This is a genomic window from Latilactobacillus parafuchuensis (genome assembly GCF_055271665.1).
The window spans coordinates 1,384,117-1,441,787 of record NZ_CM143875.1 but is presented as its reverse complement, the minus strand read 5'-3'; the positions used below and the strand labels follow the sequence as shown (position 1 = coordinate 1,441,787).

50 protein-coding genes and 1 tRNA gene (2 of these 51 only partly in view) are annotated in these 57,671 nt (G+C 40.7%); 8 read left to right on the top strand and 43 right to left on the bottom strand.

Translation table 11 applies throughout. The features are described 5' to 3' along the window. The 9 genes from ACVPPQ_RS07065 to gatC form a co-directional block, all read right to left on the bottom strand. A protein-coding gene (locus tag ACVPPQ_RS07065) for a glycoside hydrolase family 1 protein (RefSeq protein ID WP_463493605.1) crosses the window boundary here: on the bottom strand, window positions 1-46 show its 5' end (the start). 1,382 nt of this gene lie to the left of the window's left edge; 46 of the gene's 1,428 nt are visible here — the first part of the coding sequence; its start codon is at window positions 44-46; its stop codon lies off the left edge, out of view. A 35-nt stretch (window positions 47-81) separates the two neighbouring features. Further along, the gene (locus ACVPPQ_RS07060; RefSeq protein ID WP_463493603.1) at window positions 82-1,278 is read right to left on the bottom strand and encodes a PTS sugar transporter subunit IIC; all 1,197 of its coding nucleotides are present in this window, start codon (window positions 1,276-1,278) and stop codon (window positions 82-84) included. A 107-nt stretch (window positions 1,279-1,385) separates the two neighbouring features. Then, window positions 1,386-1,694, bottom strand: coding sequence for a PTS sugar transporter subunit IIB (locus ACVPPQ_RS07055; RefSeq protein ID WP_463493601.1), 309 nt, complete (start codon window positions 1,692-1,694; stop codon window positions 1,386-1,388). Next, window positions 1,691-2,026 carry a PTS lactose/cellobiose transporter subunit IIA gene (locus tag ACVPPQ_RS07050; RefSeq protein WP_463493599.1) on the bottom strand — a complete coding sequence of 112 codons (336 nt, stop codon included), beginning with the start codon at window positions 2,024-2,026 and terminating at the stop codon, window positions 1,691-1,693. The genes ACVPPQ_RS07055 and ACVPPQ_RS07050 overlap by 4 nt, the downstream gene beginning before the upstream one ends. A gap of 355 nt (window positions 2,027-2,381) precedes the next feature. After that, a complete protein-coding gene (gene rlmD, locus ACVPPQ_RS07045) occupies window positions 2,382-3,746 on the bottom strand; it encodes a 23S rRNA (uracil(1939)-C(5))-methyltransferase RlmD (protein ID WP_463493598.1) in 1,365 nt (454 codons plus the stop codon). Window positions 3,747-3,831: 85 nt separating this feature from the next. Next, window positions 3,832-4,857, bottom strand: a complete 1,026-nt coding sequence (locus ACVPPQ_RS07040) for a diacylglycerol kinase (protein WP_463493596.1) — start codon at window positions 4,855-4,857, stop codon at window positions 3,832-3,834. 24 nt (window positions 4,858-4,881) lie between these two features. Then, a complete protein-coding gene (gene gatB, locus ACVPPQ_RS07035; RefSeq protein WP_463493594.1) occupies window positions 4,882-6,312 on the bottom strand; it encodes an Asp-tRNA(Asn)/Glu-tRNA(Gln) amidotransferase subunit GatB in 1,431 nt (476 codons plus the stop codon). Then, window positions 6,312-7,778 (bottom strand): Asp-tRNA(Asn)/Glu-tRNA(Gln) amidotransferase subunit GatA, encoded by a 1,467-nt coding sequence (gatA, locus tag ACVPPQ_RS07030; protein WP_463493592.1) that lies wholly within the window; start codon window positions 7,776-7,778, stop codon window positions 6,312-6,314. Before gatA ends, gatB begins: the two co-directional genes overlap by 1 nt. A 2-nt stretch (window positions 7,779-7,780) precedes the next feature. Continuing rightward, window positions 7,781-8,077, bottom strand: a complete 297-nt coding sequence (gene gatC, locus ACVPPQ_RS07025) for an Asp-tRNA(Asn)/Glu-tRNA(Gln) amidotransferase subunit GatC (protein ID WP_025083240.1) — start codon at window positions 8,075-8,077, stop codon at window positions 7,781-7,783. A gap of 300 nt (window positions 8,078-8,377) precedes the next feature. Between gatC and ACVPPQ_RS07020 the strand changes: the two genes are divergently transcribed. Next, window positions 8,378-8,788 carry a hypothetical protein gene (locus tag ACVPPQ_RS07020; protein ID WP_463493590.1) on the top strand — a complete coding sequence of 137 codons (411 nt, stop codon included), beginning with the start codon at window positions 8,378-8,380 and terminating at the stop codon, window positions 8,786-8,788. 304 nt (window positions 8,789-9,092) lie between these two features. On the opposite strand, the gene ACVPPQ_RS07015 is transcribed toward ACVPPQ_RS07020, so the two are convergent. From ACVPPQ_RS07015 to pcrA, 3 genes are read right to left on the bottom strand one after another with little or no spacing between them, the layout of a single operon-like run. Next, window positions 9,093-10,223, bottom strand: a complete 1,131-nt coding sequence (locus tag ACVPPQ_RS07015; protein ID WP_463493588.1) for a CamS family sex pheromone protein — start codon at window positions 10,221-10,223, stop codon at window positions 9,093-9,095. Window positions 10,224-10,279: 56 nt separating this feature from the next. Continuing rightward, entirely contained in the window at window positions 10,280-12,310 is a 2,031-nt protein-coding gene (gene ligA, locus ACVPPQ_RS07010) for an NAD-dependent DNA ligase LigA (protein ID WP_463493586.1), read from the bottom strand. Between the two features lie 16 nt (window positions 12,311-12,326). After that, window positions 12,327-14,588 (bottom strand): DNA helicase PcrA, encoded by a 2,262-nt coding sequence (gene pcrA, locus ACVPPQ_RS07005; RefSeq protein WP_463493584.1) that lies wholly within the window; start codon window positions 14,586-14,588, stop codon window positions 12,327-12,329. A gap of 163 nt (window positions 14,589-14,751) precedes the next feature. Between pcrA and ACVPPQ_RS07000 the strand changes: the two genes are divergently transcribed. Together ACVPPQ_RS07000 and ACVPPQ_RS06995 are read left to right on the top strand one after the other, a co-directional pair. Continuing rightward, entirely contained in the window at window positions 14,752-15,576 is an 825-nt protein-coding gene (locus ACVPPQ_RS07000) for an HAD family hydrolase (protein ID WP_463493582.1), read from the top strand. 4 nt (window positions 15,577-15,580) lie between these two features. After that, window positions 15,581-16,522, top strand: coding sequence for a LacI family DNA-binding transcriptional regulator (locus ACVPPQ_RS06995; RefSeq protein WP_463493580.1), 942 nt, complete (start codon window positions 15,581-15,583; stop codon window positions 16,520-16,522). 209 nt (window positions 16,523-16,731) lie between these two features. On the opposite strand, the gene purB is transcribed toward ACVPPQ_RS06995, so the two are convergent. The 4 genes from purB to ACVPPQ_RS06975 form a co-directional block, all read right to left on the bottom strand. Then, window positions 16,732-18,024: an adenylosuccinate lyase gene (gene purB, locus ACVPPQ_RS06990; protein WP_463493578.1), complete on the bottom strand. Its 1,293-nt coding sequence runs from the start codon at window positions 18,022-18,024 to the stop codon at window positions 16,732-16,734. 17 nt (window positions 18,025-18,041) lie between these two features. After that, the gene (locus tag ACVPPQ_RS06985; RefSeq protein ID WP_463493576.1) at window positions 18,042-19,166 is read right to left on the bottom strand and encodes an ATP-grasp domain-containing protein; all 1,125 of its coding nucleotides are present in this window, start codon (window positions 19,164-19,166) and stop codon (window positions 18,042-18,044) included. A gap of 514 nt (window positions 19,167-19,680) precedes the next feature. Then, the gene (locus ACVPPQ_RS06980; RefSeq protein ID WP_025083248.1) at window positions 19,681-20,259 is read right to left on the bottom strand and encodes a xanthine phosphoribosyltransferase; all 579 of its coding nucleotides are present in this window, start codon (window positions 20,257-20,259) and stop codon (window positions 19,681-19,683) included. A 162-nt stretch (window positions 20,260-20,421) separates the two neighbouring features. Then, window positions 20,422-21,009 carry a glycoside hydrolase family 73 protein gene (locus tag ACVPPQ_RS06975; RefSeq protein WP_051552816.1) on the bottom strand — a complete coding sequence of 196 codons (588 nt, stop codon included), beginning with the start codon at window positions 21,007-21,009 and terminating at the stop codon, window positions 20,422-20,424. Window positions 21,010-21,250: 241 nt separating this feature from the next. On the opposite strand from ACVPPQ_RS06975, the gene ACVPPQ_RS06970 reads away from it, so the two are divergent. Further along, window positions 21,251-22,240, top strand: coding sequence for a Gfo/Idh/MocA family protein (locus ACVPPQ_RS06970; protein WP_463496349.1), 990 nt, complete (start codon window positions 21,251-21,253; stop codon window positions 22,238-22,240). A gap of 77 nt (window positions 22,241-22,317) precedes the next feature. On the opposite strand, the gene ACVPPQ_RS06965 is transcribed toward ACVPPQ_RS06970, so the two are convergent. Then, a complete protein-coding gene (locus ACVPPQ_RS06965; protein ID WP_463493574.1) occupies window positions 22,318-22,773 on the bottom strand; it encodes a GNAT family N-acetyltransferase in 456 nt (151 codons plus the stop codon). A gap of 67 nt (window positions 22,774-22,840) precedes the next feature. After that, window positions 22,841-23,041, bottom strand: coding sequence for a cold-shock protein (locus ACVPPQ_RS06960; RefSeq protein ID WP_025083252.1), 201 nt, complete (start codon window positions 23,039-23,041; stop codon window positions 22,841-22,843). 312 nt (window positions 23,042-23,353) lie between these two features. On the opposite strand from ACVPPQ_RS06960, the gene ACVPPQ_RS06955 reads away from it, so the two are divergent. Next, window positions 23,354-23,992: a hypothetical protein gene (locus ACVPPQ_RS06955; RefSeq protein WP_025083253.1), complete on the top strand. Its 639-nt coding sequence runs from the start codon at window positions 23,354-23,356 to the stop codon at window positions 23,990-23,992. A gap of 38 nt (window positions 23,993-24,030) precedes the next feature. Here ACVPPQ_RS06955 and ACVPPQ_RS06950 read toward each other — a convergent pair whose 3' ends face one another. Further along, the gene (locus tag ACVPPQ_RS06950; RefSeq protein WP_463493572.1) at window positions 24,031-24,507 is read right to left on the bottom strand and encodes an N-acetyltransferase family protein; all 477 of its coding nucleotides are present in this window, start codon (window positions 24,505-24,507) and stop codon (window positions 24,031-24,033) included. Window positions 24,508-24,599: 92 nt separating this feature from the next. Between ACVPPQ_RS06950 and ACVPPQ_RS06945 the strand changes: the two genes are divergently transcribed. Next, a tRNA-Leu gene (locus ACVPPQ_RS06945) sits at window positions 24,600-24,684 on the top strand. Window positions 24,685-24,804: 120 nt separating this feature from the next. Next, a complete protein-coding gene (locus ACVPPQ_RS06940; protein ID WP_056950627.1) occupies window positions 24,805-25,398 on the top strand; it encodes an ECF transporter S component in 594 nt (197 codons plus the stop codon). 55 nt (window positions 25,399-25,453) lie between these two features. On the opposite strand, the gene ACVPPQ_RS06935 is transcribed toward ACVPPQ_RS06940, so the two are convergent. From ACVPPQ_RS06935 to ACVPPQ_RS06850, 18 genes are all read right to left on the bottom strand, one after another. Next, window positions 25,454-25,918 carry a SprT family protein gene (locus tag ACVPPQ_RS06935; protein WP_463493570.1) on the bottom strand — a complete coding sequence of 155 codons (465 nt, stop codon included), beginning with the start codon at window positions 25,916-25,918 and terminating at the stop codon, window positions 25,454-25,456. A gap of 1 nt (window position 25,919) precedes the next feature. Next, complete coding sequence (locus ACVPPQ_RS06930; RefSeq protein ID WP_463493568.1) at window positions 25,920-28,097, bottom strand: Tex family protein; 2,178 nt, start codon at window positions 28,095-28,097, stop codon at window positions 25,920-25,922. Window positions 28,098-28,169: 72 nt separating this feature from the next. Next, window positions 28,170-28,604 (bottom strand): hypothetical protein, encoded by a 435-nt coding sequence (locus ACVPPQ_RS06925; protein WP_413476437.1) that lies wholly within the window; start codon window positions 28,602-28,604, stop codon window positions 28,170-28,172. Window positions 28,605-28,900: 296 nt separating this feature from the next. Continuing rightward, entirely contained in the window at window positions 28,901-31,567 is a 2,667-nt protein-coding gene (locus tag ACVPPQ_RS06920) for a calcium-translocating P-type ATPase, PMCA-type (protein WP_463493566.1), read from the bottom strand. Between the two features lie 493 nt (window positions 31,568-32,060). Then, a complete protein-coding gene (nadE, locus tag ACVPPQ_RS06915) occupies window positions 32,061-32,888 on the bottom strand; it encodes an ammonia-dependent NAD(+) synthetase (protein ID WP_463493564.1) in 828 nt (275 codons plus the stop codon). Window positions 32,889-32,938: 50 nt separating this feature from the next. Next, entirely contained in the window at window positions 32,939-34,405 is a 1,467-nt protein-coding gene (locus tag ACVPPQ_RS06910; protein ID WP_463493562.1) for a nicotinate phosphoribosyltransferase, read from the bottom strand. 94 nt (window positions 34,406-34,499) lie between these two features. Then, window positions 34,500-35,300, bottom strand: a complete 801-nt coding sequence (locus ACVPPQ_RS06905) for a glycosyltransferase family 2 protein (RefSeq protein ID WP_463493560.1) — start codon at window positions 35,298-35,300, stop codon at window positions 34,500-34,502. A 9-nt stretch (window positions 35,301-35,309) separates the two neighbouring features. Beyond that, window positions 35,310-36,152: a dTDP-4-dehydrorhamnose reductase gene (gene rfbD / locus ACVPPQ_RS06900; RefSeq protein WP_463493558.1), complete on the bottom strand. Its 843-nt coding sequence runs from the start codon at window positions 36,150-36,152 to the stop codon at window positions 35,310-35,312. A gap of 2 nt (window positions 36,153-36,154) precedes the next feature. After that, complete coding sequence (locus ACVPPQ_RS06895) at window positions 36,155-37,564, bottom strand: flippase (RefSeq protein ID WP_463493556.1); 1,410 nt, start codon at window positions 37,562-37,564, stop codon at window positions 36,155-36,157. 2 nt (window positions 37,565-37,566) lie between these two features. Continuing rightward, complete coding sequence (gene glf, locus ACVPPQ_RS06890) at window positions 37,567-38,679, bottom strand: UDP-galactopyranose mutase (RefSeq protein ID WP_463493554.1); 1,113 nt, start codon at window positions 38,677-38,679, stop codon at window positions 37,567-37,569. Then, complete coding sequence (locus ACVPPQ_RS06885) at window positions 38,672-40,069, bottom strand: O-antigen ligase family protein (RefSeq protein WP_463493552.1); 1,398 nt, start codon at window positions 40,067-40,069, stop codon at window positions 38,672-38,674. Before ACVPPQ_RS06885 ends, glf begins: the two co-directional genes overlap by 8 nt. Before the next feature lie 20 nt (window positions 40,070-40,089). Further along, a complete protein-coding gene (locus ACVPPQ_RS06880; protein ID WP_254680154.1) occupies window positions 40,090-40,983 on the bottom strand; it encodes a glycosyltransferase family 2 protein in 894 nt (297 codons plus the stop codon). Between the two features lie 2 nt (window positions 40,984-40,985). Continuing rightward, window positions 40,986-41,930 (bottom strand): SP_1767 family glycosyltransferase, encoded by a 945-nt coding sequence (locus ACVPPQ_RS06875; RefSeq protein ID WP_463493550.1) that lies wholly within the window; start codon window positions 41,928-41,930, stop codon window positions 40,986-40,988. Between the two features lie 34 nt (window positions 41,931-41,964). Beyond that, window positions 41,965-42,993: a dTDP-glucose 4,6-dehydratase gene (gene rfbB / locus ACVPPQ_RS06870; RefSeq protein WP_463493548.1), complete on the bottom strand. Its 1,029-nt coding sequence runs from the start codon at window positions 42,991-42,993 to the stop codon at window positions 41,965-41,967. A gap of 18 nt (window positions 42,994-43,011) precedes the next feature. Beyond that, the gene (gene rfbC, locus ACVPPQ_RS06865; protein ID WP_463493546.1) at window positions 43,012-43,593 is read right to left on the bottom strand and encodes a dTDP-4-dehydrorhamnose 3,5-epimerase; all 582 of its coding nucleotides are present in this window, start codon (window positions 43,591-43,593) and stop codon (window positions 43,012-43,014) included. Window positions 43,594-43,608: 15 nt separating this feature from the next. Then, window positions 43,609-44,478: a glucose-1-phosphate thymidylyltransferase RfbA gene (rfbA, locus tag ACVPPQ_RS06860; protein ID WP_463493544.1), complete on the bottom strand. Its 870-nt coding sequence runs from the start codon at window positions 44,476-44,478 to the stop codon at window positions 43,609-43,611. Window positions 44,479-44,505: 27 nt separating this feature from the next. Next, complete coding sequence (locus tag ACVPPQ_RS06855) at window positions 44,506-45,438, bottom strand: glycosyltransferase family 2 protein (RefSeq protein WP_463493542.1); 933 nt, start codon at window positions 45,436-45,438, stop codon at window positions 44,506-44,508. 21 nt (window positions 45,439-45,459) lie between these two features. Then, window positions 45,460-46,521: a YveK family protein gene (locus ACVPPQ_RS06850; protein ID WP_463493540.1), complete on the bottom strand. Its 1,062-nt coding sequence runs from the start codon at window positions 46,519-46,521 to the stop codon at window positions 45,460-45,462. Window positions 46,522-46,784: 263 nt separating this feature from the next. Here ACVPPQ_RS06850 and ACVPPQ_RS06845 point away from each other — a divergent pair, with 263 nt between their 5' ends. Continuing rightward, window positions 46,785-48,353, top strand: coding sequence for a glycoside hydrolase family 73 protein (locus ACVPPQ_RS06845; protein ID WP_463493538.1), 1,569 nt, complete (start codon window positions 46,785-46,787; stop codon window positions 48,351-48,353). A gap of 64 nt (window positions 48,354-48,417) precedes the next feature. Here the strand turns inward: ACVPPQ_RS06845 and ACVPPQ_RS06840 are convergent, their stop codons facing one another. The 6 genes from ACVPPQ_RS06840 to nagA form a co-directional block, all read right to left on the bottom strand. Then, entirely contained in the window at window positions 48,418-49,950 is a 1,533-nt protein-coding gene (locus tag ACVPPQ_RS06840; protein ID WP_463493536.1) for a glucosyltransferase domain-containing protein, read from the bottom strand. A gap of 20 nt (window positions 49,951-49,970) precedes the next feature. Beyond that, window positions 49,971-50,996, bottom strand: coding sequence for an acyltransferase (locus ACVPPQ_RS06835; RefSeq protein WP_463493534.1), 1,026 nt, complete (start codon window positions 50,994-50,996; stop codon window positions 49,971-49,973). Window positions 50,997-51,055: 59 nt separating this feature from the next. Continuing rightward, window positions 51,056-54,013, bottom strand: a complete 2,958-nt coding sequence (locus tag ACVPPQ_RS06830; RefSeq protein WP_463493532.1) for an LTA synthase family protein — start codon at window positions 54,011-54,013, stop codon at window positions 51,056-51,058. A 178-nt stretch (window positions 54,014-54,191) separates the two neighbouring features. Next, window positions 54,192-56,105 (bottom strand): peptidoglycan recognition protein family protein, encoded by a 1,914-nt coding sequence (locus ACVPPQ_RS06825; RefSeq protein ID WP_463493530.1) that lies wholly within the window; start codon window positions 56,103-56,105, stop codon window positions 54,192-54,194. A 191-nt stretch (window positions 56,106-56,296) separates the two neighbouring features. Continuing rightward, a complete protein-coding gene (locus ACVPPQ_RS06820; RefSeq protein ID WP_463493528.1) occupies window positions 56,297-56,998 on the bottom strand; it encodes a GntR family transcriptional regulator in 702 nt (233 codons plus the stop codon). Window positions 56,999-57,016: 18 nt separating this feature from the next. After that, window positions 57,017-57,671, bottom strand: partial view of an N-acetylglucosamine-6-phosphate deacetylase gene (gene nagA / locus ACVPPQ_RS06815; RefSeq protein WP_463493526.1) — the 3' portion only. 485 nt of this gene lie beyond the right edge of the window; only the last 655 of its 1,140 coding nucleotides appear in the window; the start codon falls outside the window, past its right edge; the stop codon is at window positions 57,017-57,019.

The following is a 57,671-nucleotide window of genomic DNA, read 5'->3' as shown; positions in this document are numbered from 1 at the left end:
GGCTTGAAGAACTTGCGCCCCATAAAAATTTATTTGGAAATCCCATATTATTACGCTCCCTTTAAACACCCTATTGATGTCTTATTTTTTGTCTAATTTTGCTTTTTCTTGCTCGATAAGTTGTCTTTCATAAACTTTAAAGAATGGATAGTAAATCAACCAAGTGATTGGAATCATCAAGAATGGAAACAGTGCATTCCGCCAATCCATCGTTGACAAGAAGCCCCCCATCCCTATTGGCATTACTGAAAGGATTAATACCGATGGATAAGTGAGAAAATGGAATGCATAGCCCGCCCAAAGGAAGAACATCACAACTACGGGTGCTAATAAGAATGGAATTAGCAAAATCGGGTTATACATTAATGGAAATCCAAAGATCACGGGTTCATTAATATTGAATAATGATGGGACTAAAGATGCTCTGGAAATCGATTTAATTTGTTCTGATTTACTCCGCAATCCCATTAACACGAGTGAAAGTGTATTCCCATTGCCCCCGATAATCCCGTTTGCACCATACAAGAATATGGCACTAAATACAAGCGGTGACCCTTTTGCAGCTAATTCTGCATTGTTCATAAAAGCGGTCATATAGGGTACCATAATCACTGAAAAAACAATGCTCGTCCCATGAATCCCAAAGAACCAGAAAAATTGGCCTAAAAGTAGAATCAAAATCATTCCAAATGGTGACACTAAATAGCTAATCGGATAGGCCAGTATGGCCATGATGAGGGTTGCCAGTGTCATCGCACCATGTGTCAGCGTTGAAATCAGGATAGATAGTCCGTACCAGAAAATAATATTGATTCCCGCCGGAATAATTGAATTAAAGCTGGCGATGACCCCTTCCGGAACAACATCCGGCATTTTAATGACAAAATTATGATCAATTGCAAATTTCGAGATTCTGACCGAAAGCAGGCCAATGATCATCGCAATAAACATACCTTCTGTGCCCATGCTTGATAACTTAAGTACATCAAACGTTTCTTTACCCACGGTAACCGATTGAACGGGCGACACAACCAAAATGAAACAAACGATGGCCGTAAAACCGCTCTGAACTGGTGCACCCGATTTGAGTCTCTTAGAATAATTATAAGCCAATGCGTAACTCATAAAAACGCCTAAGATGCCCATCGTCAATTTATAAGGCATATAGAGCATGTCATAAATCGCGTCACCTTGTTGCCAACCAAACACTAGGCTCCCTAGCGCAATAATAATCTGAATGACTGCGCCTAACATAATCAGCCCCATACTGGCTGTCATCCCCGTTGATATTGTGCTAAATGTGGGATTTTGAGACAGTTTTTCACTAAACGATCTCAACTTATTCATAAAACCACTATTTGCGAAACTTTCTAATTTCGATCCCATTAGCGTCCACCCTCATCTCCAATAAGTGATTTAGCTAAATTAACAATGTTTTCCGCGTTTCCAATTGCATAATCCATTGCGGGAATCCCTTTGACTGGAATTCGAACATTTGCTTGAATATCATCGACAGCGTAGGAAATCTGTGGGCCCGTTAAAATCACATCATACTGATCCCATATTTCTTCATAACTATCTTGACCCTTAGCATCAATCGTCAGTATCTCATCATTTTCAGCTGCCCATTTACGCACTTTTTTCATCAAAACACTTGTTGAAAGACCCCCAACACAAACTAATAATATTTTCATAATGTTACTGACTCCTCTCTGTCTTGTTTATTTTTATGTAACTCAATTAATTCTTCAATCAATTCCAAAGCTAGCATACTTGTCATTAAATGATCTTGTGAATGCACAAGAAGCACATTGACAGGTACTTGTTCACCATTCGCTTCAGCAACCAACAAATCTGTTTGTGCTTGATGCGCCTTAACGGCAGTTTGATGTGCTTTTTTCATCAATTCATCAGCTTGATTAAATTCACCTTTTCTAGCTGATTTCAACGCAAGAAACGCTGTCGTGCGAGCATCCCCTGAAAATGCAATGATTGTCATTGCCACTGATTCGATATCATTATCCATTTCATCACCCCACATATTTTTGGTATATCCAGAATATAACCGCTTTCATTAATAGCGTCAACTACCCTAAATTCCAGAATAAAATCTAAATTATACACTATACTACCGGATTATACACAAGTGCTCGATTCCCACATTTTAAGGCCTCTGAAACCATATTATTAATCATTTTCTACCATACACTTCTTAAAATGGCTAGCTTTCAACATTAAATCTCATACAGATTAATTATTCAAAAAAATTATAAATAATCAATATTTTATAAATAGCCAGCCGTATACTTCGTCAATTTTGGCCACAAAAAGGCAGTGACTAAAAATAGTCGCTGCCTTTTTCTGGTCTATTATACTAATGATTATTGACGGACTAATTTAGTCACTGATTCGACGTGTAAGGTTTGTGGGAACATGTCGACTGGTTGCGTCCATTCAGCATGGTAGCCTTGCGCTGTTAATAGCTCTAAATCGCGTGCTAAGGTTGCTGGGTTACAGCTGACGTAAACCATCTTAGCGGGTTTTAATTCGCCGACAGCGTCGATAAAGCTACTTTCCAAGCCTTTACGTGGTGGATCAACAATTAAAGCATCGACTTTTAGGTCGTCTGCTTGCCATTGGGCCATGACTTCTTCAGCTTTACCTAATGTAAATTCAACGTTGTCAATCTCGTTGATTTTAGCATTGTGACGGGCATCTAAGACGGCTGATTCAACGACTTCGACACCGTAAACTTTTTTAGCATGCTTGGCAACGGCTAATGAAATCGTCCCGATTCCTGAATAAGCATCAATCACGGTTTCGTTACCCGTTAATTCAGCGGCTTCAATGGCCTTTTGATAAAGGACTTCTGTTTGAAGTGGATTAACTTGGTAGAATGATTGCGTTGAAATTTCAAATTTCAATCCCATTAATTCATCACGAATAAAGTCGCGACCAGCGATTAATTTCGTTTCATCCCCAAAAATAACGTTCGTTTGAGCGGCATTGACGTTTTGCATGATACTAACGACTTCGGGTAATGCTTTTTTGATTTCAATCGCAATTTCACGAGCGGCTGGCAATCGTTTGCTCCGGGTAATGAAGACAATCATCATTTCGTGGCTGTAATAACCGCGACGAACCATGATGGTTTTCAAAACACCCTTATGTGTATCCTCATTGTAAGGATCGATGTAGAAACGACGTAAGATATCACAAACGACTTTAATCGCTTCATCAATCTTAGGGTCTTGAATGTAGAAATCTTCCATTGGCATCACTTGGTGACTGTGTTTCCGATAAAAACCGGTCATCAATTGACCATCGATAAAACGAACAGGGACTTGCGCTTTATTCCGGTAGCCAGTTGGATTTTCCATCCCTAAAACAGGTTCAACTGGGATTTCTAAATGGGCTTTTTGGAAGACGTTCAAAACTTGATTCCGTTTGAAGTCTAATTGGGCTGGGTAAGCCAAATGTTGTAATGGCGCAATCCCAGTTTGTGAGTAAACATTAGCTTTAGATTCAACGCGGTCGGGACTCTTCTTCAATAACTTGACTAAGCGGGCAAAACCGTATTGTTTATTGACCTTTATGACTTCGATTTCAGCTTGTTCATCGGGTAAAACGCCTTCGATAAACAAAGGGTAGTTGTCAATTTTGGCAACGCCCATTCCTTCGTACGTTAAATCCATAATATCAACGGTTAATGTTTCATTTTTACGAACAGGTGCATTAATTTTCATAGTAACCTCTTTTTGTATTGTGTAAAAAATCTGGTATAAGCCTTTTGCATATACCAGATTTTTCTGCGATTGTTAATTATCTAGTTTAACCTATTTTGCCATCGCCGTCGATATCTTCTTTCGAAATTTCTTCGACTTCCTTGACGAATTGGTTCTCAGCTAGTAATTCTTCAGGCGTTTCCGTGGTAATTGCGTGATCCGGAATCGCTTCTTTATTGACGTACATTTCAATGTGTTGTTGTAAGTTGGTGAACGTCATTGGCGCATCGCCACCATATTCGCCATCCAAATTAATCATCATCTGATCACTTTCAATCGGACGTGCGACTAATTTCGAAGTCTTGGTATAAATGACCCGTGGATCGTTGACGTGTTTCCCACCTTTGACAACTAACGCCATCAAGTGCAGTAGTTCAGCCATATTCGCCGTCTTAACGACGATTAATGAGAAGTTGCCATCATCTAATTGCGCGTCAGGGGCAATCTGTTCAAAACCACCAACCGAATTCGTTAAACCGAGTAGGAATAATGAGGCTTCCCCATCGTAAACCCCTTCGTCGTATTCTAAATGCATTTTAATCGGTTTAATTTGGGGTAACATTTCAGCACCCTTAACGATATACGCTAAATAACCAAAAATAGATTTAAAATCAGATGGGACTTCATAGGTCAGTTCAGTTAAGAACCCACCACCGGCAATGTTCATAAAATATTTGTCATTGGCTTGCCCGATGTCCATCTTTAACGTTTCGTTTTTAAGAATGACTTTAGCCGCATCGACCGGGTTATCCCGCGGAATCTTAAGCGCCCGCGCGTAATCGTTAGTCGTCCCCGCTGGAATCACCGCCATCATGGGACGTTGGTCCAAGCCGGCAATCCCGTTGACGACTTCATTAATCGTACCATCACCACCAGCCGCGACGACCAACGCGAAACCGTCTTTAGCGGCCCGTGTTGCTTCGTGTTTAGCTGATTCTGGTTCTGCAGTTGTTTGATACGCACTCGCTTCATAACCCGCTTGTTCTAGAATAGCTAGAATGTCAGCCACACTTCGTTTCATGACTTCATGGCCAGAAGTTGGGTTATAGATCAATCGTGCCCGTTTTTGCATATGAATCTCCTATCAATCGTTAAATTATCGTTTATTTAATGCTGCCATCAATAATTCATTGACCACTTTCGGATTTGCTTGACCACGGGTTTCTTTCATAATCTTACCGACTAAGAAACCAACGGCCCGGTCTTTCCCGTTTTTGAAATCATCAATTGATTGTTGATTGTCATCTAAAATATCCGTGATGATTGGGTTTAATTGCGCAGGATCTGATAATTGCACCATGCCCTTTTCTTCCACCCAAGCTTTTGGATCAGTATCATTTTGGATGATTTCTTGGAAAACTTTTTTAGCAATCTTCGAAGAAATCACACCATCTTTAATTAAGTTAATCATTTCAGCCAAATGCGCTGGTGTTAAGGCTGTTTCTTGTAAATCAATTTGTTTATCGTTTAAATAGGCATTCACTTCACCCATCAACCAGTTAGAAACTTGTTTAGGCGCAGCGCCATCATTAACCGCCGCTTCGAAGAAATCTGACATTTCTTTGGTGTTGGTTAAGATACCAGCATCGTATTCTGGTAAATCTAATTCGTCAACGTAGCGGGCACGCCGTTTAGCAGGCATTTCAGGTAAATGATCAGTCACTTCTTGTAACCAGTCATCGCTAATGTGCATTGGTGGTAAATCAGGTTCTGGGAAGTACCGATAATCATCGGCCCCTTCTTTAACCCGCATCAAGAATGTTTCGCCTGATTTTTCATCAAAACGACGCGTTTCAGGCCGGATTGTTTCGCCGGCAATCAAAAGCGCTGCTTGCCGTTTGATTTCATAAGCTAACCCCAAACGAACGTGGTTAAAGGAGTTCAAGTTTTTCAATTCAGACTTAACACCGTACTTCGTCGCACCGATTGGGCGAATCGAAATGTTGGTATCAACCCGCATCGAACCTTCTTCCATCTTAACATCAGAAGCGCCCGTAAATTGGACGATTTGACGTAAGGTTTCAAGATAAGCATAAGCTTCTTCGGGCGTTGTCATATCAGGTTTTGAGACGATTTCAATTAAAGCCGTCCCCTGACGGTTTAAATCGACGTATGAATAGCCATCGGTGCCATGGGTGTTTTTACCGGCATCTTCTTCAATATGCAGTTCAGCAATCCCAATTTGCTTTTGTTGGCCATCAACGTCAATTTCGATATAGCCATCTTGACCCAATGGTTGTTCATATTGCGTCACTTGGTAAGCTTTCGGATTATCAGGGTAGAAATAATTCTTACGATCAAAATGCGTATCACGGGCAATGTTGGCGTGCAGTGCAGTTGCGACCATCATCCCTAATGTATAAGCGCCTTTGTTAATCGTTGGTAACGTCCCGGGATAACCCCAGTCGATCACGTTGGTATTCGTATTGGCTTCAGCACCGTAATTGACGGGTGAAGGACTGTACATCTTAGAGTTAGTCTTTAATTCGATATGGACTTCTAAACCAATGGTTGTTTCAAAATTCATTAGGCTTGGCCTCCTTTAAAACTAGGAACTTGTTGATGAAAATCAGTGGCTTGTTCAAAGGCATAACCAGCACGATAAACAGTTTCTTCATCAAAGGCTTTCCCAATAATTTGTAAACCAACTGGCATCCCATCGGCAAAACCAGCGGGCACTGACATCGCTGGTAACCCAGCCATATTCGCTGGAATCGTTAAAATATCATTCATATACATTGTGACTGGATCAGTGACTTTATCGCCTAATTCAAAGGCCGTTGTTGGTGCTGTAGGACCGACGACTAAATCGTAATCCGCAAAAACTTGTTCAAAATCGCGAATAATTAAAGTCCGCATTTGACCCGCTTTCTTGAAATAAGCATCATAGAAACCTGATGACAAAGCGAACGTCCCGAGCATAATCCGTCGTTTAACTTCATCGCCAAAGCCTTCAGAACGTGATTTCACGTAAACTTCTTCTAAGGTCTTGGCTTCTGGTGAACGATAACCATAACGAATACCATCGTAACGTGACAAGTTTGAAGAAGCTTCACTCGAAGCGATAATGTAATAAGTTTGGACCGCATATTGTGAATGTGGCAAACTGACTTCATCGACGGTTGCGCCCAACGACTTGAAGGTTTCAATCGCCGCTTCAATCTGCGCTTTAACGCCGGGTTGGACCCCTTCAGCCATGTATTCTTTGGCAACGGCAATCTTCATGCCTTTAATATCACCATTTAAAGCAGCCCGGTAATTCGGAACTGGCAGGTTGGCACTGGTACTATCTTTTTCATCATGCCCACTAATCGCTTCCAAAACAGTAGCGTTATCCGCCACGTTGCGACTGAAAACGCCGACTTGGTCTAAACTTGAAGCAAAGGCAATCGCGCCCCAACGTGAAACACGACCATATGTTGGTTTGATTCCCACAATCCCGTTAAAAGCAGCGGGTTGGCGAATTGAACCACCGGTATCCGTACCTAATGCTGCAACGACTTCACCAGAAGCAACGGCTGCCGCTGAACCACCTGAAGAACCACCAGGGACTTTCGTTAAGTCCCAAGGATTCTTCGTCTTTTTAAAGGCAGATGTTTCAGTTGATGAACCCATTGCGAATTCATCTAAATTGGTTTTACCAATCATGATGGCTTCTTTGGCTTTTAATTTTTCAACCACGGTTGCGTCAAAAACCGGTTTGAAGTTCGCTAACATTTTACTAGCAGCCGTTGTAATAACACCGTCCGTCAATAAGTTATCTTTAATCCCAATTGGCATGCCGGCTAATAAATTAGCGGCATCAATTGGTTGTTCATCAATTTTGGCAGCAGCGGCTTGTGCGCCTTCTTCATCAACCCGTAAAAAGGCATCGACTTGTTGGTCAGTCGTTTCAATTTGAGCGACTGTTTCAGTGACTAATTGACTGGCGGTTAATTCACCAGCTATTAGTTTAGCGTGTAAGCTCTCTAAATCTTCGTATAAATAATTCAAGATTAAGCTTCCTCCTTGTCCATGATTGCGGGTACTTTTAATAAACCGTTTGCTGAATCTGGTGCATTTTGCATCAAGACGTCACGACTTGGACCTGTTTGTGCAATATCGTCACGCATGACATTTTGTAAACCATTGACGTGAGTCGTCACGGGGACACCCGTTGTATCAACTGCGTTTAATTCATCAGTCATCTTCATAATATCGGCTAATTGATCCGTGAATTGAGCCAATTCAGCATCGCTAAAGGCTAATTTAGAAAGTTCAGCGACATGCTGGACTTGTTTTTTATCAATCATGTGTAAACCCCTTTTCTAATTCAGTCACTACTTATCCATTTTGTTTAATTCTACCATATATTGCCGGCGATTAAAGCGACTCATCTCGTAATTTTAGTGTTTTTATGATTTCTTATTTTTTCTAGTTCGTTATGAAAACGCTTATTTTCAATTGTTATTTACATTTCAAAATACTTAACCTTCAAAAATTAATTGGCCTTCAACATTTTTATAATGTCTATCAATTGATTATTATTAGTTTAAAATTATATAATTAATTATGAAATCGTTATCATTAATATCAGAAGGGAGTTATTACCCATGTTTAAGCTAGCGCTATTACTATTCATGTTCGGTTTATTAAGCACTCGATCCATCGTCCGCGCACAAACCGCCACTTCAACGGTTGGTCTCACAATCACAGCAGTCCCGTTAGACCCCGCCGTTCAAGAACAACGACGTCAACAACAGGCTAAGCATCACGCGGCCTGGTTGGCGCTCGATTTGCATTCGGACACGCCGGTTGAAGTGGTTGAAACGATTAATGATCGAACAACTCACTATTGGGAATATCCGGATGGCATGATTAGCGATACGCCACCGACTAGTTCCCAACCGATGCCCGCCAACCACAAAATTGGCGCAACTCACGAAAGTTATCAACAAATTGTTAGTCGTTTAGCACCGGTCGTCGAAGACGCACTGACTCTTAATCAATTTTTAAATTCATAATATTCAAATCTAAAAAGCAGATTATCCTCAATTTTAATATTAAGCGAACATTCCTCTCAGACGCGCGTCAGAACTCATCAATTTCCGTTCAAATTCAAAAAAGTGGTTATCCTTAGTTCGGGATAACCACTTTTTCAACTTGATACTCAATTGATAACGTGCTTCTCAGCCAACTTCTTCCGTCTAGCTACGAATCGCAATTTATGACTAAACCCAGTCATAACTCACAATTCTAGGCTATACTCAGAAGCTAATCGGCTGAGTTTAGCACTCAATTGAAACCCTAGTTCTGTCACAGCTAGTTCTAATAACTTCCAAAGACGTGGGTTGTGAAGCTATTGCTCCCCGAGGCCCGACCGACGTATGATTGAATCCCTTCGACCGAGCTAACCGAAATATCCAACGGAATATTGCGCGGTAAATACTTATCCGCAGCGGTTGCAATGTACTGTGTAAAACTCATAATTTCGGTTTCACTGTAGAATTGCGTATTGACCGTAATATTTAACCCAGACAAGACGCCTTCTTCATAATGCGCTTGCGCCGTCACCCCGCTTAAATTCGGGAAGAACGTTTGAATTTGTTCTTTAAAACTGGTGAATGCATCGGCATCACTTTGATTGACCGCCTTTTCATCACCGGTAATTGGGAAAACTTGATTTTCTTGGTTCATTGAATGCCAAGAATCAATGGTCGTGCTGCCATTTTTGCTGATTCCGTACGCGAAGTAAGTCCCACCAACGAGACTATCTTTAGTTGCTTGTTTGTAGAGCCCAATCACAATCGTGGCCTGACTCATCCCTTTTTTCTGACGCATTCGGGTCAACACTTTATTGGCCATCTGTTTGCCCTGTTGTTCCAGCATCGCCGTTGAAATCTTGGTTTGATAGGTTGCGCCATACTGTTCCTTGGTATAATAATCAACTTGGTTCATCCCAAGACCGATACTCATCCCAGAAAGCGTACCATCTTGGCTCAAATAATCTTGTTCTAAGATTTGTTGGAGATACAACGGATTTCGTTTAGTCGGTTCAGTTTGACCGTTATCTTCAGGATTCAAACCGACCGTATTAGTTTTTGATTTACGCGCTAACCATTTTTGGGCTTCCGTCGTTTTTAAACTTTGGCCCTCTTGGAAAATATATTTAGACGTTGGAAATTGTTTTTTGGATAAGGTTAATAAACCATTTTCAAGACTCTTAACATCAAATGACGTGTTGCTTTGTTCTGACGTTAAGCCTCGGGTTTGGCTGGTTTTATATTGGCCATTCGTGATGACACCTTCGTACATGCTGTCAGTCACCTTACCGGTTGTTTGTAACTTTTTAGTGGATTTACTAGATGTGTCTGATGATGAGCTACTTTGAGTGCTCGTACAACCCGCTAATAATAGCAATGCTGCCGTTGCAACGACCCATAATTTATATTTTGCCACTGAAAATGGTGCCTCCTTAGTCCTAATTGCTTCTTATTATACCCAATTTAGATCGATTAAGCCAAATAACCTGCTAATTCAGCTTCTGTGATGATCGGAATCGATAACGCTTCAGCTTTCGCCAATTTGCTACCCGCGTCAGCCCCAACAATCAGAAAATCAGTTTTCTTGGAAACCGAACCGGTCACTTTGGCCCCGTTAGCTTCCAATTGTTGTTTCAAATCATCGCGCGTATACTGCGTCAATTTACCCGTTAAGACAACGGTTTGACCATTAAAGAAGCTATCACTATCGCTAGCCTGCTCTTGGGTTACGCCGGTGTAAGTTAAATTAACGCCAACCGTTACGAGTTCCTGCATCAATGTCTGCACTTGGCTATCGGCCAAATAGGTCACTAAACTGTCAGCAATAATCAAGCCAATCGTATCAACTTCGATCATCTCTTCAGCCGTCGCAGTCATTAGCGCGTCCATCGTTTTGAAATGTTCGGCTAATAAGCGTGCGGCCTTGGCGCCGACGTGGCGAACCCCTAATCCAAATAATAACCTTTCTAACGAGTTCTGACGACTAGCATCAATCGCTTTTAATAAATTATTAATAGATTTTTCTTTAAAATTATCAAGTTGCGCTAAATCAGTCGCCGTTAATCGGTATAAATCCGCGACATCTTTCACTAATTGCTGTTCCCACAACTGTTCGATAATCCGGGGGCCTAACCCGTCAATGTTCATCGCATTGCGCGAAGCAAAATGGGTTAACTGTTCCTGAACTTGTGCTGGACACATCGGATTAATACACCGTAAGGCCACTTCTTCATCCAGATGGACTAATTCATGCTGACAAGACGGACAATGCGTTGGCGCTTGATAAGGTTCACTATTTGCGGGCCGTTTTGCCAAGACGACTTGTGAAATTTCCGGAATAATATCGCCGGCTTTATGCAACAAGACCGTATCGAACAAACGGACATCTTTGGCGGCAATTAAATCCGCATTATGCAAGGAAGCTCGCGCAACCGTAGTCCCCGCTAATTGAACGGGATCCATAACAGCGGTCGGGGTCACAACCCCAGTCCGTCCAATCGTCCATTCGATTTCGCGGACCACCGTTGCCGCTTCTTCTGGCGGAAATTTATAAGCAATTTCCCAGCGTGGAATTTTAACCGTATTGCCTAATTGCCGTTGCAGTACCAAATCGTTAACCTTTAAGACAATCCCGTCAATTCCGTAGGCTAAGTCATCCCGCGTGGTTTGGTACCGGTCAATGAACGCTTGAACCTCGGTCATATCCTGACAAACGGTCGCGGTCGGATTAACATTAAAGCCGAGTTCAGCTAAGACCGTCAAAGCTTGCGCTTGAGTCGTCGCCTGAACGTCATCAAACGTCACAATTGTGTACATAAACGCACTTAGATTTCGGGACTCTGCCACTTTGGCATCCAGTTGACGTAAACTGCCGGCTGCCGCGTTCCGCGGATTGGCAAACGGTGCTAAACCGTCTGCCTCTCGTTGTTGGTTCAAAGCCGCAAAAGAAGCCTTAGGCATAAAACATTCGCCGCGCACTTCAATTGAAACCGGTTTGGTTAACGTCATCGGAATCGCTTTAATCGTTTTTAAATTCTGCGTAATATCTTCGCCAATCGTCCCATTGCCCCGAGTTGCCCCACGTACAAATTGACCTTGGTCATAAATCAAATCAATCGCCAGACCATCAATCTTGAGTTCCACATTGTATTCAATCGCTTGTGCCGTATTTTTTCGTAACCGATCATCAAACGCTGCGAGTTCTTCGGGTGAAAAAACATCGCCCATCGACAACATCGGCACCGTGTGGGTGACTTTCTTAAACCCTGGTAACACATCCCCACCGACTTTTTGGGTCGGTGAATCATTGGTGACGATTGTGGGAAAGGCCGCCTCCAACTGTTCTAAATCATGATAAGCTTCATCGTAGACGTGATCTTCAACCACTGGTGCGTCTTTTGTATAGTAAGCCTCATTATAAGTGGCGAGCGCTTGCCGTAATGTTTGGGCAGCGATTGCCGCTTCTTCTTGTGTATATTGATCAATTGATTTGGCTAATCCCATCTCGGTCCTCCTACTATTAATCAGTGACTTTTTCAATTGGCGCAAAGCTAGCAAGTAGTCGTTTAACGCCTTGTTCTTTAAACGCAATATCGAGTTCTTGGTCATTGCCTGCGCCGTTAACTTTCACAACGGTGCCAATGCCCCATTTTTTATGTTGCACTTTTTGACCCGCTTGCCAGCTACCGCTATTATCGCCACCAGTTGTATCGGCAATCTTATGACTCGTCGTGGCTTGGCCTTGACCATAAGTGGTCGCCGTTGCCCGGGCATAACTATTCTGACGACCAAACGGTACTTTACGTTCGGGAATACTACCAGCGTTTCCGTTGGCGTAATCCAATAATTTATCATCAATTTCGCCGATAAAACGCGACGCTTGGTTACTTTGTTGGCGCCCATATAACATTCGTGAATAAGCATTGGTTAGATACAACTTACTTTCGGCCCGCGTAATGCCGACATAGGCTAATCGTCGCTCTTCTTCGAGTTCGTCTTCTTCCATTAACGCTCGTGATAATGGGAAAATGCCTTCTTCAAGACCCATCAAAAAGACGACGGGGAATTCTAACCCTTTAGCCGCATGTAAGGTCATCATCGTGACTTCACTGGCTTCTTCTTCAACGGAATCTAAATCCGACACCAATGATAATTCGGCCAAGAAATCCACAAATAAATCACTATCATCTTCTTCGGGTTCGTAATGTGCGTCAAACTGGGTCGTCACTGATAATAATTCTTCAATATTTTCAAGACGACTTTGTGATTCGAGCGTATTTTCGATTTCTAACGCTTTTTTATAACCTGTTTTAGCCAATAATTCTTCAGTTAACTGGGTGACGTTTAAGAATTCGCGCATCTTGGTTAAATCGCCAATCACGTTACCAAAATCAATTAAGGTCTTGCGACTCTTAGCTGGAATCGTTGATAATTCAGCATTTTGGGCCGCTTCTAAAAGTGACCATTGATGATCTTCCGCAAATTGATTGAGTTTTTCTAATGTTCCGGGGCCAATCCCACGTTTAGGACTGTTGACTACCCGTTCAAAACTCATCGAATCGGACGCATTAACCACTAACCGTAAATAAGCTAAAATATCTTTAATTTCTTTACGATCGTAAAATTTATGCCCGCCGACCATTTTATACGGCATGTTAGCTTTGACGAAGGATTCTTCAATCACCCGTGATTGAGCGTTGGTCCGGTATAACACGGCAAAATCACCAAAGTGGCGATGATTTTTCGTTATTTCTTCTTGAATTTTTGTGATGACAAATAGGGATTCATCCCGTTCACTTTGACCACGGTAATACGTGATCAACTCGCCATCTTGATTATCCGTCCACAACTCTTTGGGCTTACGGTATTGATTATGATTAATCACCCCGTTAGCGGCTTCCAAAATGGTTTTCGTTGAACGGTAATTTTGTTCCAACATCACTGATTTAGCAGCTGGATAATCATGTTCGAAATTCATGATGTTATCCATATTAGCGCCCCGCCAACCGTAGATACTTTGATCAGCATCCCCAACCACACAGAGATTTTGATACTTTTCAGCCAACATATTAACTAACGTATATTGGGCTTCATTGGTATCTTGGTATTCATCAACGTGAATGTATTGAAATTTATCTTGATAATAAACTAAGGTTTCTTTATTTTCTTTAAATAACCGGATTGTTTGCATGATTAAATCATCAAAATCTAACGCTTGATTTTGATGGAGTCGTTTTTGATATTCGGCATAACATTTAGCCACAATTTTTTCAAAAGGACTGTTGGCTAACCCGACGTAATCGGCCGGCGTTTGCAATTCATTTTTAGCGTTACTAATCGTCCCTAAAATCGCTTTAGGTTCAAACTTCTTCGTGTCGATGTTTAAATCCCGACAAACGTGTTTCATCAACGTTAATTGTTCGGACGGATCGGCAATCGTGAACGCGCGATTATAACCAATCTGTTCAATTTCACGTCGTAGAATCCGGACGCATAAGGCATGGAAGGTCGAGACCCAAACATCTTGACCGTTATCGCCCAATAAAGCACAAACCCGTTCACGCATTTCACGCGCCGCTTTATTGGTAAACGTAATCGCTAGAATGCGCCAAGGTAAGACGTGTTTTTCTTCAATTAAATAAGCCACGCGGTGGGTTAAAACCCGCGTCTTGCCACTACCGGCACCGGCCATAATTAATAAGGGGCCTTCCGTTGCTAAGACCGCTTCAGCTTGCTTATCGTTCATTCCTTTTAACAATTCTTGTTCAGACAAAATCTTCATCCTTCCGTAAATGCAATCAGCCTATAGTATACCAAATTAGCTAACTAGAAAAAAGCGAACAGCAATCACTAAAATAGAAATTGAATTCGCTAATTTTATCGCTTGACCTGGGACGCGTTTCATAAATTATACTCAGTTTATCAACAGAAAGGTGGATATCATGATGATTAAATATATTGTTTCCGATTTAGATGGCACACTCTTGGATCAAGCTGGGCAACTTTCCGAAAAAAATAGTTCGGCGTTAACAAAAACCGAATTGCCAGTAACTCTGGTCTCTGCCCGTGCACCGCAAACGATGATGCCGAGCATTCAACAATTAGCGTTAACCGGTCCACAGATTGCCTTTAATGGCGGCGTTATTTTTAAAGCGAGTGGTGATTTCCCACTGATTCTGGCGGAACATCCGCTAAAGCGTCGCACTGCGCAACAATTAGTCGCCGCACTTCAACCTGAATTCCCAGAAATCAGTCTGAGCGGTTATGATTTACAGAATTGGTACGTTCAAGGCATCGATGACCAAGTGACCGCAGAAGCAACCTTAACCCATCAATCGCCACGTTTAATGAATCTGTCACAATTATTAACCAATCCAGTGGCGAAACTCTTCAAATTAGTCGTTGCGAGCGATGATCCTGAACGACTCGCGCAAATTAATACCTTTATTAACGATTTGGCGTTAACTGATATTGCAGTCCAACAATCACAAACGCAATCACTCGAAATAACCGCCGACTGTGCCACTAAAGAACAGGCATTAGCGACCATTTTAGATGCGGAACAATTAACGGCGGAACAAGTCGCTGCTTTTGGCGATGGCCCCAACGATCAAGCGATGTTACAGTCGGTTGCCCACCCAATTGCGATGCAAAATGCCGTCGAATCGGTCCAAGCAATCAGTCAATTCGTTACCAAATCGAATGTGCACGATGGCGTTAGTTATGGTATAAAGAAATATATCACCAAATTTAATCGAAAAGTAGGTTAGGACCATGCCAACCATTCGCGATATTGCGCGTCAAAGTGGCTATTCAGTTTCCACCGTTTCACGCGTTTTAAATCATCAGAAATACGTTTCAAAACCAGCACAACAAGCCGTTGAAAGAGTGATTAAAGCGCTCGATTACGTGCCCAACAGCTTAGCGCGGGATTTAAGTTTCGGGCAAAATAAAAATATCGGGGTCGTTTTACCACACAACGACCATCCGTATTTCAATCAACTGTTAAACGGGATTATGGACGCCGCCTTTACGAGTGGTTACCACATCGTTTTACTCCCGTCCGAATATAATCAAACTGTTGAATTAGATTACCTTGAGCAGCTAAAACGTAAAAACTTCTCCGCACTCATTTTCACCTCCCACGGTCTGCCCCTGTCAGTCTTGGCGCAATACGCCCAGTACGGTCAAATTGTCTGCTGTGAAGACACCGGCGACTATCATCTGTCAGCCGTTTATTCTAATCGCGAACCGGCCTACTTAGCCGCCTTTAAACACTTGGCGACATTAAATGTCCGACAAATTGCAATTTTATTGAGTCGTAATTTAGAACAAAGTCCGACCAGTTCAGCGATTATGGCGGCTTATCAACAGGTTTTCCACCATAAACCGGCAGAAAAATTAGTGATTGGTGGGATGACTAGTTTTAACGATGGTTATCAAGCCGCTAAAACGTTGCATGCACGGCAATCCAACATCGACTGTTTCTTTACCAACGGCGATGACATTGCGACCGGCGTGCGTCAATATTATCTCGATCAAGGTTTAACCTCGCCGCTACTATTCGGTCAAGAAAACCAGCTCTCCAGTTTCTTATTGCAATTTCCAACGATTGACCACCATTTCTTCACCGTCGGTCAAAAAGCATTCGAAGTGGCTTTGAGTACTGAACACCAAAAATTTAGTTTCGAATCAGAACTGATTGTGCCTAAATGACAAACAAAAAAGTGCCAATCGCTAAAAAATAGCGGTTGGCACCTTTTTGTTGCTCAGTTGCTGACCAGTTCAGTCAGCACTCTTTTCTAAAACGCGTTTTTACTTACAGCTTCCTGTGCTTAGTTACGTTAGGTAAACAAAGTCTATAACCCAGACTTTATTCACCTAACTAGACTAATGCTCAGAAGCACCCGTAAGTAAAATCGCTCTTAATCAAATACTCTTTCAAATATTTCTGCGATTCTTTGTAGGTGCCAGTGGTAGTCGAAGGCGTCGTCTAGGTCAGCTTGGGTTAGTTGGCTTGTGACTTTTGGATCGGCTTCTAATAATTGACGGAAGTCTTTTTGTTCGTCCCACGCTAATGCGGTTTTGGGTTGCACCAAATCGTAGGCCGCTTCACGGCTTAAACCAGAATCAACCAACTTCAATAAAACACGTTGGCTGTAAATTAAACCGTGCGTTAAGTTCATATCGGCTTGCATTTTTTCGGGGAAAACCGTTAACGTATCAATGATTTTCGTAAAACGTTGTAGGATATAATCCAATAAAATCGTCGTGTCGGGTAGAATAATTCGTTCGGCTGAACTATGTGAAATATCTCGTTCGTGCCACAGCGAGACATCTTCCATCCCGGTAATCATGTGTCCGCGAATAACACGGGCTAAGCCGCTGACGTTTTCAGAACCAATTGGATTCCGTTTATGGGGCATTGCTGAGGAGCCTTTTTGACCCTTCGCAAAAAATTCTTCGACTTCACGGACTTCGGTACGCTGCAGATGGCGAATTTCGGTTGCAAAATGTTCAATCGAAGTCGCTACGACCGCCATCGCATTGATGTAGTCCGCATGTAAATCACGCGGTAAAACTTGGGTTGACACATCTTGCGCCCGAATGCCTAATTGATTAGTCACGTATGCTTCAATCTCGGTTGGAATATTCGCAAAGGTACCAACCGCGCCACTCATCTTACCAGCTTCAACACCTTGGGCCGCCCGCTCAAAGCGGTCTTGATTGCGTTTCATTTCAGCATACCAAGTGGCCATTTTTAAACCAAACGTCGTGGGTTCAGCGTGGACCCCATGTGTTCGCCCAATCATGACCGTATTCTGGTATTCATAGGCTTTTTGTTTTAAGACGGCCATCAATTTTTCAATGTCCCCCCGAATTAAATCATTTGCTTGTTTCAAGATATACCCTTGGGCCGTATCGACCACGTCGGTTGAGGTTAGACCATAGTGAACCCATTTTTTCTCAGCGCCGAGTGATTCTGAAACAGCGCGGGTGAAAGCCACCACGTCATGGTGGGTAATCTTTTCTAGTCGATTAATTTCGTCAACGTCAAATTGTGCATTCGCGCGAATCTTCGCCGCATCTTCGACTGGAATATCACCGAGTTGCGCCCAAGCTTCTACCGCTAAAATTTCAACTTCTAGCCAAGCTTGATACCGATTTTCAGTGGTCCAAATCGCACCCATCTCTGGGCGCGTATAGCGTTCTAACATATCAATTCCTCCAAGAATTACGCTTTTGCATGATATAAATCAGCGGCTTCTAATTTTTCCAACAAGGGATTGACGGCCGACCCAACAGCGGTCAGATTCCCTAATTGTTGGTGATCTTTCAGTTGATACACATTAAAATACCAGTCTGGTTTAATTTTCATTTGCGTCTTCACTAATGGCAAGCTCGCTTCTTGAATGTTCAATGTCACACCAGCGTTATTCAACCGTGCTTCACCGATTGCTAATTGGCAAATCGCTTTTAAATGGTATTCATACTGTGAAAAATTCAATGTGCGTTCCAAAACATTGCCCGAAATATGTGGGGTCGGTACCAGCCGTTTCACGTAAATATTCATATCTGGTGTTAAGAAGAATTCAATCCCAAAGACCCCAACGTAATCCAATTTTTGACCAATTAGATTCGCCAATCGATTAATCTCAGCCGCAACGGTTTGATCAATCCGTGCCGGCACGATTGATAATTGTAATTGATGATCTTGGTAATCATTTTCAACAATCGGCAAGACCGTCAAATCACCCTGCACGTCTTTAGCAACCATCACGGATAATTCTTGCGCATCAGGAATCCAAGATTCTAATAGATAGGAACCTAGTTGTAAGAAATCTGTCAATTGGTCTAAATCTGCCGGTTCTTTAATAAAGCGTTGATATTGTTTACCAAAACCCTTTTGGATCGGTTTTAAAATACAAGGATAACCAATTGAATCGATGCCTTGTTGAATATCTTCGACATCCACCACCGTGGTTGATGGTGGAATGTTAATGTTTAAATCATCTAAGAAAACCCGTTCTAAATAACGGTCCTGAGTGACGGACAGCACACTGCTGCCTTGCGGTAAATAATAGTTCTGTGCAAGCTGCTCCAGTAATGTTTCATCTAATAATTCGTCTGTATAAGTTAAGACTTGGCAAATATCACCTAATCGCGCTAAGTCTGCATACTGGTTTGGATCACCTTCAACTTGCGCATCTAAAATGCTAGCAAGCGGTGTGTCTTGAATCTGCGCGTTGACGATCATCGCCACTTTATAACCCATTTTTTTAGCCGCGAGTGCTAGTAAAAAAGCCCGTTGGTCATTTCCGATAATTCCGATCATCTGTCCTGGATAAATAACTGGCATCTGTTTCCCTGCTTTCTTATCCGACTAATCATGGATAACTAATTACTCTTTATTATAACCAACTTAACCCCTATCTGCACAATACTTTGCCATTGTTAAGCTTTTTTTAGCAAAAAAAAGAAGCCGTTCAGCTTCTAAACGTGCTTCTCAAGCAAGCTTCTCCGCCTAACTACATAACGGGTATCATGGTTAAAATTCAAACCACAATGCCCGTTATTAGGTTATGCTCAAGGTCAAATCGCTTGTGTGAGCACTTCTTCCTAAACGTGCTTTTGAGTTGCAACAACTTCCGCTTAACCAAAAATTCCCCAATTATCTTAAAATCAAGATAACTGGGGAATTTCTCTGTTAATGCTCGGTTGCTGCCCGCAACTCAACGCACTTATTTATTTTAACGTGCTTCTACACACAGGCTCTTGTGCTTAGCTACGCTTCATAAACAAAGTCTAAAACCCAGACTTCATTTACGAAGCTAGGCTAATGCTCAGAACCTACCGTGTGCATCAGCACTCACTTATTTATCTTCAACAAAAACGACTTCGCCATTTTCAAAAGCAGCAATCCGTGCTAATGATTCCACGTGGATTCCGCGAGCGTCTAATAATTCGCGTCCTTTTTGGAACGTCTTTTCAATCACAATCCCAACGCCTTCAAGTTGTGCATTAGCTTGTTCAATGATTTCTAGTAAGCCTTCGACTGCTTGTCCGTTGGCTAAGAAATCGTCAATCACTAGTACGCGGTCATTTTCATCAATGAATTTCTTAGAAATCGAAATATGATTATTGACTTTCTTAGTATATGAATATACGGTTGCGCTATACATATTATCTTGTAGCGTTAAACTCTTGTGCTTTCTAGCAAAAACAACGGGAACGTGAAATGAAAGCCCAGCAAGGACTGCAGGAGCAATCCCAGATGATTCAACGGTTAGAATCTTCGTGATGTTCGCATCTTTGAATAACCGATAGAATTCTTCACCCATCGCTGCCATCAAATCAGGGTCAACTTGATGATTCAAAAAATTATCAACCTTTAAAACATCTTCGCCTAATACTTGACCATCTTTTTTAATTCGTTCCTCTAATAATTGCACACAAAGCACTCCCTTATTCTTATTTTCATTCATGACAAACCACTTTAATAGTTGCCCTGAATGCTATTTTCTGAAATAGAATTAAAAATAGGTTACCATAAAAAAAAGCACGCAACAAGCTAAATTATGCGATTTAGCCGATTGTCATGCACTTTTTGATGATTATTGATCATATTGATTTAGTTGATAGGTTTTAACAATTTCAATCAGCTTTGCCGGATAGTCCGGATCAGTCGCGTAACCGTCTTGTTTTAACGCCGCAGCGGCTTGCTGATAATCCGTCGCCGCAATCACGTGTTGGTACTGATTCGGATTCCACGTCGTCCCTTTGGCAAACAGCAACACGTGATCCAACATCGACGCCTGATAATCATCATAGACTCTAAACCGCGCGGTCGTCGTAATCCATTGCCCATTTAAATACTCTTTAGTCGTCATCGCTTTAGTGTTGGCTGGGTCATCCCCCTTAATCCCAAAATAATTATGATAATCCGCTGCTAACGTGCTTTTCCCCCAATCACTTTCCAAAATAGCCTGGGCTAGTGTGATACTCGGTAACACGTGATAGTCGGTTTGTAATTTCTGAGCGTAAGGGACCATTTTCTTAATGAACTGCTGTTTTTGAGCGGCTTTAGAGAGTTGTTCTTGTTTCGCTTCTTTTGCTAACCGGGCTTGCATTTGTTCGCCGTGATACTGGACCAATAAAACGAGCCCGACACCAATCGTAAAAAGAGCCACTAAAACAACCACTAACCAATCAGTTGGTTGTCGTTTTTTAGAAACATACTTTTTAACGGTGCGCCGCTTTTTATTCGGTGTTTTTCTTTTTTTAGTTGCCAATAATCTGCCTCATTTGAATTCAATCTATCCCTACATTGTACACAAAAAATAACAGATAACCAACGATTTGCATAAACAACATTAATTCCTATTCAATCGCTTTCTTGTTATAATATGGCATGTATTCGATTTCAATATAAAGGACTGATTAATTTTGACAACACTCAACTGGGGTATTATGGGCCTAGGCAACATCGCCGGCAGTTTCGCCACTTATTTCGATCAACCTGATGGTCAAATTTATGGGGCCGCTTCACGGTCACTCGAGAAAGCGACTGCCTTTACCACTCAATACGGGATTCCACACGCTTATGGTAGTTATGCCGAAATGTTAGCCGATCCCGCCATTGATATCATCTATATTGCAACGCCGCATAATTTTCATTTTGAAGGGATTATGGCCAGTTTAAACGCCGGTAAACACGTCTTCAGTGAAAAAGCGATTACGATGAACCGCCATGAATTAGCAACTGCTAAGGCGCTTGCCACTGAAAAAAATTTGGTATTGGCCGAAGCAATGACCATTTATCACATGCCACTGTTTGATGAGATTGAAGCTCAACAAAAAGCCCGCCAGTTAGGCGCTTTAAAATCAATCCAAGTCGCCTTTGGTAGCTATAAAGAACTTGATCCAACCAACCGTTTCTTCAATCCAGCCTTGGCTGGTGGCGCGATGTTAGACATTGGCGTTTACGCCTTAGCCTTTGCCCGCCGGATGTTGACGGCCAAACCTGAATTAATCGCGACCCAATGGGTACCCGCTGAATCGGGCGTTGATCAACAATCGACCTTATTATTAAATAACGCACACGATGAAATGGTGACGGTCACTTTGAATTTACACGCTAAAATGCCCAAACAAGGCGTACTGGTTTACGAAAACGGCTATGTTACAGTCAATGACTATCCCCGTCCTGATCAAGCCACACTGACCCTGCCAGATGGTCAAACGGAAACGATTCAAGCTGGTGATGCCTCTAACGCCATGAATTATGAAGTCCACGACTTCCAAGAAACCGTTCGTGGTCATCAACCCAATCACACCCTTGAACTCACGAGTGATGTGATGGACATCATGACTGATGCCCGCGCACAATGGGGATTTGTTTATCCGTTCGAAAAACCCGAAGATTTAAAATAATACAGCCCATATTAATAGGCGTTTGATTTCAAAATCGAAATCAAACGCCTATTTTTGACCCTGACTCAATCAGTCCCTCACAATTCTTTATGCAGGACAACCATATCTTGTAATTGAATTCCATTTTCAATAATTGGCCTTTGATATTGGTCAAAGAACCGAGGCCGAACGTCACTAAAGCGGAAGCCTTGATGCATGTAAAAAGCGATGGCTTCAAAGCTAGCATCCCCAGTACCAACCACTAATTGATGATAATCCTGATTACTGAGTTGTTCGATTAGTAGTTCAATTGCTTGCCGACCATAACCGTGTCGTCGGTACTCTGGGAGAATGCCCAAATTCTTAATCTCAATGCGTTTAGCACCAGCTGGTACATAATGCAATGCACCAATGATTTGACCGTTATCTTGCAACAACCACAATTGCCCGTAGCTTAAATAACGTTGAACCATCGCTTCTTCCGCATCGCCAATCAATAAATAAGCCATCAATGCATGGCGCTTTTGGACCGCAATTTTTTGATAAGTTAACATGTTCATGCCTACTTTCTAATCCACAAAAAAAGCGACTGTTCCCAGCCGCTTTGGTTAATTTAGTATATTAAAGTTTGTTAACGTTAACAGCTTGTGGGCCGCGATCGCTTTCTTCGATATCGAAAGAAACGCTTTGACCTTCTTCAAGCGTCTTGTAACCGTCGCCTTGGATAGCTGAGAAATGTACGAATACATCACTACCATCTTCGCGAGTTACAAAGCCATAACCTTTTTCTGCGTTAAACCATTTTACAGTTCCGTTTTCCATGAGAAAAATCCTCCTTGTGTCGTAATGACACGTATATATTTGTGTATTTCTGTCGGTACAATGGAAGAAAGTTCTTTTGAAAACTATCGAACCATAACCTTTCAAAAAGTACAAACATAGTGTAACACAGAAAAAAAGCATTAACAACCTTTTAGATTGAAAAATAAAACGTTTTCTATTCAGTTTTATCAAACCTTTTCAATTTAATGTCTCACTATGTTTCGCCTTTTAATTAATAGGAAATCATTTGGCATTTTCGCTTTTTTACGCTAAGATAGAAACATATTCTCAAACCATTGGAGTGCATTAATCATGTTAAAAAATTTAAAACGATTCCTGCCCATTCTCGCCCTCGTCTTCTTCTTAGCGAGCTGCGATCAACCGCTCAATACTAAACAACAAGTTAAAGAAGATCTTAAATCACTCCAACAGATTTCGGCTACCCAGCAGACAGCGTTAACGGCACTTGAGTCAGCTGGTCAGAGTGAGTCGGTTGCTTATCTTAAAATCCAAAAACAATATCCTGATCAAAATCTATTAGAAGTCCCGACGACTAAGATGGCCCAAGCAACGGCCAAACGAGCTGACGCTTATCAGACCTTGAAAGACCAACAAAAAGCGCTCAAACCAGTTGCACAACGTTTATTGAAAGTCGCCAAACAGGATAATGCCGACTTACCAACTGAAGCCATTAAAGATTTAAATCAAAGTATTAAGATTTCGACACTCGATTACACGACGCTTTCTAATTTCTATCAAGCCGCGGTTACTGCAGAAGCTGATTTCTATGCTGATCATCAAGATGCCAAAGCAACCTCTACTGATTTGGAATCGCCGATTAATCGCTTAAATCAGTTTTATAGTTCAGTTTATCAACAAGCCGAAATCGCTAAAGTCAATATCAACACCGTGACGGCGCAAATCAAGAAAGTGCAAACGGGCTTGAAGTAAAGCAACGCATGAAAACCACCAAAACTAATTGCCGGTTTTCATGCGTTTTTATCGCTCGCTAATCGTAGCGTGCTATTTTGGGTGACAAAACCCAATTTTTGATAGAGTTGGGTGGCAATTTGATTATTCCCCAACGTTGTCAATTCTAGATAAGCCAGTTGTTGCGTTTGTTGCCACGCTTGAGCTGCTTGAATCAGTTGACTAGCCACACCAGTCCGTCGTACTTCAGGTTGGACGAATAGTGCAGTCAAGTAGGCAAAATAATGTGGGATAAATAGCGCTGAATCAGTGGTCCGCGCCGTTGTCACATGGCAGAACCCCGCTATTTGTTGGTCACTTATTCGTTGCACATACACCGCTTGATTGGGGTCGGTCAGCATTTTCTCCCATTCAAAAAAATCGGGACTATAGTTGGCTTGATAAGTGGTTGGTTGTAATTGATGCATTTCAGTCGTTAACTGTTGATACTGACGTGTTAATGCCGCAATATCGGCTAAAGTCGCTAATTCAATCATCTTGAATCCTCCTGGTTATTAAATAACAATTGACTTCAAAACAAAATTCTCTTATACTAATGTACGTGGCATCAAGTCATAATGCAAGTGTCGCGGGTGTGGCGGAATGGCAGACGCGCAAGATTAAGGATCTTGTCGGGAATTTTCCCGGTGGAAGTTCGAGTCTTCTCACCCGCATTCATTTTTAACCAGAACGAGGTCTTTAGGGCCTCGTTTTTTTGTGCTTAAAGCGATTGATTGAATCTAAACCGGTAAATGGCTATAATATCAGTAAATCAACATGAGAGGAATATCCCTATGACTCATAAAAATTCATCCGCCTATCGTATTAGTATTCTAGCGATTTTAACGGCGTTACTATTAGTTCAAAGTTTCGTGCCAATGGTTGGCTATATCAACATCATCCCCGGATTACCGGCAGTCACGACCGTCCACTTAACCGTCATTCTTGGTGCTGTCATTCTTGGCACACGTGGCGGTTCAACGCTGGGGTTAATCTGGGGGATTCTATCCCTCATCCAAGCTTACACCGCCCCAGGCGATCCGTTGTCCTTACTGATTTTTCAAAATCCGATTATCGCGATTTTACCCCGGGTCTTAGTCGGCACCGTTGCGGGAATTACTTTTGAACACCTACAACATTCTCGAATTACCAAACCCGGCGCAATGGCTTTGGCCGGTGTCTTAGGTGCCTTGGTGAATACGACGTTAGTTATTTTGCTAACTTGGGTTTTCTACAGCCATCAAGCATCTGGCATGTACCATACCGATCCTAGCCGTTTAATCATCGTGATGTTGGCGGCGGTTGCCGTTAATGCCATCATGGAAGCAATCCTTGCAGGCATTGTCACCCCATTAATTGGCACACCACTCATGCGGTTTAAACGTTAATAAGTAATCAAATAGGCATGCTTATCCTGAATACTCCGGATAAGCATGCCTATTTTTATTCACTAATTTCAGTCTTGAGATGCACTAATCGGCCGCGACAAAGACGACAGACATAGCGGTCAACATTAATTTGACGTTGGCGTTGATAGACCTGACCACAACTTTGACAACGATACGTTTCAATCTTACGGGTTTTAACTTTTTTTAAACTAGGCGGTGCATATCGTGCACCACCAACTTGTTGCAACAATTGTTTAAAAGCAACATCTCGATGACGATAACCTTGATGGCCTAGGTGCAAATGATAATGACACAATTCGTGTTTAATCACACCCACTAATGTCGCCTGATCATGTTCCGTTAACATCTTGGGATTGATATCAATATGATGGTCGCCCAGATGATACCGGCCCCCCGTCGTCTTTAGTCGTCGGTTAAAATTAGCCTGGTGCTCAAATGGCTGCTGAAATGCGGTCAATGAGATGTTTTGAATCAGTTGTGTCAGTTCTTGATCCGTCATCTTAGTCGTTGGTTTTAGGGGCCTTCATGGTTAATTGCACCCGTTCCCGTTCTTGATCGACACTCAACACCCAGACTTGGACAATATCACCGACCGCGACTTCATCAGAAGGATGTTTCACAAAATGATTGGCCAATTGTGAAATATGGACTAACCCATCATGCTTAACGCCAATATCCACAAACGCGCCGAAATCGATCACGTTGCGGACGGTCCCTTCCAAGGCCATATTTGGTTTCAAATCAGCCATCGTCAAAACATCTTGACGTAACAACGGGGCCGTCATTTGATCCCGTAAATCTCGACCCGGTTTCTGTAAACCGGCTAAGACATCTTGCAAGGTTTCAGCACCGAGTTCTAAATCGGCCATCAATACTTCAAACGACTGTTGTTGAATCGCTTGTTGTAGTTCTGGTGTACCTAAGGCCGCCAATGTTAATTTCACGGTTTTTAGAATGGCCTTAGCGGCAACGTAACTTTCAGGATGAATATCAGTATTATCGAGTGGATTCGTCCCGTTGATAATCCGTAAAAAACCAATCGCTTGTTCATAAGCTTTGGGTCCTAATCGTGGTACCTTCTTCAAGTCACTGCGTTTTTGATATAACCCATTATCATCACGATACTGCACAATATTTTGCGCCGTCGTGCCGGTTAAACCTGAAATTTTCTGTAATAATTGTGGACTGGCCGTATTAACGTTAACGCCGACACTATTAACCACATCTTCAATCACGGTATCCAATTGCGCCGTCAATTCTTTTTGCGCCACATCGTGTTGGTATTGGCCCACGCCAACTGCTTGTGGATCAATCTTAATCAATTCTGCCAATGGATCCTGTAGACGGCGGGCAATACTAATCGCACTCCGTTCTTCAACGTGTAACTCTGGAAATTCAGCACGCGCCGTATCGCTCGCCGAATAAACTGAGGCCCCCGCTTCATTGACAATTACGTAAAAAATTTCCCAGGAAATTGTTTTTAAAATGTCCGCGACAAATTCTTCAGATTCCCGACTAGCGGTTCCGTTACCAATTGCAATCATTTCAACGTGGTATTTGAGTAGAAAATTTTTAAATTCATCAGTGGCAGCTGCTCGTTGTTTAGCCGAAGCCGGTTTATGCGGATAGATAACCAACTTATCTAAGAACTTGCCCGTGCCATCAACCACGGCCAGTTTACAACCCGTCCGATACGCCGGATCAAAGCCTAACACGACTTTGCCCTTTAATGGCGGTTGTAATAATAAATGCTTTAGATTATCGCCGAAAACGGCAATCGCTTGTTGGTCAGCCTTGATTTTTAATTGTTTTCGTAATTCACGGTCAATCGCCGGGCCAATAAAGCGTTTATAGGCATCTTCAATCGCCATTTGAATCAAAGCCGTACTAGCGGTTTGTTGCCCCCTGAATAATGCTTGCGCGATATGGCCCGTGATCATCGCATCGTTAATTTGAATCTTACCCTTCAGAATGCCCTCGCGTTCGCCACGCGCAATCGCTAAGTATTGATGATCAGCGACTTTAGCCAAGGGCGCCGTAAAATCATAATAGATTTGATAAACCTGTTTGTCATCTTTTTCGTCATCTTTAGATTGGCTAACTAATTCGCCATTGCGCCAAGTGTATTGACGCGTCCATTCTCTAAAAGTAGCGACTTCACTGATTTTTTCGGCTAGAATTTCATGAACACCCGCTAAAACGGCCGTCTGGTTCGTTAAATCCTGTTCAGGATTAATAAATTCAGCCGCCTTGGCTTGTAACGTCGCTTCCGACCAATTAGGTGTTTTTTCAATCGCGTCGGCTAACGGTTCTAAACCAGCTTCCTTGGCAATTGTGGCTTTCGTTCGACGTTTTTGTTTATACGGTAAGTATAAATCTTCCAAAACTTGCAGTTGTTTAGCTGTTTCGATTTGTTTTTGTAATTGTGGCGTTAATTTCTGTTGTTCCGTGATATTTTTAATAATATCAGCTCGACGTTTTTCTAACGTCGTTAAATAGTCAAACGTACTTTCGATTTCACGAATTTGAACTTCGTCTAAACTCCCCGTTCGTTCCTTCCGATAACGCGCCACAAAGGGGACGGTGTTGCCTTCGGCGAGCAATCCTAAAGTGGCTTTAATTTGTTTCGGTTGGTATTGCGTTAATTGGGCAGTTACTAATTGTTGAATGTCAGTCATACTCGTTATCTCCTCATCATTTTGATGCAATCAAAAAAACAGCTTCCACGCTGGAAACTGTTCTCATCTACTTTAAGCGAGCGTTGAAATTTTTTCAATATATTTAGAAAATTGATCAGTCGCTGCATCTTGACGCATTTCTGACGCCACAAAAGCCTGCATGTCGATTGTTTGATCATCGTGCATACTTGTAATCAAATCTTCGCAAGCTTGAATGAAGTCGCTGTAAGCGCCCATTAAGCGTTGATTATTCCCCATCAAGCGAGCAGGAACGGCAACGGTCTTAAACTTAGCCAATGCTTCGTGATATTGATCAACGCCATCGCGGAAAATTTGAGCAGTTGTTTGATAATCTTGTTCGCTCATTTCAGCTAATTTACCAGTTGATAAAGCTTCCTTCAAAGGTGCGAAATACTTACTCATGCCTTCTTGGGCTTTTTCAGTTGTATCGATTAAATCATTAACGGCTTGACCGTAGTGCGCCATCTTTTGTTGTGTTTTATTCATGTTAATCCTCCTAATATCCTATGCTTTAGTATACTAATTCTAATAACGGCTTGCAATTAAAAGTTTGAAATCGACCGATGCGTTCTGCATCCAAAAAAGCCAACCATAGTTAAATTCACTATGATTGACCCATTTTTAAATCCTCAAAAACTGATTGATTCAAAATTTACCCGCGAGCTGCGGCACTCTTTCTTAAACGTGCTTCTCGAACTAGCCTTTTCCGGTTAACTACAAAGCAACAATCATGGGTAAAATCGCCCATAATTGTTGCTTTTAGGTTAATCCTCAAAGACTGATCAGTTCGAACCAGCACTCTTTCTTCTTTGGAAGAATTTTACTATTTCTACGATGACGATTAATAAGAATGAAGCGGCGATGACAATGCCCCATTGATATAAATCTAAATGTGAAACGTGGAATAAGCCGTTTAGGCCCGGTACCATAATCGTTGCTGCCAATAGGACAAATGATGCTAGGACCGCCCAGTTAAATGATTTATTTCTGAATAACCCGACCGTAAAGATTGATTGGTGGACTGATTTAACGTTAAACGCGTGGAAGAGTTGAATCAACCCTAACGTTGCATACGCCATCGTCAAGGCATCCGCATGTGCTAAACCACTTGCTTGATGCACGGGATAGGTGATTGCTAACGCATAAACCGCTAACGTAATCCCACCTTCTAATAACCCTTGATAGATAATCGCTTGGAAAACGCCACCTGAGAAGAAGTTTGATTTACGACCACGTGGTTTTTGATCCATAATACCGGGTTCAGTCGGTTCAACCCCCAAGGCAATCGCTGGGAACGTATCTGTGACTAGATTAATCCACAAGATATGCACTGGTTGTAAAATCTGCCAACCTAATATGGTCATCATAAACAAGGTTAAAACTTCACCCAAGTTTGCTGATAAGAGATATTGAATTGATTTTTGGATATTGGCAAAGACTTTTCGGCCTTCTTTAACCGCAACGACAATCGTTGAGAAATTATCATCTGCTAAGACCATATCACTGGCCCCTTTAGACACTTCAGTCCCCGTAATCCCCATACCAATCCCGATATCCGCTGATTTCAAGGCCGGCGCATCATTGACACCATCACCGGTCATGGCAACCACTTTACCGTGTTTCTGCCAAGCTTTCACGATCCGGACCTTATGTTCTGGTGCCACCCGTGCATAAACCGCGTATTGTTCAACTTGATCAGCAAATTGTTGATCATCTAATTGATCCAATTCAGCACCCGTAATCACGGCAGCATCAGCGTGTTCATCGTCTTTAATGATTCCTAAACGAAGCGCAATCGCTTCAGCTGTATCGCGGTGATCACCAGTAATCATTAAAGTCCGAATCCCGGCTGAATGCGCATCAGTAACGGCTTGTTTGGCTTCTGGCCGTTCAGGATCAATCATCCCTACTAACCCGGCAAAGACTAACGATTGCTCTAAACTTTCGTCTACGGTCGTTGGTTTTTCAGGCAAGATTCGGTAAGCTAACGCCAAGACCCGTAAGGCTTGTTTGGCCAGGTTGTGGTTGGTTTGTAATAAGAAGTCTTTTTCAGTGTCATCAAAGACTTGGATTTCGCCATTTTGATCGATATAATGACTAACTCGTTTGAATAATTCATCGGGTGCGCCCTTGGTCGTCATTAAGAATTGACCATCGGCTTGTTGATGAATAGTCGACATTAATTTCCGTTCTGAATCGAACGGTACTTCAGCCACTCGTGGCAAGTCCGTTAAAGTTTGTTGTAGATTAAAGTCTTTCAATTGACCGTAAGCCACTAACGCCGTTTCAGTCGGATCGCCAATCATTTGGCCTTCTTCAGTAATCTTGGTGTCGTTGGCTAAATTCATAATCTTCAACGTTAAATTATCAGCTGGCAATGCAGCCGATGCATCTTGTAATTGATTATTGGTAAAGATTTTTTCGACAGTCATTTGGTTCATGGTTAAAGTTCCGGTTTTATCAGACGCGATAATGTCGGTACTACCTAACGTTTCAACAGCGGGCAATTTACGGACAAGTGCCTTCCGTTTCACCATTTTTTGCGTTCCTAAAGCCAAAATAATCGTGACAATTGCTGGCAAGCCTTCTGGGATTGCCGCAACCGCTAACGAAATCGCCGTTAATAACATATTAATTGGTGATTGCGCGTGGCGTAGATAACCGACCACGAAGACAATCGCTGCAATAATTAAAATCATAATCGTTAAGGTTTTACCTAATTGACTCAAGTTCATTTGTAACGGTGTCGTTGTTTCATCCGCTTGGTTTAACATGCCCGCAATCCGACCAACTTCGGTTTGCATCCCAATTGCAGTGACAACGCCTAGCCCACGACCGTAAGTGACGTTACTATTCATAAACGCCATATTCGTTCGGTCGCCAATACCACTTTCAGCATCGGTCAATACACCAATTTGTTTGTCGACTGGCACTGATTCACCGGTTAAGGCCGATTCTTCAATCTTTAAGGCCGCTGATTCAATCAAGCGCAAATCGGCCGGGACAATATCGCCAGCTTCTAATAAAACGATATCGCCGACAACTAAATCTTCACTCTTAATTTTAACAATCTGACCGTTCCGACGTACGTGTGCATCGGGCGTCGCCATTTCTTTTAACGCATCAATCGCCTGTTCCGCTTTAGCTTCTTGAAAAACGCCAAAAACCGCATTTAAAATGACCACGGCTAAAATAATAAACGCATCCGGCCATTCATGTGCTAAAAAGCCAGCAATCATCGCTGCCACTAATAAAACAATAATCATGAAATCTTTAAACTGTTCTAAAAAACGAATCACTAAGCCTTTCCGTTTCTTTTCAGTTAACTGATTCTTCCCATTTTGTTCTAACCGAGTCGCAACTTGTGTCGTGCTTAACCCTTCAGAACTGGTCTCCAAAGCCGTTAAAGTCTGCTCCGGTGATTGTGTAAAGTATTGTGTTTCCGTCATGTATTACGCCTCCTATTATAAACTCAGGGGTAAAAAAAGAGACTTACAGGAATTCAAAGAATTCCCATAAGTCTCACTAATTAAGATAACACCAGAATATTGTCTTGTTGGTGGCGTTATCGCAGCTAGGCTGCCAGTTACTCCCTTATCGTTAATCCTATTATAAGGCATAACCAATTCAAAACGCAAGTAATTTGTTATAAAAAGATTGCAAACTTGAGTGGGATTAACGGGGAACGTGTGCTCACCTGAAACGTGCCTTGGTTCGCAGACTTCTGCGCCTAGCTACGTTTCGCAAATAAAGTTTTTCCAAGACTTTATTTGCGAAACTAGGCTAATGCTCAAAGCCTGATCAGTTCGAACCAGCACTCTTCCATAACGCGCTTTTTAGTTGCAACAACCTCCGCTTAACCTAAAATCGCCAATTATCTTAAGTTCAAGATAACCGGCGATTTTCTGTTAATGCTCAGTTGCTAAACGCAACTAAACACGCTTACTTCCAGAATGTGTCAAATACCGTTATTGGTAAATGACGTTTGTGTTCTGTTTTTTGGTACCAATTTTCAATTTTTTCGGCCGCCGTCTCTGAAACTTCTCGGCCTTCTAAATAGTCATCAATTTCTTGATAAGTCACGCCCAACGCTAATTCGTCCGGTAACGCTGGTCGGTCTTCTTCTAAATCGGCAGTCGGTATTTTCTCGTATAAATGCGTCGGTGCGCCTAGTTCTGCTAATAATGCTTGGCCTTGGCGTTTATCTAATCGGAAAATAGGCGCCAAATCAGCGCCACCATCGCCAAATTTCGTGTAAAAACCGGTGATTGATTCAGCAGAATGATCGGTGCCTAAAACAACTCCCTGATTTTCACCGGCAATCCCGTATTGCGCAATCATCCGCACCCGGGCTTTGATATTTCCTTTATTGAAATCACTCACGGTCACACCGGTTTCAGCTAGAGCAGCGACCATCGTATCAACCGATGCTTTAATATTGACCCGCTTTGTTTGGTCCGCTTGCATAAAGTCAATCGCCGCCATCGCGTCTGATTCATCAGCTTGTTCACCATAGGGTAAGCGAACGGCGATAAACTGATAGGCTTGATCACTCGTTTCGGTCCGCATTTCTTGCATTGCTTTTTCAGCCAACGCGCCAACCAAAGTTGAATCTTGGCCCCCTGAAATTCCCAACACATACGTTTTTAAAAACGTATTTTGGTATAAATAATCCTTTAAAAAATCGACTGAACGCCGAATTTCAACTGCCGGATCAATCGTTGGTTGTGTTTTTAAGGCTGCAATAATCGCTGTTTGTAATGGTCGCATCTTCATTCTCCTTTAGACTAATTACCATCAGTCTATTACGCTTCAATCTTTTAAAAATGTAAGTTCTGAACATCTTCACGAACTTGATGGATTAAATTCATCTTATGATCCCAAGCCCGTTGCGATAAATCAACTGGGTAATCTTGTGGGTTCAAATTCCGCTTGTATTCATCCCATAGCGAATTCAAATTCTCGGTACAGAATTTTTTGATGGCATTGATTTCAGGCAATGTATAAACACGTTGTCCCCGATCAAAAATCGTCCGTAGAATAGGCCGCGCATCAAAATCTGTCACTGTTTTGTTAATGTACGTATAGTTGGGGTGGAACATGTAAATCGACTCTTGTTCCAACGGATCTTCATCCCACAACGTAATATAATCGCCTTCTGATTTGTGATCGACTTGTTTGGTAATCCGCCAAACTTGCTTACGCCCAGGCGTCGACACTTTTTCAGCGTTGCTCGATAATTTAATCGTATCTTCCATTTGACCATCGGCATTTTCGATTGACACCATCTTATAAACAGCGCCTAAAGCGGGTTGGTCATAAGCCGTAATCAATTTGGTTCCAATCCCCCAAACGTCAATCTTGGCTTCTTGCATCTTCAAATTTTGAATTGTTTTTTCATCTAAATCATTGGAGGCATAGACTTTCGCTTCGGTGAAACCCGCTTCGTCCAATTGTTGACGGACCCGTTTTGAAATGTACGCCATATCGCCGCTATCAATCCGGACGCCTTGGAAATTAATTTTGTCGCCCATTTCCTTAGCAACCCGAATCGCACTCGGCACGCCACTTTTTAACGTATCGTAAGTGTCCACTAAAAAGACACAGTCACGATGGGTTTCAGCATAAGCGCGAAAAGCGCCATAATCGTTCCGGTAAGTTTGAACCAATGAATGCGCATGCGTGCCACTCGCAGGAATCCCAAAAATCTTCGAAGCACGAACGTTACTCGTTGCATCGAAACCACCAATATAAGCCGCCCGGGTGCCCCATAATGCCGCATCCATTTCTTGCGCGCGTCGGGTCCCAAATTCCATAATGGGGTCTTTACCAACGACCATTTTAATCCGGGCGGCTTTGGTCGCAATCAACGTCTGATAATTGACGATATTCAACAACGCCGTTTCAACTAGCTGACATTGGGCCAGTGACCCTTCAACTTGTAGAATCGGTTCGTTGCCAAAGACCAGTTCGCCTTCAACCGCGGAGCGAATCGTTAAATCAAACTTTAAATTTTCTAGATAATCTAGAAAATCAGCGGGATAACCGACTTCATCGCGCAGATAATCAATATCGCTTTCCGTAAAATGTAAATTCTCTAAATAATTGACAATTCGTTCTAAGCCAGCAAAAATAGCATAACCATTTTCAAACGGTAATTTGCGGAAGTAACATTCGAAAACTGCTGTTCGATTGTGCAAGCCCTTCTTGAAATAAGTTAACATCATATTGAGCTGATACAAGTCTGTGTGTAATAACAAACTATCATCAGGATATAATTTTTGCATTTCGCGCTCCTAATTGTAGACATATTTGGTATTAACTATATCATAAAATAAAACGTGCAAACAAAAAAAGACGGTTTTTACCGTCTTTTTTTGTTTAAAAGAAGCGCCAGCCCCATTTATTAAAATATTGCACCATTGATTTGATGAAAATCTTAAAGCCACCAAAACTGCGATGGGACGCCATCCCATAGAAATGGGTGACGACCGCATCGGGCACGTATAGAATTTGATGATTACTTTGATTAATCCGATCACATAAATCATTGTCTTCAAAATACATGAAAAAGCGTTCATCAAAACCATCGATCTCACGAATGACGTTTGTTTTCGTAAACATGAAAGCGCCAGAACCGTATTTAATCACTTGCCGTTCGTCGGTTAAATCCCGACATTCGTAGGCCGCTAATCGTTTAGCAAATAACTGCTTAACAAATTTAAACGGGACGAACCGTAGCATATAGTCAAAAACGTCTAACCGCTGACGAACCAAATGTTGCACGGTCCCATCCGGCCCGACAATCTTCGGCGTCAACATCGCAATTGATTCATCTTCCTGGTCCAATAAGGTTTCATACATCGCTTTGAAAGCTGATTCATTGAGAATAATATCTGGATTACAAATCAAAAAATAATCGGATGTCGTCAACGCCAAGTTCGCATTGTGCCCATGACCAAAGCCAGCATTATCGTGGCCTTCAATGATCTCAATATCGGCTGATTGATATTGTTTCAATTGCGCAATATAATCAGCCTCTGAGCCATTATCATGAACCAATACTTTAACCGGATAGTGTCCCAGTACCGCTGCTTGAATACTATCTAACGTTTTAAAAACATACTGACTATTATAAGTCACAATACTAATTGTCACCGTTTGATTTAGCGTCTTATTCATCGTCTCATCCTAATCAATTTTTGCCATAAATTTGTGGAGCGCATCTTGCCAAGTTGGTACTTCAAAGCCGGTTGCTTTAATCTTACTCAAATCCATGATTGAATGCCGTGGACGGTAAGCCTTTTGCGGATATTCTTCTGATGTGACCGGACTGACTTCGACCGCTTTGTCTTTGAGAATTTCACTGGCAAATTCATACCACGTACATGAATTATCATTTGATAATTGATACAAGCCATAAGGCACGTTGTTTTCAAGCGCATAGGTCATGAATTCAGCTAACGTCCGCGTCCAAGTTGGGCGACCAACTTGATCACTAACAACCGTTAAATGATCATGCGTTTTCGCCAAGTTGAGCATCGTGTAAACAAAGTTCTTACCGTATTCACCAAAGACCCATGAGGTCCGAATGATGTAATACTTACTCATCGTGTTCGCAACGGCTTCTTCGCCAGCCAACTTCGTGCGACCATATTCATTCTTTGGTGCGGCTGGTGTATCTTCTTTATACATTTGATCATTGGTACCATCAAACACGTAATCAGTACTAATATAGATTAACGTTGCGCCAATCGCTTCAGCGGCATTGGCAATATTTTGGGTACCGATCACGTTAACTTTGTAATTGATTGATTTGCCAGGTTCTTCTTCGGCCGCATCAACGGCGGTATAAGCCGCACAATGGTATACAATTTTAGGTTGGTTCGCTTCGAAATAAGTTGTGACCGCCGCTGCATCCGTAATATCTAATTCAGCTGCGTCCGTCCCAACGTATTCGATTTGTTTTTCATCTAGTAAATGACGTAGTTCGGTCCCTAGTTGACCATTAGCGCCGGTAATTAAAATTTCCATCGTTATTTTCCTCGCTTAATGTAATTTAAAATTTTTGGTTTCGTTAATAATAATACGCCGCCATATATCACAATGCCTATCAGCACTTGAATCACTAATTTAACCATACTAAACGGCATCGTTAAATTCATGTACAGTACCACCGCAAACATCATGAACCCGGCCAATAAATATTTCCATAATTCCTGAGCCATTTGGCCGAGGTCTAAATCATGGCGTACCACGTAAAATTGATAAGCCGTCACACTGACTTCTGAAAGGACCGTCGCAATCATCGCACCTTGGGTGCCTATCCATAAAATTAACGGAATATTTAAAATAATGTTAACGATGGCTCCAATCGTGACTGAAATCGTAAATTCACGATTATGACCGGTTGGTAATAAATATTGAACGCCTAAGACGTTACTCCATGCGATTAATAGAATCACAACGGATTCCAACATCATTAAGGGCCCGACCGGCGCGAAAGCTTTACCGAAGAACATCGTCGCAAATTTAGGCGCAATCGCCGCAATCCCAAACATCAATGGTACCGAAATCACACTGACAAAATCAAACGATTGATAGAGATACTTTTTGACCTGTTCATGATCGCCTTTGGCGAATGTATTGGCGACCCGCGGTAACATCACGGTTCCCGTGGCGGTGACAATCGCCAAAACCATCTTGACAATCTTATCGGAATTATCGTAAAAACCAGCCGCTTCGACCGACACCATTTTTCCGACCATCGTTTTATTTAAGATTAAATAAACTTGAGTCGCGATTTGGGGCACAAACAAAACCATTGAAGGTTTAAAATGTTGCCAAATCTTTAACTCCCGCCAGTTAGGTAAGTTGATGTAATGTTTCAAATACGGGAATAAGGTTAAATTTCCAATGAGTTGTGAAATTGATAAAATCGCAATATATAAGGTTAAATCACCTTTGCCCTTCACAAAAATAAAGATACAGGCCAATGAGATTAACTTAATAATAATATTTCGTAAGACGGTCACTTTGAAGTTTTCAAAGCCCATAAAGAACCACGAAATATCAAAAGCCGCTGCGACAATCAAGATGGCTTGCATGACGTACGCTTGATGGTAATCTTGGACAAACCCTAAGAAGACAAAGAACGCACCTAATGCAATCACAATTGTGATCATTCGCATGAGAAAAACTTCCCAAAAAATCTGGGAAGCTTTAGCGCGATTATCTCGATAATAGGCGATTTGCCGGTTACCATACAACGAAACCCCAATACTACCTAACAAGATAAAATATTGTGTATTTGAATTGGTAAACGAATTAATCCCAACCCCGGTTGGCCCCAATACTCGGGCAATATAGGGCATCGTGACTAACGGCACTAATAACACAAAGACTTGGTAAAAAACATTATAGAGATAATTTTTAATAATTTTCATGGTTAATCCTTTAGTTCATCTTTGACCACTTGTAACGCAGCGTGGATGACTTGATGCATATCGTAATAACGGTATTGGCCTAAACGGCCACCAAAGACCACTTTGGGTTCAGTTTGGGCTAAATCACGATACGCTTTGTATAAACGGTTAGTTTGGTCGTTGTTAATTGGGTAATAAGGTTCGTCACCACGTGACCAATCAGCTGGGTATTCCTTGGTAATGATGGTTTTATTCTTATCGCCCTTACCAAATTCAAAATGCTTGTGTTCGATAATCCGGGTGTAAGGTGTTTCAGCATCCGTATAATTGACTACCGCGTTACCTTGGTAATTATCAACGTCTTTTTCTTCGGTTTCAAATCGTAAACTCCGGTATTCGAGTTCGCCTAATTGATAATCAAAGAATTGATCAATCATGCCGGTGAAAATGACTTTATCGTATTGGTCAATGTACGCTTGTTTTTGGTCGAAGAAATCAGCACCTGTTTCGACGTCGATTAAATCACTGGCCAACATCTTTTCAATAATTTGCGTATACCCACCAATTGGAATCCCTTGGTATGTATCGTTAAAATAGTTGTTGTCATACGTCAAACGAACTGGTAACCGGCGAATAATAAACGATGGTAAGTCCGTCGCTTTTTGGCCCCATTGTTTTTCCGTATAACCCTTAATCAGTTTTTGATAGACATCCGTTCCGATTAACGAAATGGCTTGTTCTTCCAAATTCTCAGGTTCTTTGCCACCTAATACTTTACGTTGTTCCGCAATCTTAGCTTCAGCTTCAGCTGGTGTTACCACGCCCCACAACTTATTGAACGTGTTCATGTTGAACGGTAAATTGTAGATTTCGCCTTTATAGTTAGCGACTGGACTGTTGGTATAACGGTTGAATTCGGCAAATTGATTGATATAATCCCAAATTTCTTTGTTGCTAGTATGGAAAATATGCGCACCATATTGGTGGACTTGAATGCCATCCACTTCTTTGGTGTAGATGTTACCAGCGATGTGATCGCGTTTTTCGATTACTTTAACGTGGTTCCCGCGTTTAGCCGCTTCATAGGCAAATGTTGCGCCAAACAAACCAGAACCCACTACTAGATAATTAGTCATGTAAATAGACCTCGCCTTCTTTTAAATGCTTTGTTATTTTCCGATTAAGATAATGTCTGAAATTAACAAAGAAGAAAAACATTAAAATGAATAAATCAAAAGACCATTGGATTGATAACATGCCCAAAATAAGATAGATAATGATAAAATATACGGCACTATCGTAAATCGCACGGTCATACTGATAGTCACTAATTTGTCGCGTTTGTAACCAGTTCGTTGATCGTTTTAAATCAAGTAACAAATGAATAACATAGATGATAATAATAATACCTATGACTAACCCGAATTGGGCTAGCACAGAACCCCAAGCACTTTGATCGGGAAAATCTTTATTTTTTAAAAACAATTGATATTCTGCTAATTTTTTAACCGCAGCTGGGGCATTAATAAAATTAAAATGACTCGTTTGACCAAAACCAACCCCAACAAGTGGATTTTTGAATAACGTAATAAACACGGCTTGGGTGGCTAATAAACGCATAGTTGTTGAATCTGAATCAGTTTTACCGACCGTAAAGCTCAGTAACATATTCTTCAAGGCGGGAACCTTCATCACAATTATCGCTAATAAAGCACCCGCGATTAAGTATAAAATAATCAGATTCAATCGTTCTCGACCTTTAACCGCCCACAACAACAATAACGCAATGACGCCAACTGCCAAGATACCCGTACTAGTCTTCGCTAATACCAAAACACCAACTAAAACAGCAAACAAACCATAATAGAACCAACTATGATATTGTTTATTCGGGAAAAATAAATTAACTTTATTTTTCATTGCACTCAGGATGAACGGCGCAAAACCAATTGCCAAAACACCCGCTAAGAAACCGGATTCTGCATACAGGCCATTAACGCGTTGTGTACTTTGGGCATAACTGACTTTTTCAAATGAGCCGGGATTTAAAACATTATGAAATTCTAAATGGCGACCAATCAATTCGACAATACTTTCCAAACGTCCACCTAAAAAGACATAGATAATTTGAATTAAACAGATACCAATTAACAACACAAAAGCCCAAAAATTGCCGGTGACAATTTTTTTAACTTGGTAATCATGCCGCATCAACATATTCATCACAAAATAGATGATTATGAAGTTCGCAACAGTAATCATCGCAATCACAAATTTTTTTAGAATACTGCCCAAACCGTAACCCTCATTGGTCAAACCAATAAAAGCCAAAAATTGACTAATCATGACTAACCCAATAAACGCATAATGTCTGATTTTCAAATTATCCAGCGGTTCTAACGAAACGTGATCAACCACTCGTCGATAAATAATGATCAATATTCCTAAAAATGCGGTTTGCGAAAAGAAAGGAATATTTAAGACGTTCTTCTGGATAATACTCATTAAAATTAATAACTGTTCCATACGCTACCCACTATCTGATATTAATCAACACGTTTAATTTTCGGATTAAATCCTAATCCCGTAAACGTCCCCTTCAAAATGGCACCCGCTCGTTTAAACCGACTATCTTTAGCTTTCCCCAATGTCGACAAAGCATAAATAATGTGTCGAATAGTTAACTTGACTGTCGCACCTTTACCTTTATACAACTTACTGATATAAATCAAATTTCTGTATAAATAGAAATAACGATTGATTCGATCTTTTGAATCATTAAAAATGGTAATATCGGTTAAATTATTGGGGGTCTTATGGACGACTACGCTATCAATAACGAAATACGATGGTTTCGCCTGGCTGACGCGAATTGTATATTCCGTATCATCACCCCAAATAAATAATTCTTGGGTTGGAATCCCGTATTGCGCTACTATTTCCCGGGTTAAGAATACTGATACAAAGGTGCCTTGACTAACCGCAACTAAGCCATCATTAATTTTATCTGGCCATTCAAAAGCCGGCATCGGCATATTACATGACGTCCCGTCTAACCAACGTACATTACTACATAGGAAGCCAAAGTTATTATCCAATAACGCTGCTTTATTCAATAAATGGTGAGCTGCGTCTAAATTAGGAATCGTATCATCATCCATAATCCAGAAATATTGGTCATTAGTTTGTTCATAAGCCATCGCAAGTCCATGAGCAAAGCCACCTGCACCACCTAAGTTTTCATCCGAATTCTTAATAATAAATTTAGCATCCGCAAGCGTTGCTAAATATTCAGCAGTCCCATCCGTACTTTTATTATTAACAATGACGATGTGTGCAACATTTTCATTTTGTTCTAGTGCAGCCAAACATTCTTTTAACAAAGTTAGCCGATTATAGGTCACTAAGACCGCACAAATATTACGATTATTTGATTCCATAATTATTCCTCTCCGATTGTTGCCATGATTTCAGCGTGATATTCAGGTGAAACGTTATCCGCAACTTGATTGCCACCCGCAACTTCATTCACGTACCGATCATTTAAACTAACTCTTTGGGTCGCTTTCATTTGATACCATTCATATTCTAAATCGGCATGTCCAATATCAATTGCTTGATACCCCAATTTGGCTAAGTCATACGCCATCACAGTGGCGGTTGGCCCCAATGCAATTAGAATTAACGCATCCGGTGTTACGTGCGTTTGAATCGTCGCCATAATGTCCGAATAACGGTCAAATGCATTTTGGGCGGGGCATAAAATCCGCCGTACAGATTGCGCATTGGCCAATAAATCATTGCCCACCCCAAAACGAGTCGCTTCGCCTTCCACAATTACCACTTCACGATTCTGCCAAATCTGTTTAAGTAATGTAAAATAATGGGCCGTTTGTGATTTATCCCGACGATCAATATAGAATCGACTTAAATTAGCATCATAAAAAGTTGCTTGCTTATTCAGATACGGTTGCCAAGCTGGATAATACCGTGCAATGAGTTCAATCCAAGCATTCTTGTTTTGAGGCATATATTGGTTCAAACCATCAAAAACATCCGGGATACAAACTGCCAAATTCGGTGCATCCGTGGCCAACAGCACTTCTTTAAGTCGGTCACTCAACGCTTGCGAATTCTGTTGAAAAGCATAACTGTTCTCGTTGAGCAGCCATTTTAATTCTCCATCTCCAAAACGAGTCACTGACATTTTTTGCGTTGCAATTTGGTTTAACGTCTTTTCTAAATCAACCACATTTGGTTTATCGGCTGACTGCTGATACTTCAAATATCGACCAAGCAAAATAGGATGTTTTAATCCCATCACAAAGTTATACATTGGCGATGTTAGAAAACGATTATACAAATTTGTATTTTTAATCTTCTCCACTGTTAAGTCATCCTATTCTTAGTCTATTCATTTTTTATTGACCATTTTTAGCATAGTTTGCTTCAACGGCTGCTTTTTCAGCTTGCCACCAGTCTTCATGTTCCCGATACCAATCAATCGTATGTTGTAAGCCTGATTTGAAATCGGTAAATTCTGGTTGCCAGCCCAATTCTTCACGTAATTTGGTTGAATCAATCGCATAACGTAAATCATGACCCGGACGATCCTTAACTTGATCGTAAGCGTCTTGGGGTTGCCCCATTAATTCAAGCATCAATTCAAGAACGGTTTTATTATCTTGTTCGCCATCGGCGCCGATCAAATAAGTTTCACCAATCTTACCTTTGGTTAAAATCGCCCAAACGGCACTTGAATGATCATTGGTATGAATCCAATCACGGACGTTTTGACCTGAACCATACAATTTAGGCCGAATGCCACTCAAAATATTAGTAATTTGGCGGGGAATAAATTTTTCAATGTGTTGGTAAGGACCGTAGTTGTTTGAACAGTTAGAAATCGTTGCTTGCAAACCGAATGAACGGACCCAAGCACGGACCAACAAGTCTGAACTAGCCTTTGATGATGAATAAGGACTACTTGGATTATAACGGGTTTCAGGGGTGAATTTTTCTCCCACGCCCTCGCCGTGACCAGGTAGGTCTTCACGCAATGGTAAATCACCATAAACTTCATCCGTTGAAACGTGATGATAACGAACATTATATTTACGACAAGCTTCAATCAACGTATATGAACCAATAATATTGGTTTGAATAAACGGTGACGGATCTTTCAAAGAGTTATCATTGTGACTTTCAGCGGCATAATGGACAACCGCGTCAGCCTTTTGAACTAATGAATCGACCAATGGTGCGTCACAAATATCACCAACGACTAATTCAACGCGATCAGCTGGTAAACCAGCTAAGTTCGCACGGTTGCCGGCGTACGTTAATTTATCTAAAACCGTGACGTGCACTTCAGGGTGATTATTAACCACATAGTGGACAAAGTTAGAACCGATAAAACCGGCCCCACCAGTAACAATAATGTTTTTCATCTTGATTGACCTCTTTCTTTAAATCTCACCGTAAACAAACGGATTATCTTTTTCAAATTCAGTAAAGGTTGGTTGTGCAGCATCTTTTTCTGAAGTGATTGCTTGGTCAAAATCAATTGGCCAGTCAATATTTAACTCTGGCGTCTTAAATGAAATGCCGCCGTCGGCTTCAGCGTTATACGGATTGTCACATTTATAAAGGAAGTTCACATCATCCGTTAACGTTACGAAACCATGCGCATAACCCTTTGGAACAAGTAATTGACGATGGTTACTAGCTGACAAGATGTATCCTTCCCATTGACCATACGTCGGTGAACCAGCACGAACATCCACGATGACATCTAAAACAGCCCCAGTAACGACCCGAATTAATTTCGTTTGGGCAGCTTGACCCCGTTGGAAATGTAGGCCGCGAAGAACACCGGCTTGAGTCGATAATGAATGGTTATCTTGAATGAAATCAAAATCAATCCCAGCGTCTTTAAAATCTTGATCCGAATAAGATTCCATAAAGAATCCCCGATTGTCACCAAACACCGCTGGTGTAATCAACTTAACATCTTGTAACTTTGTAGTTGTGACTTTTAACTTGCCCATTTTTAATACGCTCCTCTAATCTTCTGCGACTAATCTTAATAAATATTGACCGTAATCGTTCTTCTTGAGCGGTTGCGCTAATTCAATGACTTTGGCTTTATCGATGTAATGCATCCGATAAGCAATCTCTTCCAAACAAGCGACCTTTAAGTTTTGCCGTTTTTGAACGGTCGCAATAAAACTGCTGGCTTCTTGTAAAGAATCGTGGGTGCCGGTATCGAGCCAGGCAAAACCACGACCCATTAATTCAACATCTAATTCGCCTTTTTCAAGATAAGCTTTATTGATATCAGTAATTTCTAATTCACCGCGTGGTGATGGCTTGATATTCTTAGCGATTTCGACAACCTGGTTGTCATAGAAATATAAACCCGTTACGGCATAGTTACTAGCCGGATGTTCTGGTTTTTCAACGATTGATTTAGCGTGCATATTTTCATCAAAATCAACGACCCCAAAACGTTCGGGATCATTAACATGATAACCAAAGACGGTCGCGCCAGTCTCTTTTTGAGCAGCGCGTTGGAGCATTTCTGAAAGGCCACCACCGTAATAGATGTTGTCGCCTAAGATCAAACAAACTGAATCTTCGCCGATAAAGTCAGCTCCTAGGATAAACGCTTCGGCCAAACCATTGGGTTTGTCTTGAACCGCATATTCAATATTTAAACCTAAATCATGACCATCACCAAATAATTCTTCAAAACGTGGTGTGTCAGTCGGTGTTGAAATCACCATAATATCTTGAATCCCAGCCAACATTAAAACGGACATGGGATAATAAATCATCGGTTTGTCATAAATTGGAATCAATTGTTTAGATAGTGCTCGGGTGATTGGATACAAACGCGTGCCTGAACCACCAGCTAGAATAATACCTTTCATCGTCAAAAATCCCCTTTCAAATAGCAACTATGACCATGTTAATATCTGCAGAATATAAAATGCATTGCGTCCAAAACCACTCTTTAAGATACCGTACTGCTTAAGTCTTTGATATCTTTTAGGTTTGCTAACCTGGGTCACGTCTTGGAAGAAATCAATCATTTCAACTTTATCTACCGGCAAGCTTGGATATTGTTTAGCAAATTCTCCCGCCTGTTCCATTGCAGCTTCTAACATTGATTTCGTTTTTTTAAATAGATGCTTACGTGTTAGTAATTCATTAAAACTACTCTTAGCACCCACTTGGTTATTGCCGTGTTGTCGATATAGAATAGTCGCTTGATTAACAAAACCAATCTTTCCAAAAGCACTGGCTACTAATGCAAACCACCAATCGTGCATTTGAATATGGTTTAAATCAATCTTTTGGCAACGATTCTTCAAATTTTGATTAATCATGACGGTGCAGCCTGTTACGGAATTCTGAACTAAGAACCGGCCAAACGTGGCTTGCGGATCTAAGTCCTGGGTTTTAACCATTGATTCACTCTTAATTTCTAAATCCTGATCGACCACTTTCAAATCAGTATGGACTAAAATCGGTTGCTGTTGATTCTGACTTTCGATAACTTGCATCTTAGCCAACGTCAATGCCACCTTTTGGGGTAACCAAACATCATCTTGATCGCAAAACATATAATAATCAGCTTCAACTGCTTGTAACAATTCAAAAAATGAGCCAATAACCCCACGATTAGCGGGCGTATTTTCGTTAATCCAATGAATTCTAGGATTACTTTGATATTGCTTAAGAATCGTCAATGTCTGGTCCGTTGACCCATCGTCCCTAATAAATAGCTCCCAAGACTGATTCGATTGATTAATAATGGATTCAATTTGTTCTGGTAAATATTGTTCGCCATTATAAGTGGATAATAATATTGCTATTTTGTCTGCCACTATCAATGCCTCCTGAACGCTTTATTTAAGATACAAACTACCAATAAACGGAATTGTTGCCTCTTTTGTAAATTTAATGATTGCCAACAATTGATCCTTAGTCGTTACCTTAGCCTGTACCACTGTAAACATGGCGTCTACCTTAGTTAACGCTAAACGTTCTTGCGGTATCTCTAAATGACCAACCACTAAAATCAATTGATCTTCGGTTTCTGGGATTATTGTGGTTTCTTCAGTAAACGCTATTTGAGCGGTCACCTGTTTAATGTTAAACTGCCACTCTTTTAACTGATTAACCACCCGATTTAATAATTCAACCTGTGATTCATCAGTGACTGTCGCACCAATTACTTGATAATCATTTTGAATACGAGCAATCAGATCCGTTGCAATTTCTTGAACGTTATTTTCACTAACATCAGTAATTACCGGTGTCACTGTGCGATTTTCAATAAAATGGCGATTGACAATTTTTTGATTAAAATATTTGCGTAAGAAAATTAGACCAGCTGACAAGAATAGCCCTAAAACACCTGCAAAGAAAACGACTTTTTTAGTACTCATGCGGGTGATGGTTGTCTTTTTAGAATATTCAGAATCAACGACTTTGACTGACCCAGTTTTCATATCTTTTTTATATTGTTGCAAGGCGACTTGATTATAAGCCCGGCTGACTAATTTAACCGTTTTTTTAGTATCCCCTGATATCTTCAACTTTAAAATCGTCGTTTGGGGAACGGATTCAATCGACATCATTGAATCAATCTCAGCGACGGATAATTTTAAATCCTTTTTAGCGAGTTCTTTTTTAACTGTTTTTTGTGTTTGTTTATTTTTTAAATTCTCTAAATAAGTATTTAGAAAAACGGGATCACTACTATTTAACGTCATTACTTTTTCATTTTCAGCATACTGCGTTACCTGCAATTTAGAGATTGTTTCATATGATGTTGCAGCACTACCATGTCCCCTTAAAAGTAGCCCCAGAATAACAAAAACAATTGCTGTTACAATGACCATTACAGCATTCTTAACTGTCATCATTTGGGTTAATGCCTCGTCCACACTATATTTCTTATTCATTTTAATTAGACCTCATCACTTTTTTATGTGCATAAACACATTTAAGGATACCATAAATTCAAGGTGTTTCACTATTTAAATAGGTCTTTCCCCAAATTTAAAGATAATTTAAAAACCACTATCTAATAAATCTATTTATTATTGATGAGAATTAATGGATTTAATCTACCATTTTAACTAAATTTATACTATGATATTAAGGGTGATTATTTTGTTAATCACCTTACGCATTTTTAATTTATTAATACTAAAGGAGCATTAAAATGAACCTTAAAACCACCTATCTTGGTAGTGTTCTACTAATTACAAGTTCTATCCTACTTTTCAATCAGGCTAATCCGACTCAAGCCGCGACCGCAACTAGTTCAACTGAAATCAGTTCAACCAGTAGTCGGCCCTCTGACGTTACGACTTCATCGAGTACAAGCAGTGTTGAAACTAGTAGCAGTTCAAGTTCAAGCCAATCATCATCAACTAGTTCTGAATCTAAAGTAACTTCAAGTAGCGCCAGCACACATAGCACTTCACAAACACCCACCACAGAAAAGAATAGTAAAACACCAGTAGCCGTTAATAAGACACTGGGCCCTGGGTTTTATGAAAAAACCGTCCAATCGGCCAGTACCTTCTCACTTTCGAGAAGTAATCTATTAAGAAGTTCGAATACAACCAACTTCCTTAATCAAATTAAAGCGGGTACTTTAGCCGCTTGGCATACGTACCACGTCCTACCTTCAGTTTCTGCCGCCCAAGCAATTCTTGAAAGTGGTTGGGGCCAATCAACACTATCCACTTCTGCCCATAATCTGTTTGGCATCAAAGGGACTTATAACGGCCAATCAGTGACGATGCCAACCCAAGAATACGTTAACGGTCAGTACATTACGATTAATGCTGCTTTCAGAAAATATCCGAGCGTTGCTGAAAGTATCGCTGATCACGGTGCTTTTCTAAATAATAATTCTCGTTATAGTAATTTATTAGGGGTCACTGACTATCAGAAAGTTGCCCAATTATTACAAGCTGATGGCTACGCAACTTCACCAACCTATACGACTTCTCTAATTCGGATTATTGAAGAATACAATTTAGATGACTGGGATAAAGAAGCCATCGGCGCGGTTACCGCTAGCTCGCTCGATCGCTACGATATCTTAAACGGCCGTTTCAATGCCTTTGGTTGGACTATTAGCCCCGCGTCAGTTGGTAAACCCTACAGCTACGTTTTTGCGATGGATGCTACGACGGGTAAAGAAATTATGCGTTGGAATATCGGACGCATTACACGACCAGATGTTGGTGCTAAATATCCAAATACCCCTAATTCTAGTAAGAGTGGCTTCGCCGTCTTCACTAAGATGTCAGCCAAACTATTCGGTAAAAAGATTCATCTATTAGTCCGTTATTCTAGCGATCCCCACGGTAACTATAATGCTTCTGACGAAACGTTTGCTAAGACAATTGTCATTCCAACACAGGGCACTGTCGGCAGTCTTGATCAACTCGTTCAAAAAGGCAACTCAGTCTCTGCTTTTGGTTGGCAACTTGGGCAGTATACGCAAAGTACCCCTTATCGTTTCATTCTCGTCAATGATGCTAAAACTGGTAAAGTGTTAGCTAAGAAAGCAATCGGTTCGTTTACACGAGCTGATGTCGCTTCTAAATACCCAACTTGGTCTAATCCTAGTCTAGGTGGCTTTAACGCAAGTGTGCCAATCAATGCTCAAATGAAACATAAAACAATTACTGTCACCACCCGTTATACGGATGCGGCCGATGGTAATGGTCACAATATTGATTACACTTCTAAGAAACAAATCACACTTAAATAACTGGCCAATCAAAAAGGGCTAAATTCCAATTGATTTTGGAATTTAACCCTTTTTTAGTTGATTCTCATTGTGATAATTTAACAATAATGGCCTTGCCAACTACTTTAACACTATTATTGGCTGGAAAAACAGCCATTTGGGCCACATTCGCGCTTAAGCGTTGATAGTCAGTTGGACTAACGGGTGGGATATCCAACCCTTGGTTAAACAAGAAGCTACTAACTCGACCAGTCACCCCACGTTCAGTGCCCGCATCCCATTCAAAGAATGATTTCCCCAAAACATTGCCCCGCATTATTTGATCAGACGCAAAATCTTTCGTCCCATAGATAGCTAATTTATAGTGATTTTTCGATTCAATCTGGGTGTTGTCTAACTGGTTCTCTAATTGCGTCTTGAATTGTAATTCAGCTTGAAATTGATTATATTCACTGACCCCAAAATCATTGGTAATTTTGACCTGTCCCGCTAAACCAATCATTAAACCTGCGGCTAGTATGCCTTTGATCCACCGACTAGATATATTAGTAACTAATAGTAGTGTCAAAAATAATACGGCAATTGAAAAAGTGGGTGCGTAACTTCTAATTGGTCCCAAACGTCCCATTAAGAGCACGGGTGCACCAATCGCCAGATCAGTGATCAAAACGGACCCCATCACAATCACAGTGTAACTAAGTGATTGTGTCTTTTTGATTAACAGCAAAAACAAACCAGCTATCAAGCAAAAAATACTTAACCAAGTTGCTAGACCAAAATTAAAATAAGTTAATCCAAAAAATGTGTGTTTGACAGTTCGTAACACTTGAACCAACCAGACTTTAAACGGTACTTTGCCAATAATGTACATTCCTTTTAAATAATTAGTCGGTTCTGTCGCTAATAACATCATCATTATTTTGCTAAAGAGTCTGTTTAGAAGACCCGCACTAATCAATACACCAACATAAGGTATCGCTTTTATTAGATATTCAAGAAAAGGCAATTTAGCGTGTAATAAATATAAGCTAATTAAAGCTAGGATAACAAAAGCCACCTGCAGTGACGGATAAACTGAAAAGGCCCCAACGGCCAATATAACGGCCACCGCAAAAAACGGCCACTGGTGGCTCTCATCAAAATACTGAATACAAAGGATAGCGCCATACAATAAATTAAGGGCCACCATCACTGGAATGCTTTGCAGAATAAAATTAGTTTGTTCTAACATGATCGGCGATGTCAGGTAGAGTCCCCCTGCAATGAACAACCATATTTTATTAATTTTAAATGCCGTTCGCCAAATGATAAACATTAAAAAGACAATACTTAAAAACAATAACCCGTAGGTCACAATATTTGTCAAAATAACATTCACATTCAATCCAATGGTTAAAGGCCAAGCTAATATTGCCAAGCCATAACGGCCCAAGCTGACCCACCATTTGAACGGGACCCCATTTCGGATAAATAGTTCAGTATCAATTGAATAACTGTATAAGAATAGTTTACTGGAATAGGTAATGATGGTTAGCACCATCAGACTTAACAATAAGCTTTGATTTTCACCCCGAAATTGTCGCCACCGTTTTAATTCTGCTACCCCTTTAATTTTCAACTAAAGCTTCCTCCCCACTTCTAGCTGTGTTTCATGCTCAGCAATACTCGCTCCAGCGGCCTAACGACCAATGAATCCAGAATGCTTGCCACTAGCAATGACCCAAAGTACGTCACGACTGCAATTCCTAATACATCAAATCCAACTTTTCCGAACTGAATTCTTGGCACAACAAGTAAAATCACCCACCCATGGCATAAATAAACGCCAAATGAATGTCGTGCAAAAAATGGGACTAATTTAGACTGGGCAGCCTGCATAATCATTTGACTATCGCGTAAGCCTAAATAAATTAATATTGCAAATAACATATAGAATGGTGATAAATCATGTAACCCCAGTACCTTAGCTTGTGGTAATTTAAGCGTGATTAAGACGTTAATCACTGGAATCCCGATAATCCCTAACCAAGTCCAACCCTTTGCTGGCAATCGCCAATTTTCGACTAAGCGACCTAAGATAAAATAGATTAACCAACCTGAAAATGGATAATTACTGATTCCGGTATTAATCTTAAATAATTTAAGGAGCCACAATCCAATTTGAATCATCATTAATACGACTATAAAATAGTGTTCTTCCAATCTGGTTAATTTATCTAACATTTTGGAAAGGAACGGTGCCGCAATCAAAAAAGCGATTAGCGGATACATAAACCAAAAATAATTTGTTCGATAATTTTGGAAAACATTAATAAAGAAATCGTAGAAAAACGAGCCGTTCGTTAATTGACCATTCAAATAACGACTCACTAGATAAAATATAAACTGATAAATCACTAACGGTAAGACAATCGTCACCGCTTTTTTTAAATAGTAACGCTGATAATCAGCCTTATGCTCACCACTAAAATGTAAGTTAAAATGACCACTCAACATGAAGAAAATTGGATTACAAATTAAAATGACTGTCTTCACTAATTCTTGAACGATTTGGTTCCCCAAACTAGGTTGGATTTGAACCATATCAATCGAATGAACAACAATCACCAACCCCATTGCAAAAATCCGCAACAAATCATACTGATACTCCCGCTTTTTCCCCAACATCCCTTAACCGTTCCCTTCTAATTCCCCAACGAATTATCTTATAAATTATCGGTGACCTATTTAAAAAAATTCGCTTTAACTGAATATTGGCCACCCGCAGTAATGTCATATTGAATCATTGTAAAATCTCGTAAAACTTTCTTTTGTGCCGAACTTAGTTTGGTCACTAATTTTCCGTCTTCATCAACAAATTGACCACCCGTATTATACGTATTGCTTGTATTACTGAATGAATTTAAAGACATTGCTGGTACTTTTTCATGAACTGCTAATAATAAATCAACATATGAGGTTAATTTAGCACCAGTTTGTTGATATAACATCGCGATAAAATCATTGGGACCAATATACTTAGTTGCCGTTTGTTTAACAGCTTGATTATGTTCTCGCCCGTATTTATTTGTATATATGAAATAATCAGTTTCATGTAATTCTAACCCGTATTGACTTAAATCATCACCGGAATAAATCCCTGGTAAGTGATCACCATACCAAACCCAAGTAATCGGTTTTTGAATCTTGTCGATTTTTTCTTTGAACGCCTTAACTGCCTTATCGGTATAGGCTAACCCTTGCGCATAATTTTCAGCCGACTTCTTAGCGCCTGGCGTATTAACGGCACTACCACTCACTTCATAATTAACGTGCGTATAAGCATCTTTATCGTATGGATAATGATTTTGCATCGTCACTAAATTAATAAATTGACCACTCTTTTTCTGATTAATCTGGTCTAAGGTATTTAGATAGGCCGTTTGATCTGACAAGTAAGGATTTTTATCAATTTTAGATTGATGTTTAATGGGCGTTGAACTCCCTAGATATGAAAAGGTGTTAAACCCAAATTTTTTATAAACAGCCTGACGATTATAATAAACCCCTGAATAAGGATGAATAGCACTCGCATAGCCGAATTGATTGGCAATCGTCGGATTACTCTTCAAACTAGTCACTAATTGTGAATACGGCGTTGGTAATGTTGGTGAGAAGTTACTCATTACAAAACCGGTTAACGTTTGATATTCCATATTAGCCGTACCGCCACCGTATCCAGAACTCATCATTAAGCCGGATGTCGTTGTTTTCTTCAACTGCCGGATATACGGCATTGGATCTTTACTAATTTCCAAGTTAGGCACTCGCGTTGGATCCGAGAAACTTTCACTTAAATTAAAAATAACGGTTTGATTTTTCATCGTTGTTTGACGTGTTTGATTGCTATTCTTAGCTGCCGCTTGATACGCTTTAACAATTTTTAGAACCGCCTGTTTCGAATAGCCTTTAGGTTTTTCCATGACGGTAACGTCTACGTTATTTAAGAATTGCAACAACGGTCCATTAGTCTGTGCCCCCACCAATTGATTGTAAAACATCGATTGATTGCCTACCGCACCAGATACGGATTGCACAACTGATCCTTGATGATTTAAAAAGAAACTCATTGATAGGAACAAAGCAGCCATAGCCGCTTTTACCAATTGTTTAACAACTGGTTCATTGCGCACTGGATGCTTTTTTTCTAACCAAAAAATCAACCCACACGCGAGAATAACAAGGATGACAAACGCAACGATTACGACCGGCGAAATCATCCCTAATAGACTTCCCAAAGCCGTAACCATCGATAGTTCAGATGGCAAGATAGGTTCTGATCTGACACCAATTTTGATCATATTGGCAACTGCAAAACCGAGCACAAAAAGATTGGTGATTATCAAACTAATCCAATAACGTCTGATGATTAGTTTTAACAACCAATAAATGGCAGTAATAATTAACGCATTGACAACAATAATCATAAATCGACTAAAGAAAGTATAGATAAAAATATTATATGAATCCCGGGTCGTCAAAGCGATACTAAGACTCGTATTCATCAATAACATCGACAGGCTTGCTAATACCAAAAAATTAATACCCGTTAATAATGGGATGCGTTTTTTCTTCAAAATCGCACCAATATCGTAGACTAATTGTTTGGGCGTCCGTTTCATCATCCATAACCACATTTTTTGTGGTGTATTATTTATTCTAGGTAGTATTCTTTGTAGGAGTAGGTTTAACAAAATACCAATTAAGACGATAATAACCGCTTCTGTTAGTGTACAGACTAATTTAAAAGCCCCATTAGTCGTTGTCAGTTTAGTGTTAAAGGCGGCTAATTGCTGATTAAATAATGTATTCGATTTAATCAACAACGCAAATAAAAGAATATAAACCGCTTCATGACTACTCTTTTTGAATACTGGTTCAAATAATTTAAAAATACTAATCGCCAAATAAATCGTTAATATCGACGTATAGGTTGAAAAACGAAGCGTTGTTGCTTGGCTTTTTGTAATCATATATGAAATATTCGACATCAACAGCATTAGACCAATTGAGCCACCAAACAAGCCCAACGTCCAACCAATCCATTTTTTAGTTGCTTGAGGCGTTGGATGGCGTTGAATAGTGATCCCAATCAACAGCATTAAAGCCACAAAAATAATGGAATTACCATTATTAAAACCAAAAATATCGTGATTAAAAAGTGTGGGCATTATCAATAGGCCAAACAAGCCTAATCTGAGGGTCTTTAAGTTGATTTGTTCAATTTTTTGACAAATTGGGGTTCTAAAAATTGACAGTAGCAGTACCCCAGTCACTGTTGGTTGTGCATTTCTTAGTATTGGAAAAAGTGCATCGTATAAATTCCCCATCCCATAAATCTTAAACATAACTGTCGTGGCAATCATCAGAATCAAACCTGTGACAAAAATATACGACCAATAATGAAAGAACCGAGACTCTTTCCATTTGGGCTTAGCCCATATGTATCCAATTAATATTAATAATATGTTGTTAATCGGTAAAATGCCAATTTTAACGATATTAAAAGCGGCCCAGATTGTATTCATTTTAGGCAACGCCATGAATGTGTAATCTAATTGAAATAAAAAGGTATAAAAGATCGTTATACTTGCGAAAATCCAAATTAATAGATTGCTAAAGAACTGTTTCTTCTTAATCATTCTTTTTTAAAACTCCTATCATTAGTCATTCTTTACATATCACTTTTAATATACCATTTATTCTACGAAACTTTAACGTCATTTTACTAATACTTATATTATTATAGAAATTATTATCTTCTAAATAGCACAAAAAAGGCGGTTCCCCCAGATTGGGAGAACCGACCCATTTAAAAGATTAACCCTTGACGGTATTATTAGAGAACCAATAATCAATAAAGTTCCCATTACCGGAAATATCATCGGTATAGCGTGAGATAATCTTCAAATATTTGCCTTTCATATTGGCTTTCAATGGTAGATTAAAATTAAATCCACTATTAGTAGCGTTATATAAGGTTGGATATTTCTTTTGAACATCACTCCGATTACCAATCCGACCGATTCGATAGCGACCTAATTCTCGATTATTGGCCGCATTCAAAACAATAATGTAGCTGTAGGGTTTGCCTAACGACAAATCACTAGCATGCCAACCGTGAGCGTATAACTTATTACCTTTTTTAATGGTATAAGCATCTAGCCAAGCTTTATTGGCCGCTTTTTTAGTTTGGTAAGAGCCAAACGTTTGTGACGCAACTTGACCATTTCCAGAGGCATCACTGGCATAACGGACGGTTAATTTAATCTTCTTACCCAATAATTGTTTGGTTAGTGGCACGTTGACGACAAAACCACTCTTAGCTGCACCTTGAATTTGTGGATATTTCTTAGCAACATCTGGCCGGTTGACCGTTGATAAACGATAACGACCGAGTTCGGCATTAGTGGCTGCATTTAAAACAACCAGATAACGATTGGGTTTATTAACAGATGCACTATCAGCATACCAACCTCTGACCGTCATCTTACTGTTAGTAAACTTAACACTATCCATACTTGAAGCCTTCGTAACAACTGGTTTAGGTTTACTTGGTATCTTAACCGCACCATGGAAAGCATAATCGACATAATTTGTACTCCCAAATGGATCAGAAGAATATCGTGAAATAATTCTAACAGTTTTCCCTTGTAAACTGCTATCCACAGGTATGTTGGCCGAGAAGCCACTGTTCAATGCATTAACCACGTTCGGGTATTTAGATTGAACATCTGCACGAGCGGACCGCCCTATCTTAATGCGCTTCAATTCTTTATTCGTAGTAGCGTCCATGATAAATAAATAACTATAAGGTTTATTAGCCGCTTCAGTCGCCGCATGCCAACCAGAAACATGGATATTCGTAGTTGAAGCTGATGCACCATCTAGCCAACCAGCATTCGTATTCATCTGTCCGTAATAATGTTGAACCATCGCGTAAAATTGATTCATATCGTAACCATATTTTGCAAAATAAGCATCTGGATCCGTATGGTCGGTCCCACCTAGATAGGTTGAAATATTACTGTGAGACCAAACAGTCCCAACGCCGTTATGCGCTTGAGCTAATGAGGGTGTTAAATTGTATTGATGTAATAAATAAGCTGTATACCACGCTGAATAACTAGTGGTTTTCGCGAAATCTTCAAAATTGCGCGCCGTTACCATTTCAAACTGTGTAAAATACTTATTGCCAACCGCACCACTGCCCCACGCACCATAACTGGTATTATGAATATTTAGAATTGTGCTAGCGTCTATGAATGTGTGAACAAAAGCTGATTGCCAACCACCATTGATTTCATAATTAGCTTCACTACGTGCACTGAAGTTAGTTGGATTATCCGTATAATGCACAGCAACCCCTGATGGTAACCCATCATCCGTTTTATAACCGAACATTTCAAACTGGTGTAATTCTTTGGTTACGTTTGGATGTTGATAATTTTTTTGTAAAATATAATTATTAATATTCGGATAGCTTGCTCTAGAGCGTGCGTATGGTGTGCCGGCACCCTCTTCAATTGGCATTCCGATATCATCATTCGTTGCGGTATTTTTTTCTGTCTCCGCCTTATTCGGCGTTGCTTCTTGAATATCTTGTTCAGTTAACTGTGCTTTCATTTGAGCTGGTGTTAACACTGTCGCGGCATCAACTTGGCCAGTTGCCAATAAACCAACTGTCGATAGCATTGCAGCCCCAATTAAAAGATGTATCCATATATTTTTCAAAATAAGTTCCCCCCGAAAATCTTTTCACATTATTAAAAATGTACCATAAATTAAGAAAAATTTAAACAGCTTATTTGAGGCTATTGACCATCAAGCCGTATAACCTTTCACATTTTCGCCAACAAAATAGCAGTTAACTCACAATACTCTGAGTTAACTGCCTTTTTATCGGACATTTGCCCTAATTGTGCCTATCTTTCCAAATAAAATTCAAATCGTTCGCCGACGTATTGGGTGCGGACGTATTCGAATGGTTCACCATTCGCTAAGAATGAGACTTGGCGCAATTTTAAGATGGAACCGTTGCGCTTGATATCTAGGAATTCAGCAATTCGTTCGGAGGCCAACTGGGCCGAAACCGTCTGTTGGGCACCACCGAGCTTGTAGTCGCCTTTTTCTTCCAACGTCTTGTAGAAAGACGTGGTAATCTCAGACTTGCTAAAATCGGCTACCACGCTTTGTGGGACGGTTGCGACTTCAAAACAAATTGGCACATTGTCGGCATAGCGAATTCGTTCCATCCGTAAAACTTGCTGACCCTCTTCAAGATGGAGCTTCTCGGCTTCACTCAATGACGGGTTAGCAATGTGAAACGAAATCGTCTTACTCGACGGTTGTTTGCCTTGGGCGGTCATTAGTTCCGTAAAACTCGTGACCCCGGACATTTTTTCTTGGACTTTCTGATTGGCAACGTACGTACCAGCGCCAATTCGTCGTTCCAAAATGCCTTCATCCACCAAGGTTTGAACCGCTTGTCGCAAGGTCATTCGCGACACTTCAAAGTTTAAAGCCAGTTCTCGTTCAGAGGGAATTCTGTCGCCAATCGACCACTTGCCGGCTTCAATATCCTTTTTGATCTGATTATGAATTTGAATATAAACAGGTGATTCCATGGGACACACTCCTATTAATTAATGTTGGTAACCATTGCCGTAGCTATAAGTTGCCACAAGATTTTGATTTTGATCTAAAACGTTCATGTCGGCATCACGGCCTACTTCAAGTTTACCTTTTTGTGTTAAGCCGAATTCTTCAGCTTGGTTGGTACTCGACATCATGACTGCTTCAAAGATACCACAACCAGTGAAACGTTGCATGTTTTTAAAAGCGTCGATGAACATTAGAACGGAACCTGCTAAAGTGCCATCTTCAAGACGTGCTTGTTTGTCTTTGACAATCACTTTTTGGCCGCCAAGTTCACTTTCGCCTTCTGGCATCCCTTTTGAACGCATGGCATCAGTCACGAGATCGATTCGCTCTGCCCCTTTTTGTTCGTAAGCTAATTTAATCATATCAGGCACAATATGGAAACCATCGGTGATTAATTCAGCGTACATGTTGTCTTCCAACATTGCATGGCCAGTGACACCAGGTTCGCGATGTTTGAATTCACGTTGGGCATTGTATAAATGCGTCACGTGAGTTGCTTTACTGTCCAACATTTGTTCCCGAGTGGCGTTACTATGACCGACTGAAGGCACGATGTTATGTGCTAAACAATAGTCTTCAAACGCTTTTGAACCAGGATCTTCAGGTGCGTATGTAATTAAGCGAACCCGGTTACCT

Excerpts from the sequence above, each read along its gene's own strand:
- ACVPPQ_RS07060 (WP_463493603.1), bottom strand. The coding sequence starts at position 1,278 with ATGACAGCCAGTATGGGGCTGATTATGTTAGGCGCAGTCATTCAGATT.
- ACVPPQ_RS07055 (WP_463493601.1), bottom strand. The coding sequence starts at position 1,694 with ATGAAAATATTATTAGTTTGTGTTGGGGGTCTTTCAACAAGTGTTTTG.
- ACVPPQ_RS07050 (WP_463493599.1), bottom strand. The coding sequence starts at position 2,026 with ATGGATAATGATATCGAATCAGTGGCAATGACAATCATTGCATTTTCA.
- rlmD (WP_463493598.1), bottom strand. The coding sequence starts at position 3,746 with ATGAAAATTAATGCACCTGTTCGTAAAAATGAAACATTAACCGTTGAT.
- ACVPPQ_RS07040 (WP_463493596.1), bottom strand. The coding sequence starts at position 4,857 with ATGCAAAAACGGGCACGATTGATCTATAACCCAACTTCTGGCCATGAA.
- gatB (WP_463493594.1), bottom strand. The coding sequence starts at position 6,312 with ATGAATTTTGAAACAACCATTGGTTTAGAAGTCCATATCGAATTAAAG.
- gatC (WP_025083240.1), bottom strand. The coding sequence starts at position 8,077 with ATGATTGATAAAAAACAAGTCCAGCATGTCGCTGAACTTTCTAAATTA.
- ACVPPQ_RS07020 (WP_463493590.1), top strand. The coding sequence starts at position 8,378 with ATGTTTAAGCTAGCGCTATTACTATTCATGTTCGGTTTATTAAGCACT.
- ligA (WP_463493586.1), bottom strand. The coding sequence starts at position 12,310 with ATGGGATTAGCCAAATCAATTGATCAATATACACAAGAAGAAGCGGCA.
- pcrA (WP_463493584.1), bottom strand. The coding sequence starts at position 14,588 with ATGAAGATTTTGTCTGAACAAGAATTGTTAAAAGGAATGAACGATAAG.
- ACVPPQ_RS07000 (WP_463493582.1), top strand. The coding sequence starts at position 14,752 with ATGATTAAATATATTGTTTCCGATTTAGATGGCACACTCTTGGATCAA.
- ACVPPQ_RS06995 (WP_463493580.1), top strand. The coding sequence starts at position 15,581 with ATGCCAACCATTCGCGATATTGCGCGTCAAAGTGGCTATTCAGTTTCC.
- purB (WP_463493578.1), bottom strand. The coding sequence starts at position 18,024 with ATGTTAGAACGCTATACGCGCCCAGAGATGGGTGCGATTTGGACCACT.
- ACVPPQ_RS06985 (WP_463493576.1), bottom strand. The coding sequence starts at position 19,166 with ATGCCAGTTATTTATCCAGGACAGATGATCGGAATTATCGGAAATGAC.
- ACVPPQ_RS06965 (WP_463493574.1), bottom strand. The coding sequence starts at position 22,773 with ATGTTAACTTATCAAAAAATTGCGGTCCAAAAGCGCCATGCATTGATG.
- ACVPPQ_RS06960 (WP_025083252.1), bottom strand. The coding sequence starts at position 23,041 with ATGGAAAACGGAACTGTAAAATGGTTTAACGCAGAAAAAGGTTATGGC.
- ACVPPQ_RS06955 (WP_025083253.1), top strand. The coding sequence starts at position 23,354 with ATGTTAAAAAATTTAAAACGATTCCTGCCCATTCTCGCCCTCGTCTTC.
- ACVPPQ_RS06950 (WP_463493572.1), bottom strand. The coding sequence starts at position 24,507 with ATGATTGAATTAGCGACTTTAGCCGATATTGCGGCATTAACACGTCAG.
- ACVPPQ_RS06940 (WP_056950627.1), top strand. The coding sequence starts at position 24,805 with ATGACTCATAAAAATTCATCCGCCTATCGTATTAGTATTCTAGCGATT.
- ACVPPQ_RS06935 (WP_463493570.1), bottom strand. The coding sequence starts at position 25,918 with ATGACGGATCAAGAACTGACACAACTGATTCAAAACATCTCATTGACC.
- ACVPPQ_RS06930 (WP_463493568.1), bottom strand. The coding sequence starts at position 28,097 with ATGACTGACATTCAACAATTAGTAACTGCCCAATTAACGCAATACCAA.
- ACVPPQ_RS06925 (WP_413476437.1), bottom strand. The coding sequence starts at position 28,604 with ATGAATAAAACACAACAAAAGATGGCGCACTACGGTCAAGCCGTTAAT.
- ACVPPQ_RS06920 (WP_463493566.1), bottom strand. The coding sequence starts at position 31,567 with ATGACGGAAACACAATACTTTACACAATCACCGGAGCAGACTTTAACG.
- nadE (WP_463493564.1), bottom strand. The coding sequence starts at position 32,888 with ATGCGACCATTACAAACAGCGATTATTGCAGCCTTAAAAACACAACCA.
- ACVPPQ_RS06910 (WP_463493562.1), bottom strand. The coding sequence starts at position 34,405 with ATGCAAAAATTATATCCTGATGATAGTTTGTTATTACACACAGACTTG.
- ACVPPQ_RS06905 (WP_463493560.1), bottom strand. The coding sequence starts at position 35,300 with ATGAATAAGACGCTAAATCAAACGGTGACAATTAGTATTGTGACTTAT.
- rfbD (WP_463493558.1), bottom strand. The coding sequence starts at position 36,152 with ATGGAAATTTTAATTACCGGCGCTAATGGTCAACTAGGGACCGAACTA.
- ACVPPQ_RS06895 (WP_463493556.1), bottom strand. The coding sequence starts at position 37,564 with ATGAAAATTATTAAAAATTATCTCTATAATGTTTTTTACCAAGTCTTT.
- glf (WP_463493554.1), bottom strand. The coding sequence starts at position 38,679 with ATGACTAATTATCTAGTAGTGGGTTCTGGTTTGTTTGGCGCAACATTT.
- ACVPPQ_RS06885 (WP_463493552.1), bottom strand. The coding sequence starts at position 40,069 with ATGGAACAGTTATTAATTTTAATGAGTATTATCCAGAAGAACGTCTTA.
- ACVPPQ_RS06880 (WP_254680154.1), bottom strand. The coding sequence starts at position 40,983 with ATGGAATCAAATAATCGTAATATTTGTGCGGTCTTAGTGACCTATAAT.
- rfbB (WP_463493548.1), bottom strand. The coding sequence starts at position 42,993 with ATGAAAAACATTATTGTTACTGGTGGGGCCGGTTTTATCGGTTCTAAC.
- rfbC (WP_463493546.1), bottom strand. The coding sequence starts at position 43,593 with ATGGGCAAGTTAAAAGTCACAACTACAAAGTTACAAGATGTTAAGTTG.
- rfbA (WP_463493544.1), bottom strand. The coding sequence starts at position 44,478 with ATGAAAGGTATTATTCTAGCTGGTGGTTCAGGCACGCGTTTGTATCCA.
- ACVPPQ_RS06850 (WP_463493540.1), bottom strand. The coding sequence starts at position 46,521 with ATGAATAAGAAATATAGTGTGGACGAGGCATTAACCCAAATGATGACA.
- ACVPPQ_RS06845 (WP_463493538.1), top strand. The coding sequence starts at position 46,785 with ATGAACCTTAAAACCACCTATCTTGGTAGTGTTCTACTAATTACAAGT.
- ACVPPQ_RS06830 (WP_463493532.1), bottom strand. The coding sequence starts at position 54,013 with ATGATTAAGAAGAAACAGTTCTTTAGCAATCTATTAATTTGGATTTTC.
- ACVPPQ_RS06820 (WP_463493528.1), bottom strand. The coding sequence starts at position 56,998 with ATGGAATCACCTGTTTATATTCAAATTCATAATCAGATCAAAAAGGAT.